Source organism: Bradyrhizobium diazoefficiens (assembly GCF_016616885.1).
GTDB lineage: Bacteria > Pseudomonadota > Alphaproteobacteria > Rhizobiales > Xanthobacteraceae > Bradyrhizobium > Bradyrhizobium diazoefficiens_F.
Genome location: NZ_CP067102.1, coordinates 5,555,081 through 5,612,751, shown reverse-complemented (window position 1 = coordinate 5,612,751; position 57,671 = coordinate 5,555,081). Strand labels below are relative to the sequence as shown.

Annotated in this window: 52 protein-coding genes (2 of these 52 running past the window's edge); 43 read left to right on the top strand and 9 right to left on the bottom strand. The window is 64.3% G+C overall.

Annotation, left to right across the window (positions count from 1 at the left end; all coding sequences use genetic code 11):
* From frc to JJC00_RS26255, 3 genes are all read right to left on the bottom strand, one after another.
* Window positions 1–689, bottom strand: partial view of a formyl-CoA transferase gene (frc, locus tag JJC00_RS26265; RefSeq protein WP_200468774.1) — the 5' portion only. The gene continues 589 nt to the left of window position 1, outside the view; only the first 689 of its 1,278 coding nucleotides appear in the window; it begins with the start codon at window positions 687–689; its stop codon lies off the left edge, out of view.
* 65 nt (window positions 690–754) lie between these two features.
* Window positions 755–2,488 carry an oxalyl-CoA decarboxylase gene (gene oxc / locus JJC00_RS26260; protein WP_200468773.1) on the bottom strand — a complete coding sequence of 578 codons (1,734 nt, stop codon included), beginning with the start codon at window positions 2,486–2,488 and terminating at the stop codon, window positions 755–757.
* Window positions 2,489–2,563: 75 nt separating this feature from the next.
* A complete protein-coding gene (locus tag JJC00_RS26255; RefSeq protein ID WP_188099312.1) occupies window positions 2,564–3,259 on the bottom strand; it encodes a GntR family transcriptional regulator in 696 nt (231 codons plus the stop codon).
* A gap of 345 nt (window positions 3,260–3,604) precedes the next feature.
* On the opposite strand from JJC00_RS26255, the gene JJC00_RS26250 reads away from it, so the two are divergent.
* The 8 genes from JJC00_RS26250 to JJC00_RS26215 all read left to right on the top strand — a co-directional run bounded on the left by JJC00_RS26250 (window position 3,605) and on the right by JJC00_RS26215 (window position 13,846).
* Complete coding sequence (locus JJC00_RS26250) at window positions 3,605–5,734, top strand: acetate--CoA ligase family protein (protein ID WP_200468772.1); 2,130 nt, start codon at window positions 3,605–3,607, stop codon at window positions 5,732–5,734.
* Window positions 5,735–5,871: 137 nt separating this feature from the next.
* Window positions 5,872–6,699 (top strand): IclR family transcriptional regulator, encoded by an 828-nt coding sequence (locus JJC00_RS26245; protein WP_200468771.1) that lies wholly within the window; start codon window positions 5,872–5,874, stop codon window positions 6,697–6,699.
* A 107-nt stretch (window positions 6,700–6,806) separates the two neighbouring features.
* Window positions 6,807–7,607, top strand: a complete 801-nt coding sequence (locus tag JJC00_RS26240) for an NYN domain-containing protein (protein ID WP_200468770.1) — start codon at window positions 6,807–6,809, stop codon at window positions 7,605–7,607.
* Window positions 7,608–7,692: 85 nt separating this feature from the next.
* Window positions 7,693–9,495: an adenine deaminase C-terminal domain-containing protein gene (locus JJC00_RS26235; RefSeq protein WP_200468769.1), complete on the top strand. Its 1,803-nt coding sequence runs from the start codon at window positions 7,693–7,695 to the stop codon at window positions 9,493–9,495.
* A 152-nt stretch (window positions 9,496–9,647) separates the two neighbouring features.
* A complete protein-coding gene (gene gcl / locus JJC00_RS26230) occupies window positions 9,648–11,438 on the top strand; it encodes a glyoxylate carboligase (RefSeq protein WP_200468768.1) in 1,791 nt (596 codons plus the stop codon).
* A 9-nt stretch (window positions 11,439–11,447) separates the two neighbouring features.
* Entirely contained in the window at window positions 11,448–12,233 is a 786-nt protein-coding gene (gene hyi, locus JJC00_RS26225) for a hydroxypyruvate isomerase (protein ID WP_200468767.1), read from the top strand.
* A gap of 227 nt (window positions 12,234–12,460) precedes the next feature.
* Complete coding sequence (locus tag JJC00_RS26220; protein WP_200468766.1) at window positions 12,461–13,348, top strand: 2-hydroxy-3-oxopropionate reductase; 888 nt, start codon at window positions 12,461–12,463, stop codon at window positions 13,346–13,348.
* Window positions 13,349–13,462: 114 nt separating this feature from the next.
* Entirely contained in the window at window positions 13,463–13,846 is a 384-nt protein-coding gene (locus tag JJC00_RS26215) for a DUF1236 domain-containing protein (protein WP_200468765.1), read from the top strand.
* Window positions 13,847–13,925: 79 nt separating this feature from the next.
* Here the strand turns inward: JJC00_RS26215 and JJC00_RS26210 are convergent, their stop codons facing one another.
* Complete coding sequence (locus tag JJC00_RS26210; RefSeq protein WP_200468764.1) at window positions 13,926–14,522, bottom strand: thiamine pyrophosphate-dependent enzyme; 597 nt, start codon at window positions 14,520–14,522, stop codon at window positions 13,926–13,928.
* 8 nt (window positions 14,523–14,530) lie between these two features.
* Window positions 14,531–15,097, bottom strand: a complete 567-nt coding sequence (locus JJC00_RS26205; RefSeq protein ID WP_200468763.1) for a thiamine pyrophosphate-binding protein — start codon at window positions 15,095–15,097, stop codon at window positions 14,531–14,533.
* 255 nt (window positions 15,098–15,352) lie between these two features.
* Here JJC00_RS26205 and JJC00_RS26200 point away from each other — a divergent pair, with 255 nt between their 5' ends.
* From JJC00_RS26200 to JJC00_RS26190, 3 genes are all read left to right on the top strand, one after another.
* A complete protein-coding gene (locus JJC00_RS26200; RefSeq protein WP_200468762.1) occupies window positions 15,353–16,402 on the top strand; it encodes a hydroxyacid dehydrogenase in 1,050 nt (349 codons plus the stop codon).
* Window positions 16,403–16,516: 114 nt separating this feature from the next.
* Window positions 16,517–16,957: a flagellar basal body rod protein FlgC gene (locus JJC00_RS26195; protein WP_200468761.1), complete on the top strand. Its 441-nt coding sequence runs from the start codon at window positions 16,517–16,519 to the stop codon at window positions 16,955–16,957.
* Window positions 16,958–17,078: 121 nt separating this feature from the next.
* Window positions 17,079–17,291: a hypothetical protein gene (locus JJC00_RS26190; RefSeq protein WP_027531168.1), complete on the top strand. Its 213-nt coding sequence runs from the start codon at window positions 17,079–17,081 to the stop codon at window positions 17,289–17,291.
* Between the two features lie 3 nt (window positions 17,292–17,294).
* Here JJC00_RS26190 and JJC00_RS26185 read toward each other — a convergent pair whose 3' ends face one another.
* From JJC00_RS26185 to JJC00_RS26170, 4 genes are all read right to left on the bottom strand, one after another.
* Window positions 17,295–17,873, bottom strand: a complete 579-nt coding sequence (locus tag JJC00_RS26185) for a GNAT family N-acetyltransferase (RefSeq protein WP_200468760.1) — start codon at window positions 17,871–17,873, stop codon at window positions 17,295–17,297.
* A 6-nt stretch (window positions 17,874–17,879) separates the two neighbouring features.
* Window positions 17,880–20,237: an Orn/Lys/Arg decarboxylase N-terminal domain-containing protein gene (locus tag JJC00_RS26180; protein ID WP_200468759.1), complete on the bottom strand. Its 2,358-nt coding sequence runs from the start codon at window positions 20,235–20,237 to the stop codon at window positions 17,880–17,882.
* Window positions 20,238–20,396: 159 nt separating this feature from the next.
* Window positions 20,397–20,732: a GYD domain-containing protein gene (locus tag JJC00_RS26175; protein WP_200468758.1), complete on the bottom strand. Its 336-nt coding sequence runs from the start codon at window positions 20,730–20,732 to the stop codon at window positions 20,397–20,399.
* Between the two features lie 294 nt (window positions 20,733–21,026).
* Window positions 21,027–21,506 (bottom strand): Lrp/AsnC family transcriptional regulator, encoded by a 480-nt coding sequence (locus tag JJC00_RS26170; RefSeq protein ID WP_200468757.1) that lies wholly within the window; start codon window positions 21,504–21,506, stop codon window positions 21,027–21,029.
* A gap of 133 nt (window positions 21,507–21,639) precedes the next feature.
* Here JJC00_RS26170 and ald point away from each other — a divergent pair, with 133 nt between their 5' ends.
* The 32 genes from ald to ltrA all read left to right on the top strand — a co-directional run.
* Entirely contained in the window at window positions 21,640–22,755 is a 1,116-nt protein-coding gene (gene ald / locus JJC00_RS26165) for an alanine dehydrogenase (RefSeq protein ID WP_200468756.1), read from the top strand.
* 296 nt (window positions 22,756–23,051) lie between these two features.
* Window positions 23,052–23,270 carry a hypothetical protein gene (locus JJC00_RS26160; protein WP_200468755.1) on the top strand — a complete coding sequence of 73 codons (219 nt, stop codon included), beginning with the start codon at window positions 23,052–23,054 and terminating at the stop codon, window positions 23,268–23,270.
* 110 nt (window positions 23,271–23,380) lie between these two features.
* Entirely contained in the window at window positions 23,381–24,439 is a 1,059-nt protein-coding gene (locus JJC00_RS26155; RefSeq protein ID WP_200468754.1) for a YeiH family protein, read from the top strand.
* Window positions 24,440–24,584: 145 nt separating this feature from the next.
* Complete coding sequence (locus JJC00_RS26150; protein ID WP_200468753.1) at window positions 24,585–25,757, top strand: fumarylacetoacetate hydrolase family protein; 1,173 nt, start codon at window positions 24,585–24,587, stop codon at window positions 25,755–25,757.
* A gap of 381 nt (window positions 25,758–26,138) precedes the next feature.
* Entirely contained in the window at window positions 26,139–27,104 is a 966-nt protein-coding gene (gene ytfQ, locus JJC00_RS26145) for a galactofuranose ABC transporter, galactofuranose-binding protein YtfQ (RefSeq protein ID WP_200468752.1), read from the top strand.
* Window positions 27,105–27,221: 117 nt separating this feature from the next.
* Complete coding sequence (locus JJC00_RS26140) at window positions 27,222–28,763, top strand: sugar ABC transporter ATP-binding protein (protein ID WP_200468751.1); 1,542 nt, start codon at window positions 27,222–27,224, stop codon at window positions 28,761–28,763.
* Complete coding sequence (locus JJC00_RS26135; protein WP_200468750.1) at window positions 28,760–29,752, top strand: ABC transporter permease; 993 nt, start codon at window positions 28,760–28,762, stop codon at window positions 29,750–29,752. The genes JJC00_RS26140 and JJC00_RS26135 overlap by 4 nt, the downstream gene beginning before the upstream one ends.
* Window positions 29,749–30,729: a galactofuranose ABC transporter, permease protein YjfF gene (gene yjfF, locus JJC00_RS26130; protein ID WP_200468749.1), complete on the top strand. Its 981-nt coding sequence runs from the start codon at window positions 29,749–29,751 to the stop codon at window positions 30,727–30,729. Before JJC00_RS26135 ends, yjfF begins: the two co-directional genes overlap by 4 nt.
* Entirely contained in the window at window positions 30,726–31,496 is a 771-nt protein-coding gene (locus JJC00_RS26125; RefSeq protein ID WP_200468748.1) for a FadR/GntR family transcriptional regulator, read from the top strand. The genes yjfF and JJC00_RS26125 overlap by 4 nt, the downstream gene beginning before the upstream one ends.
* A gap of 2 nt (window positions 31,497–31,498) precedes the next feature.
* Complete coding sequence (locus JJC00_RS26120; protein WP_200468747.1) at window positions 31,499–32,425, top strand: Gfo/Idh/MocA family protein; 927 nt, start codon at window positions 31,499–31,501, stop codon at window positions 32,423–32,425.
* Between the two features lie 2 nt (window positions 32,426–32,427).
* The gene (locus JJC00_RS26115) at window positions 32,428–33,504 is read left to right on the top strand and encodes an aldose epimerase family protein (RefSeq protein WP_200468746.1); all 1,077 of its coding nucleotides are present in this window, start codon (window positions 32,428–32,430) and stop codon (window positions 33,502–33,504) included.
* Window positions 33,504–34,382, top strand: coding sequence for an SMP-30/gluconolactonase/LRE family protein (locus tag JJC00_RS26110; RefSeq protein ID WP_200474240.1), 879 nt, complete (start codon window positions 33,504–33,506; stop codon window positions 34,380–34,382). The genes JJC00_RS26115 and JJC00_RS26110 overlap by 1 nt, the downstream gene beginning before the upstream one ends.
* A gap of 74 nt (window positions 34,383–34,456) precedes the next feature.
* On the top strand, window positions 34,457–35,530 hold the full coding sequence (gene chvE / locus JJC00_RS26105) for a multiple monosaccharide ABC transporter substrate-binding protein (protein WP_200468745.1): 1,074 nt from the start codon (window positions 34,457–34,459) through the stop codon (window positions 35,528–35,530).
* Window positions 35,531–35,642: 112 nt separating this feature from the next.
* Complete coding sequence (mmsA, locus tag JJC00_RS26100) at window positions 35,643–37,220, top strand: multiple monosaccharide ABC transporter ATP-binding protein (protein ID WP_200474239.1); 1,578 nt, start codon at window positions 35,643–35,645, stop codon at window positions 37,218–37,220.
* Entirely contained in the window at window positions 37,217–38,407 is a 1,191-nt protein-coding gene (gene mmsB / locus JJC00_RS26095) for a multiple monosaccharide ABC transporter permease (protein WP_200468744.1), read from the top strand. The genes mmsA and mmsB overlap by 4 nt, the downstream gene beginning before the upstream one ends.
* A 169-nt stretch (window positions 38,408–38,576) precedes the next feature.
* Window positions 38,577–39,239: an HAD family hydrolase gene (locus JJC00_RS26090; protein WP_200468743.1), complete on the top strand. Its 663-nt coding sequence runs from the start codon at window positions 38,577–38,579 to the stop codon at window positions 39,237–39,239.
* A gap of 6 nt (window positions 39,240–39,245) precedes the next feature.
* The gene (locus JJC00_RS26085) at window positions 39,246–40,196 is read left to right on the top strand and encodes a sugar-binding transcriptional regulator (protein WP_200468742.1); all 951 of its coding nucleotides are present in this window, start codon (window positions 39,246–39,248) and stop codon (window positions 40,194–40,196) included.
* Window positions 40,197–40,567: 371 nt separating this feature from the next.
* Entirely contained in the window at window positions 40,568–41,821 is a 1,254-nt protein-coding gene (locus JJC00_RS26080; RefSeq protein ID WP_246774289.1) for an ABC transporter substrate-binding protein, read from the top strand.
* Between the two features lie 89 nt (window positions 41,822–41,910).
* The gene (locus JJC00_RS26075; RefSeq protein WP_200468740.1) at window positions 41,911–42,783 is read left to right on the top strand and encodes a carbohydrate ABC transporter permease; all 873 of its coding nucleotides are present in this window, start codon (window positions 41,911–41,913) and stop codon (window positions 42,781–42,783) included.
* Window positions 42,784–42,787: 4 nt separating this feature from the next.
* The gene (locus JJC00_RS26070; protein WP_200468739.1) at window positions 42,788–43,618 is read left to right on the top strand and encodes a carbohydrate ABC transporter permease; all 831 of its coding nucleotides are present in this window, start codon (window positions 42,788–42,790) and stop codon (window positions 43,616–43,618) included.
* Window positions 43,619–43,633: 15 nt separating this feature from the next.
* A complete protein-coding gene (locus JJC00_RS26065) occupies window positions 43,634–44,641 on the top strand; it encodes an ABC transporter ATP-binding protein (protein ID WP_200468738.1) in 1,008 nt (335 codons plus the stop codon).
* Window positions 44,642–44,672: 31 nt separating this feature from the next.
* Entirely contained in the window at window positions 44,673–45,446 is a 774-nt protein-coding gene (locus JJC00_RS26060; protein ID WP_200468737.1) for an SDR family NAD(P)-dependent oxidoreductase, read from the top strand.
* A gap of 38 nt (window positions 45,447–45,484) precedes the next feature.
* Entirely contained in the window at window positions 45,485–47,131 is a 1,647-nt protein-coding gene (locus tag JJC00_RS26055) for an FGGY-family carbohydrate kinase (RefSeq protein WP_200468736.1), read from the top strand.
* Window positions 47,132–47,136: 5 nt separating this feature from the next.
* Window positions 47,137–48,072, top strand: coding sequence for a carbohydrate kinase family protein (locus JJC00_RS26050; RefSeq protein WP_200468735.1), 936 nt, complete (start codon window positions 47,137–47,139; stop codon window positions 48,070–48,072).
* A 114-nt stretch (window positions 48,073–48,186) separates the two neighbouring features.
* The gene (locus JJC00_RS26045; protein WP_200468734.1) at window positions 48,187–49,608 is read left to right on the top strand and encodes an amidase; all 1,422 of its coding nucleotides are present in this window, start codon (window positions 48,187–48,189) and stop codon (window positions 49,606–49,608) included.
* A gap of 84 nt (window positions 49,609–49,692) precedes the next feature.
* Window positions 49,693–50,643, top strand: a complete 951-nt coding sequence (locus JJC00_RS26040) for an ABC transporter permease (protein WP_200468733.1) — start codon at window positions 49,693–49,695, stop codon at window positions 50,641–50,643.
* On the top strand, window positions 50,640–51,533 hold the full coding sequence (locus tag JJC00_RS26035; protein WP_200468732.1) for an ABC transporter permease: 894 nt from the start codon (window positions 50,640–50,642) through the stop codon (window positions 51,531–51,533). Before JJC00_RS26040 ends, JJC00_RS26035 begins: the two co-directional genes overlap by 4 nt.
* Entirely contained in the window at window positions 51,530–52,543 is a 1,014-nt protein-coding gene (locus JJC00_RS26030; RefSeq protein ID WP_433996462.1) for an ABC transporter ATP-binding protein, read from the top strand. Before JJC00_RS26035 ends, JJC00_RS26030 begins: the two co-directional genes overlap by 4 nt.
* Window positions 52,540–53,550, top strand: coding sequence for an ABC transporter ATP-binding protein (locus tag JJC00_RS26025; RefSeq protein WP_200468730.1), 1,011 nt, complete (start codon window positions 52,540–52,542; stop codon window positions 53,548–53,550). The genes JJC00_RS26030 and JJC00_RS26025 overlap by 4 nt, the downstream gene beginning before the upstream one ends.
* A gap of 59 nt (window positions 53,551–53,609) precedes the next feature.
* Window positions 53,610–55,103, top strand: a complete 1,494-nt coding sequence (locus tag JJC00_RS26020; protein ID WP_200468729.1) for an ABC transporter substrate-binding protein — start codon at window positions 53,610–53,612, stop codon at window positions 55,101–55,103.
* A 233-nt stretch (window positions 55,104–55,336) separates the two neighbouring features.
* Complete coding sequence (locus JJC00_RS26015) at window positions 55,337–56,638, top strand: IS4 family transposase (protein WP_246774251.1); 1,302 nt, start codon at window positions 55,337–55,339, stop codon at window positions 56,636–56,638.
* Between the two features lie 638 nt (window positions 56,639–57,276).
* Window positions 57,277–57,671 carry the start of a group II intron reverse transcriptase/maturase gene (ltrA, locus tag JJC00_RS26010; RefSeq protein ID WP_246773922.1) on the top strand. The gene runs 859 nt beyond the window's last position, so only the first 395 of its 1,254 coding nucleotides appear in the window; the start codon lies at window positions 57,277–57,279; its stop codon lies beyond the right edge, outside the window.

Here is a 57,671-nt window from a genome sequence, read left to right as displayed (position 1 = left end):
TCGCCGAACTGGCTGTATTCCTTCAAGGGGCCGTGGGCGAGGCGCTGCTGGTCGCGCAGCTTGACGCGCGCAAGGTTGAGCACGCCGTCCTGCATCGCAGCGGTGACGCGCTGGCCCTTGCCCGAATGGGTGCGGTGATAGAGCGCGGTGACGATGCCGAGCGCGAGATGCAGGCCGGTGCCGCTGTCGCCGATCTGCGCGCCGGTGACGAGCGGAAGTCCATCACGGAAGCCGGTGGTGGAAGCGGCGCCGCCGGTGCACTGCGCGACGTTCTCATAAACCTTGCAGTCTTCATACGGTCCGGGACCAAAACCCTTGATCGAGGCGACGATCATCTTCGGGTTGATCGCCTGGATCTTCTCCCAGGGAAAGCCCATGCGGTCGAGCACGCCGGGGCCGAAGTTCTCGACCAGCACGTCGCACTTCTTGATCAACTCGGTGAGGACTTCCTTGCCCTTGGGGTTCTTGGTGTCGAGCGTGATCGAGCGCTTGTTGTGGTTCAGCATGGTGAAATACAGGCTGTCCACGTTCGGGATGTCCTGCAGCTGGCCGCGGGTGATGTCACCCACGCCCGGGCGTTCCACCTTGATCACGTCGGCGCCGAACCATGCGAGCAGCTGCGTGCAGGTCGGTCCGGACTGGACGTGGGTGAAATCGAGAATGCGAACGCCCTCGAGCGCCTTGGTCATTGTGTTGCTCCGTACTCTGTGTCTGCCCCTGCTACCACAGGGAATAAAGGGTTGAAGGGGAGGACTTACTTTTTCTTCTGCAGAACGCTCTGCGGATTGAGGTTGCCGATGCGGCCGCTCTCCGAGCCCGCGGCCGGATCGATCACCGCGTTGATGAGCGTCGGCTTGCGTGAAGCCATCGCCTCGTTGACGGCGCGCTTGAGCTCGTCGGGCGAGGTGGCGTTCACGCCGACGCCGCCGAAGGCTTCCATCATCTTGTCGTAGCGCGCGCCCTTGACGAACACCGTCGTCGCCGGGTCGGCGTTGACGCTGTTGACGTCGGTGCCGCGATAGATGCCGTCATTGTTGAAGATGACGACGCAGATCGGAAGGTTGTAGCGGCAGATGGTCTCGACCTCCATGCCGGAGAAGCCGAACGCGCTGTCGCCTTCCACCGCGAGCACGGGGTGACCGGTCTCGAGCGCAGCCGCAATCGCCTGGCCCATGCCGATGCCCATCACGCCCCAGGTGCCGACGTCGAGACGCTTGCGTGGGCGGTACATGTCGATGACGCCGCGGGCGAGGTCGAGGGTGTTGGCGCCTTCATTGACGAGGATCGCCTCGGGGTGATCCTTGATGACGTTCTTCAGCACGCCAAGCGCGCCGTGATAATCCATCGGCGACTTGTTGTTCATGAGCTTCGGCGCCATCTTGGCGACGTTCTCATCGCGCTTGGACACGATGGCCTTGGTCCATTCCGCCGGCGGAGCAGTCCAGCCCGCTCCCATCGCCTGATTGAAGGCGGAGACGACCGAGCCGATGTCGCCGACGACGGGCGCGACGATCTCGACGTTGGAGTCCATTTCCCTTGGCTCGATGTCGACCTGGATGAACTTCTTCGGGGATTCGCCCCAGCTCTTGCCCTTGCCGTGCGAGAGCAGCCAGTTCAGCCGCGCGCCGATCAGCATGACGACGTCGGAATCCTTCAGCACCGTCGAACGCGCCGCACCGGCGCACTGCGGATGCGTGTCGGGGAGCAGGCCCTTGGCCATGCTCATCGGCAGGAACGGCACGCCGCTCTTTTCGACGAAGTTTTTGATCTCTTCATCGGCCTGTGCATAGGCCGCGCCCTTGCCGAGGATGATGAGCGGACGCTTTGCGGCCTTGAGCACGTCGAGCGCGCGCTTGACCGAAGCGGGCGAGGGGATCTGCGCCGGAGCTGCGTCGATCACCTTGACCAGCGACTTCTGGCCGGCCTCGGCGTTCATCACCTGGCCGAACAGCTTTGCCGGCAGGTCGAGATAGACGCCGCCCGGACGGCCCGAGACTGCGGCGCGGATGGCGCGGGCGAAGCCGATGCCGATGTCCTGGGCGTGCAGCACGCGATAGGCCGCCTTGCACAGCGGCTTGGCGATCGCAAGCTGGTCCATCTCTTCGTAGTCGCCCTGCTGGAGATCGACGATCTCGCGCTCGGAGGAGCCCGAGACCAGGATCATCGGGTAGCAGTTGGTGGTGGCGTGCGCGAGCGCAGTGAGGCCGTTGAGGAAGCCGGGCGCGGACACCGTGAGGCAGACGCCGGGCTTCTTGGTCAGATAGCCGGCGATGCCTGCGGCGTAACCGGCGTTCTGCTCGTGGCGGAAGGAGATCACGCGAATGCCTTCGGCCTGCGCCATGCGGCCCAAATCCGTGATCGGGATGCCCGGCACATTATAGATGGTGTTGATGCCGTTCAGCTTGAGCGCGTCGATGACGAGATGGAAGCCATCCGTCAGTTCCTGCTCGGTGCCCGGTGCTTCGGACTTGGTCGCGGTGTTCAGCATGGGCCTTGTCTCCCTGGTCTCAAGATGCCGTTTAGGCTTTGGGGGGCGAGTGCTTCGCCCTTCTGGTGAAGGTTGCTAGGTGAAGAGTTCCTGGCCGTGCGCTTCGACGTAAGCGGCAAGGCCAAGGGTGTGGTCGCGGGCGCGCTTCTCGGCGAGCTCGGTGTCGCGTGCCTCGAGCGCTTCGATCATGCCGAGATGCTCGGGCAGCGACGTCGCGGTGCGGTCCTTGCGTCCGATCGTCAGCTGGCGATAGCCGCGCACGTGCAACAGAAGATCGTTGGTGAGATCGACCAGCACCGGCGATTCCGACAACGAGATCAGCGCCTGGTGGAAGGCGATGTTGGCGCGCGAGTATTCTTCGACGTGATCCTCGGGCAGGCGGTCCTTGCCGAAATCCTTGAAGAAGTCGCGCAGCGCCGAGATGTCTTTCTTGCGCGCGGTGGTGGTGATGAGGCGCGCCGCCATGCTCTCCAGCGCCGCCCAGGCGCGGATCATGTCGACGATCTCGCTCTTGGTCCGGCGCACCACCATGATGCCACGGCGCGGCACGGTCTTCACGAAACCGTCCTGCTCGAGCATCGCGATCGCTTCGCGGATCGGCGTGCGGCTGACACCCAGGCGTTCCGACAACGCGCGCTCGTCGAGCATCACCGGCTCGGGCGTCGAGTAGATGTCCATCTTGAGGATGGCTTCCTTCAAGGCGTCATACGCCTTGTTCTTGAAGCTGCTCTCCGGGGCAATACGAACGATTGCGATGTCTGCCTCGGCCATGTTCGGCAACGCCTTGGTTGGTTTCCGCAGTGACACGACGATTCTCCTCCAGTGGGAGTCGTCTTTTACAGGAATATTGCTGGAAAGTTTTTGGCATACCACATGCCAGAATGTCAAGCTGGCTATTTTTTGCGGCGTTCTAAGTGGCGCTCTGACTTGACAAGTTGGCTTCTGGCATACCAAATGCCATCGCTAGCCATTTTTGATCCAAGCTGACGGAGTAATCAAGGGCATTTCGCCGCTCCGTTCCGCAGCGCGGAACAAAGCGCAGCGATGGCAAGTATCACGGGCAGGCGCATCACGCGCGCTTTGCAAAGCAAGAACTGAAGGTCAAGGGAGAAGCCTATGTCCAATTCCAAAGACGTCGTCCGCAAGGTCCTTGACCAGGTCAAGGCCGACAACCGCACCAGCCTGACCGCCCCGGAAGGCAAGGTGGTCTGCGACGCCTACGGCATTCCGGTGCCGAAAGAGGGCGTGGCGAAGTCGGCCGGCGAGGCCGGCAAGATGGCGTCCGCGATGGGCTTTCCGGTGGTGATGAAAATCGTCTCGCCGGACATTCTCCACAAGACCGAGGCCGGCGGCGTCATCGTCGGCGTCAAGACGGCACAGGATGCCGAGAAGGCCTACGAGACCATTCTCGGCAACGCCAAGAAGTACAAGGCCGATGCCAAGATCGAGGGCATCCAGGTGCAGCAGATGCTGGCCGGCGGCACCGAAGTCATCGTCGGCTCGATCACCGACGGCTCGTTTGGCAAGCTGGTCGCTTTCGGCCTCGGCGGCGTGCTTGTCGAAGTGCTGAAGGACATCACCTTCCGCCTCGCGCCCGCGACCAGGGAAGACGCGCTCTCGATGCTCGACGGCATCCAGGCGCACGAGATTCTGAAGGGCGTTCGCGGCGGCGAGCCGGTGAACCGCACGGCGCTCGCCGACGTCATCGTCAAGGTCTCGCAGCTCGTCACTGATTTCCCTGAGATGGTCGAGCTCGACCTCAATCCTGTCTTCGCCACCGCAAAGGACGCCATTGCAGCCGACGTGCGCGTCGTCGTCGACTTCGCCTACAAGCCCAAGCCGAAGCCGCGCCCGACCGACGAGATCGTCGCGGCAATGAGCCGCATCATGCAGCCGAAGGCGGTCGCCGTGGTCGGCGCCTCCGCGGAGGATGGCAAGATCGGCAACTCCGTGATGAAGAACCTCATCAATGGCGGCTACAAAGGCGAGATCTACCCGATCCATCCCAAGGCCCCCGAGATCCTCGGCTACAAGGCGTACAAGAGCGTCAAGGACGTGCCGGGCGTCATCGACACCGCGGTGTTTGCGATCCCCGCGAAGTTTGTGGCCGCGGCACTCACCGAATGCGGCGAGAAGAAGATCCCGGGCGCGGTGCTGATCCCGTCTGGCTTCGCCGAAGCCGGCGCGCCGGAGCTGCAGGCCGAGATCGTCGAAGTCGGCAAGAAGTATGACATCCGCCTGATGGGGCCGAACATCTACGGCTTCTATTATACGCCCGCCAATCTCTGCGCGACCTTCTGCACCGCCTATGACGTCAAGGGCCACGCGGCTCTGTCGTCGCAGTCGGGCGGTATCGGCATGGCCATCATCGGTTTTTCGCGCTCGGCGAAAATGGGTGTGTCGGCGATCGTCGGCCTCGGCAACAAGTCCGACATCGACGAAGACGATCTGCTTGCCTTCTTCGAGCAGGATCCGAACACGAACCTGATCGCGCAGCACTGCGAAGACCTCAAGGACGGTCGCGCTTTTGCCGAAGCCGCCAAGCGCGTCTCCAAGAAGAAGCCGGTGATCGTGCTCAAGGCCGGCCGCACCTCGGCCGGCGCGAAGGCGGCTTCGTCGCACACCGGCGCGCTCGCTGGTAACGACAAGATCTACGAGGACGTGCTGGCGCAGTCCGGCGTGATCCGCGCCCGCAGCTTGCGTCAGCTGCTGGAATTCGCCCGCGGCGTGCCGGTGCTGCCGACGCCGAAGGGTGAGAACGTGCTGATCATCACCGGTGCGGGTGGCTCGGGCGTGCTGCTGTCGGACTCCTGCGTCGACAACGGCCTGTCGCTGATGTCGATGCCGCCGGATCTGGATGCGGCCTTCCGCAAGTTCATCCCGCCGTTCGGCGCGGCCGGAAATCCTGTGGATATCACTGGCGGCGAGCCGCCGATCACCTACGTCAACACGGTGAAGCTCGGTTTGACGGACGAGCGCATCCACTCGCTGATCCTCGGCTACTGGCACACCATCGTCACGCCGCCGATGGTGTTCGCCCGCAACATGGTCGAGGTGAAGAAGGAGATGGAGGCCAAGGGCTTCGTGAAGCCGATCGTGGCCTCGCTCGCCGGCGACGTCGAGGTCGAGGAAGCCGCCGAATATCTCTACCAGAACGGCATCCCGGCCTATGCCTATTCGACCGAGCTGCCGGTCGAGGTGCTCGGCGCCAAGTACAAGTGGGCGCGCGGCGCGGGCCTGCTCTGAGCGTAAACTCTCCTGTCATCCCGGGGCGGCGCGAAGCGTCGAACCCGGGATCTCGAGATTCTCCGGTGCGCAATTGCGCACCAAAGTTCGCGCTCACGCGCGCCCCGGGATGACGCCAGCCAAAGCGGCAGGTCGCGATGGGCAAGAACGTGATCAGGCGTAAATCGCTCGAAGCACGATCGGCATCGGAGGCCGATCGTGACGGCGGCGTGCAGTCGGTCGACCGCGCGCTGTCGATCATCGAGACGCTGGCCGAGGACGACAAGGGCTATCGCCTCAGCGATCTCGCCGTCCGCACCGGCCTGTCGGCCTCGACCGTGCACCGCCTGCTGGCGACGCTGGAAAGCCGCCGCTTCGTGCAGTTCGACCGCGCCGAATCCAAATGGCATGTTGGCGTGCGCAGTTTTACGGTGGGCGCCAGCTTTGCGCGGCGGCGCAATTTCACGGCGCAGGCGATTCCTTATTTGCGCAAGCTGCGCGATCTCACGCGCGAGACCGCCAATCTTGCGGTCGTCGACGACGAATTCATCATCGTGCTGACCCGCATGGAGAGCCGCGAGATCATGCGCTCGCTGACCAAGGTCGGCGGCCGCGTCGCCATGGTAACCTCAGGCGTCGGCAAGGCCGTGCTTGCGACCTATTCCGACGAGGATGTCGGCGCCGTCATCCGCCATCACGGCATGCCTAGGCTGACGGAAAAATCCATCGTGCGGCCGAGCGACCTGTTCAAGGAACTCGCGACGATCCGAAAGCAGGGTTTTGCGGTGGACGACGAAGAGGCCGAGGCGGGCCTGCGCTGCGTCGCTGCCGTCGTCTATAACGCGCTTGCCGAGCCGCTGGCCGCGATCTCCGTCTCGGGCCTGACCAGCCGCGTCACCGATGCCCGCTTGCCGGAGATCGGCCGCGTGGTACGCGAGGTCGCTGCGGAGTTGACAGCTGCGCTTGGGGGCGTGAACCCGGGCTGAGCCAGGTTTGCGCTCCATCGCGCCCAAAAAGGAAATCAGCTCTGGCGGCAAGAGCCTCGACATCGGTATATCCATTCACCGTTGTCGCGTCCTTTTTGGGGAATGTCATGCCGTCTGAGCTCCGTTCGCCCCGTCTCGCCGTTCTGATCGATGCCGACAATGCCTCCGCGAAGATCGCCGATGGTCTGTTCGAGGAGATTGCCAAGATCGGCGAAGCCAGTGTTCGCCGCATCTACGGGGATTTCTCCAATGCGCGATCCAGGGCCTGGGCCGATATCCTGTCGAAACACGCCATCATCCCGCAGCAGCAATTCGCCTATACGACGGGAAAGAATGCGTCGGACATAACGCTCGTCATCGACGCAATGGATCTGCTTCACAGCGGCCGGTTCGATGGCTTCTGCCTGGTGTCGTCCGATAGCGACTTCACCAGGCTCGCCGCCCGCATCCGGGAACAGGGCGTCGATGTTTTTGGCTTCGGCGAACACAAGACACCGGAAAGCTTCCGTCAGGCCTGCCGACGGTTCGTTTACACGGAGAACCTGCTTGCAGCCCCGGCGAACACCCAGGACGCCGCGTTACGATCAACATCGCTTCAGCCGCACGATGCCGCGACCCCCATCATCAAGAAGGTCATCACCCAGATGGAGAGCGAGGACGGCTGGGTCACGCTCGGAGAAGTCGGCCGGCAGCTCGCCAATCTGGCTTCCGATTTCGATCCGAGGACCTTTGGCTTCCGCAAGCTGAGTGACCTCGTGCGAAAGACGAATTCGTTCGAGATCGATGAGCCGAAGGGCCGCTCGATGCGGATTCGGGTCAAGCCCGCTGCCGCACCGCCGCCGAAAACGCGGAACCGGCGCAGGCCTGCCAGGTCGGGGGCCGCAGGCGGTTCGACGCCTAAGGCGTAAGCAGGGCGTGCCTTTATATTTGAGCTTGCCCGGTTCGGCGCGGGGCGTAACCATCGCTGGACCGTAAGGCTATGCGAGGGTCCTGATGTCCAAACTCACCCGTTTTGCCGTCGCGCCGCTGGATGCGATGACGCGCCGGCTCGCCGATGTCGCCTCCGCGCGCGTCGCGCCCGACCTCGTCATATCGGGTGCGCGGGTGCTCTCGACCTATTCGGAGCGAATCCACCCGGGGCGGGAGGTCTGGATCACTGGCGGCCGCATTGCAGCGGTGAAGCCGGCCGGCACGGCGAAGAAGGCATGGAACGATGTGCCGGTATATGACGCCGCCGGCGGCATCATCGCGCCGGGGCTGGTTGATCCGCACATCCACATCGAATCCTCGATGGTGACGGCATGCGCCTACGCCGAGGCTGCGCTGCTGAACGGCACCACCACGATCTTCTGCGACAGCCACGAGATCGGCAACGTCATGGATGTCGCCGGCGTCGAGGCGATGCTGGAGGACGCGCGCGAGGCGCCGCTGTCGATCTTTCTGACGGTTCCGAGCACTGTGCCGGCGACTTCGGCCGAGCTTGAGACTGCCGGCGGCGATCTCACGCCCGACAAGATCGCCGGCCTGTTCGACCGCTGGCCCGAAGCCGTCGGGCTCGGCGAGAAGATGGACTTTGTGCCTGTCACGATGGGCGACGAGCGCAGCCATGCCATTCTCGCTGCGGCCTTGAAACGCGGGCGCCCGGTGTCCGGGCATGTCTATGGCCGCGAATTCGTCGCAGCCTATGCGGCGAGCGGCGTCACCGACACCCATGAGGCGATCGACCGCGACATCGCCGACGATCTGCTGGACGCCGGCGTCTGGGTGTTCTTGCGGGGCGGCCCACCGACCACGCCGTGGCATTCGCTGCCGCAGGCGATCCGGACGATCACCGAGCTTGGCGCTTCGCACAAACGCACGGCGGTGTGCACGGACGATCGCGATGCCGATGATTTGCTGCTGTTCGGCCTCGACTGGGTGGTGCGCGAAGCGGTCAAGGCGGGGATGTCGCCGGAGCAGGCCTGGTCGATGGGTTCGTTGCACGGTGCCACGCGGTTCGGCATGGAAGGCGATATCGGTGGCCTCGGCGGCGGCCGCCGCGCTGATCTCGTGCTGATGGACGATCAGCTCAAGCCGCAATCGACCTGGTATGGCGGCGAGTTGGTCGTCGAGAACCGCAAGATCACGCCGAGGCTCGATCAGGCGCTGTCGCTGCGCTATCAATATCCTGACGCGGCCTATGTCACGGTAAAACTGCCGGAGAAGCTCAAGCTGACGCCGGAGCTTCCGGCAAAGGCCTGTACCGTCAACGCGATCAAGACAGCGCTGCCCGGCATCACGCTGATCCACGAGAAGGTCGCGATCGAGCCGGCCAAGGACTGGCCATCGCTGTTTGCGCGTTACGGTCTGTGCTTCGTCACCGTCGTTGAGCGCCACGGCAAATCGGCCGGCAACGTCGCTTATGGCCTTTTGAAGGATTTTGGCCTGAAGCGCGGCGCGGTCGCCTCCAGCGTCGGCCACGACAGCCACAACATCATCGTCGCGGGCACTAACGAGGACGACATGCAGGTGGCGATTGCGGCCATCAAGACGCAGCAAGGCGGCGTCTGCGTCGTCGCCGACGGCAAGGTGAGGGCGTTCGTCCCGCTGCCGATCGCAGGGCTCTTGTCGGACAAGCGCGTCACCGAAGTGGCCGAAGAGGTCAAGGTGCTGAAGCAGGAGTGGGCCGAGGCCGGCTGCACCATCCCCTACATGGGCTTCAATCTGATTCCGCTATCGGTCATTCCGGAAATTCGCATCACCGACAAGGGGCTGGTGTTGGTGCCACAAATGGAGCTCGCGCCGTTGTTCGAGTGAGCGGCTTTCACGCATTTATCAATCTAACTGCTTGAGATCACCTCGATTTTTCCGCGGCTGCCGCATCGTGGAAAATAAAATCGATCTCGTTGAGATCGCATCCTGCGCACCTGATGATCTCGCTCGCTGACTTAAACCAAGCGAGGTCCGATATGGCGAAGATGCGAGCTATCGATGCAGCCGTGCGCATCCTGGAGAAGGAAGGCATCTCGACTGCCTTCGGCGTTCCCGGAGCCGCGATCAATCCGCTTTATTCGGCGCTGAAGAAGCGCGGCTCGATCCGCCACATCCTCGCGCGCCATGTCGAGGGCGCCTCCCACATGGCGGAGGGCTATACCCGGGCCAAGGCCGGCAATATCGGCGTCTGCATCGGCACCTCGGGGCCGGCCGGCACCGACATGATCACCGGGCTCTATTCGGCAATCGCCGATTCCATTCCGATCCTCTGCATCACCGGCCAGGCGCCGCGCGCACGGCTCTACAAGGAGGATTTCCAGGCCGTCGACATCGAGTCGATCGCAAAGCCCGTGACCAAATGGGCGGTGACCGTGCGCGAGCCGGCGCTGGTGCCGCGCGTGTTCAGCCAGGCGTTTCATGTGATGCGCTCGGGCCGGCCGGGGCCGGTGCTGATCGACATGCCGCTCGACGTGCAGCTCGCCGAGATCGAGTTCGACGACGAGACCTACGAGCCGCTGCCGGTCTACAAGCCGACCGCGACGCGCAAGCAGGTCGAGAAGGCGCTGGAGATGCTCAACGCCGCCGAGCGGCCGCTGATCGTGGCGGGCGGCGGCATCATCAATGCCGATGCCTCGGATCTGCTGGTCGAATTCGCCGAGATCGCGAATGTGCCTGTGGTTCCGACGCTGATGGGGTGGGGCGCGATCCCCGACGATCACGTGTTGATGGCCGGCATGGTTGGCCTTCAGACCAGTCACCGCTACGGCAACGCCACGCTGCTGGAATCCGATTTCGTGCTCGGCATCGGCAATCGCTGGGCCAACCGTCACACCGGCTCGGTCGAGACCTACACCAAGGGCCGCACCTTCGTGCATGTCGACATCGAGCCGACCCAGATCGGGCGCGTGTTCAATCCCGATCTCGGCATCGTCTCGGACGCGAAAGCTGCGCTCGAGCTCTTCGTCTCCGTCGCCAGGGAGTGGCGACGTTCCGGCAGGCTCCGCGAGCGCCAGGCGTGGCCCGCGGCCTGTCGTGACCGCAAGAGGACCATGCTGCGCAAGAGCCATTTCGACAACGTCCCGATCAAGCCGCAGCGCGTCTACGAGGAAATGAACAAGGCGTTCGGCCGTGACACCACCTATGTCACGGTGATCGGCCTGTCGCAGATCGCAGGCGCACAGTTCCTCGGCGTTTACAAGCCGCGCAACTGGATCAATGCAGGGCAGGCGGGGCCGCTCGGATGGACTCTGCCGGCGGCGCTGGGCGTGCGTGCGGCGTGCCCGGATCGCGACATCGTCGCGCTATCAGGCGATTACGATTTCCAGTTCTTGATCGAGGAGCTCGCGGTCGGGGCGCAGTTCAATCTGCCCTACATCCACGTCGTCGTGAACAATTCCTATCTCGGTCTGATCCGCCAGGCGCAGCGCGGCTTCGACATGGACTATCACGTCCAGCTCTCGTTCGAGAACGTCAACGCGCCGGAGCTCAATGGCTACGGCGTGGATCATGTCGCGGTCGCCGAGGGGCTTGGCTGCAAGGCGATCCGCGTCACCGATCCCAAGGACACGCAGGCGGCGTTCGCGACCGCGCGGGAATTGATGAAAAAGCACCGCGTGCCCGTGGTGGTTGAATTCATCCTCGAGCGCGTCACCAACATCGCGATGGGCACCGAGATCGACAACATCGTCGAATTCGAAGAGGTGCTGGACCTGCCGCTCGACGAGGTCGGCGCTAAGCGACCCGGCGTGTTGCAGCCAGCAGAATAGGGGACAGTCTTGCCTAAATTCGCCGCCAACCTCACCATGCTCTTCAACGAGATGCCGTTCATCGACCGCTTCGCTGCTGCGAAGGCGGCGGGCTTTGCCGGGGTGGAATATCTCTTCCCCTATGATTTCGACAAGGCGCTTTTGCGCGAGCAGCTCGAGGCCCACGGGTTGACCCAGGTGCTGCACAATCTGCCTGCCGGAAACTGGGCCGGCGGCGAGCGCGGCATCGCGATCATGCCGGATCGCACCGCCGAATTCCGCGACGGCGTGTTCCGCGCGATCGATTATGCCAAGGCGCTTGATTGCGACCAGCTCAACTGCCTCGTCGGTATCGCGCCTGTAGATGCCGATCCGCGCGAGCTGCAGGAGACGCTGGTCGGAAACCTGCGCTTTGCGGCTTCGACGCTGGCACGTGAAAACATCAAGCTGCTGGTCGAGCCGATCAACACGCTCGACATCCCCGGCTTCTCCCTCAACGGCACCGAGCAGGCGGTGCAGCTGATCTCCGAGGTGCGGTCGAACAATCTGTTCATCCAGTACGACATCTATCACATGCAGATCATGGAGGGCGATCTCGCCCGCACCATGCAGGAATATCTGCCGCAGATCGCCCATGTCCAGCTCGCCGACAATCCCGGCCGCAACGAGCCCGGCACCGGCGAGATCAACTATCCCTTCCTGTTCCGCCATCTCGACGCGATCGGCTATCGCGGCTGGATCGGCTGCGAATACAAGCCGCGCACCACGACGCTGGAAGGCCTGTCCTGGCACGCCGCGCAGACTTTCGAGACGTGACAGTTCCGGGCCAGTTTTGGCCGCGGTGACAGTGCGCTCCCTCTCCCGCTTGCGGGAGAGGGCTGGGGTGAGGGTGTCTCCGCGGTGGGGTTTCGCGAGATGCGGTGAAAATCCCCGGGCGGATAGAGCCCTCACCCGGCGCTTCGCGCCGACCTCTCCCGCAGGCGGGAGAGGTGCACCGAGCTCGTGGATGAATTTGACGGTACAACTGAGAGAAGAATCAAACCATGATCGACATCGGCTTCATCGGACTTGGCACCATGGGACGGCCGATGGCCGGCCATCTTCTGGCCGCGGGCCATCGCGTTCTCCTGCATGACGTCGCGCCGGTCGCGCCGGAGCTGGTCGTGGCGGGCGGCGTCGCCTGCAAGTCGGCGAAGGAAGTGGCGGAGGAGGCGGATGCCATCATCATCATGGTGCCGGATACGCCGCATGTGGAGGCCGTGCTGTTCGACAAAGACGGCGTCGCCGGCGGCATCTCCAAGGGCAAGATCGTGGTCGACATGAGCTCGATCTCGCCGCTGGCGACCAAGGAATTCGCGAAGAAGATCGAGGCGCTTGGCGCGGATTATCTCGATGCGCCGGTGTCGGGCGGCGAGGTCGGCGCCAAGGCGGCGAGCCTCACCATCATGGTCGGTGGCCCCGAGCGGGCCTTCAACACCATGAAGCCGATCTTCGACAAGATGGGCAAGAACGTCACGCATGTCGGCGCCAATGGCGATGGTCAGACGACGAAAGTCGCGAACCAGATCATCGTGGCGCTGACGATCGAGGCGGTGAGCGAGGCGCTGCTGTTCGCGTCCAAGGCCGGCGCCGACCCCGCGCTGGTGCGCAAGGCGCTGATGGGCGGCTTTGCCTCGTCGCGGATTCTCGAGGTGCATGGCGAGCGCATGGTGAAGCGCAATTTCGTTCCGGGCTTCCGCATCGAGCTGCACCAGAAGGATCTCAATCTCGCGCTCGAAGGTGCCCGCGCGCTCGGCCTGTCCCTGCCGAGCACGGCGGTGGCGCAGCAATTGTTCTCGTCCTGCACCGCGCATGGCGGCAAGGGCTGGGATCATTCGGCGATGGTGCGGGCGCTGGAACTGATGGCGGGCCATGAGATCGCCGCGGCCTGAACGGTTACGCGGTAACACTCTCCGGATGTGATGCGACTTTCGTCGCGGCGGAACTGGAACAATGTTCTAGCCCCGCGGTTGAAGTCGCATCAACGAACACTGGAGAGTGTGGACATGAAGACCCGTCTTGCGATTTCGTTGGCTGCCGCGGCGCTGCTGGCGTCGAGTGCAGCCTTTGCCCAGTCGACGACCGAAGAGGGCGCCAGGAACGGCGCACGCGCGGGCGGCGACATCGGCGGTCCGGTCGGGGCGATGGTCGGCGGCACCGTGGGTGCGGCGGTCGGCGCGGGCCTGGAAATTCCGAATGCGATCCTCGGCGGCATCCCGCGCGATAATTCCGTCGTGATCCACGAGCGCGTCGTCGTCGGCGAGCCGCTGCCCCCGACCGTGGTGCTGCGCCCCGTGCCGAACTACACCGAGTATCGCTATGCGGTCGTCAACGATCGCCGCGTGATCGTCGAGCCGCGCACGCGCCGGGTTGTCAAGATCATCGACTGATCGGCGCATAGGAAAGCGGTTGGAATATCGGGACCCGCGGAGCGACGCTCCGCGGGTCCTTGTCGTCAATGATTGGACGTTAGAGCGGCTCGCGGACGCCGAGGCCGTGCATGAAGCGCTCGCGGATCTGCACGGGATCTCTGCGGGTGGTGCCGACGCCGGGCTTGTCGTCGATGCGCAGGGCGATCAGGCTGGGCTCGTCGACCGACATCGCCGCGTCGACCAGCCGCTCGAAATCCTCCTCGTCCACCGCCCAGGCACTGTTGGCGAGACCCGAGCCCAAGGCGATCGCGACGAGATCGGCGACACCTGCGGCCGGCGTCGGCTGCGCGCCGGTGATCTGGTAGATGCCGTTGTCCATCACGATCATGATCAGGTTCTTCGGCTTAAGCGCTGCGATGGTCGAGAGCGCGCCGAGCTGCATCAGCAACGAGCCGTCGCCTTCAAGCGCGAAGACGCGCCGGTCGGGCTGCGCCAGCGCCACGCCAAGCGCGATCGGGAAAGCGAGGCCCATGCTGCCGAGCATGTAAAAATTCTGCGGGCGATGGCCGGCGGCCCAGAGGTCGAAGTTGGTGTTGCCGATGCCGCCGACCACCGCTTCCTCGTGCTTCAGTTTTGCGATCAGGCGCGACGTCACATCGAACCGGTTCATCACCTTGGTGTTGCGGGCATTCATTGCTGATCTCACTTGTCGAAGGTCTTGCCGCCGGTGAGCAGCGGGTTGAGGATCAGCGCCACCGGCGCTTGCGTGGTGACGGCTTGCTTGATCGAGCGGTCCGCGATGAATTCGAGCTCGTCGAGCCGGGTGATGGTGTGGTGCTCCAGCGCGAGCGAATCCAGCACCGGGCGCATGGTGCGGCAGACCAGCGACTGGCCGTAATTGAACTCGCCGAGCGTGCCGCGCTCGGACACGAACATGATCAGCGGAATCTGGTAGGGCACCGCGAGCGAGGCGAGCGTGTTGGCCAGCGTCGCAAAGCCCGAGGTCTGCATCAGCACCGCGCCGCGCCGCCCGCCCATCCAGGCGCCCGAGACGATGCCGACGGCCTCTTCCTCGCGGGCGGTCGCAAAGGTCGTGAAGAAGGGATCGGCATGAAGATTCTTGATCAGCGGCGTCAGCACGCGGTCGGGCACATAGGGGATGAGGCTGATCTCGTTCCGCTTCAGGGTCTGCAGGACGATGCTGTGCCAGCTTCTGTCGCCGGACCCCGCTCCCGCCTGGGACGAGGTCTGCTGTTCCGCAGTCGCCATCGCGTTCTCCCTTCAGCCGCGCAGGTTTCTTGGTCTTGACCATCGTCTTGGTCGTCGCGGCAGTCTGCCGAAACTTGACGGAGCGGGCGGGATTGTCAACATGTCCGGGCCGGCACCGTGATCTGCGCCAGACGGTCTGCCGTGGCCGGCGCCGCCATGTCATAAGCGGGATAATGAGAAACGGGAGGGACGCATGGACGGGGCGCGCATCGCGCTGACCTTGCGGGTCTCCGCGAGAGAGCCGGAAGGGTCCTGATGTCGGTCAACAGCAAGCGCGTCTTCTATGTTAAATACCTGGCCAACCCGATCTACATCGACATCCTGAAGGCGCGACCCGACGTCCGGCTCGACCGCATCGAGAACGAGAGCCCCGAGGATTTCTATGCGCCAATCCTGAGCGCGGCCCATGTCTACCAGATCGGCGCCGCCCGCGACGAGCTGGCGCCGCATTTCCATGTCGACGCCGCCTTCCTGAAGCGCACGCCGAACCTGCTGCTGGTCTCCAGCAACGGCGCAGGCTTCGACCCCGTTGATGTCGAGGCCTGCACGGATGCAGGCGTGCTGGTCGTGAACCAGTCCGGCGGCAACGCGCATTCGGTGGCCGAGCACGCGCTGGCGATGATGCTGACCTTGTCCAAGCGCATCATCCAGTCCGACCGTCGCTTGCGCCGTGAGCCCAACGTCAACCGCAACGAGCTTGTCGGCAACGAGGTCGAGCACAAGACCGTCGGCATCATTGGCCTCGGCAATGTCGGCCGCCGCATCGCAGCACTCTGCAAGGGCCTGCTCGGCATGAAGGTGCTGGCCTACGATCCTTACCTCACGGCCGAGGTGATGGCCGAGCGGGGCGGCGAGAAGGTCGAGCTCGACGAGCTGCTGCGCCGCGCCGACTTCGTCTCGATCTCCTGTCCGCTCAACAAGGGTAGCCGCAACATGATCGGCGTGCGTGAATTTGGCCTGATGCAGCCGCATGCCTATTTCATCACCACCGCGCGCGGCTTCATTCATGACGAGGACGCGCTGCTCCAGGCATTGCGCGACAAGCGTATTGCGGGTGCTGGCCTCGACGTCTGGTCCAAGGAGCCACCGCCGACGGAGCATCCGCTGCTGCAGTTCGACAACGTGCTGGCGAGCCCGCACACGGCAGGCGTCACGACCGAGGCGCGCCAGAACATGGGTCGCATCGCCGCCGAGCAGGTGCTGGAGACGCTCGACGGCAAGCGTCCGCCGCGCATCATCAATCCCGAGGTCTGGCCTGTTTATGCCGAGCGCTTCAAGCAGGCCTTTGGCGTCACGCCTGGGTAGGGCGCGAAAGGCTGTTGCGCGCCAATCATTGGTTACCGCGATCAAAATGCAAAGCGGGGCATCTTATCGATGGCGTGAATGAACGCGTATGACTTGTCCTGTAGATGAGAGCCCATGAGCATATTTTCGATTGCGACATCCGGACTTTCTGCTGCAAGCTTGCGCGTGAACGTGGCCGCGAGCAACATCGCCAATGTCAGGACGACCGGGCCGCTCCCTGCGTCAGGCGCATCGGCCGGTGCCGGCAGTTCGAGCACCAGTTCGGCTTATCCCGCGGCTTATGTGCCGTTGCGGGTCGATCAGGTCGACCAATCGAGCGGCTCGACGCCGGGCGGTACGATCGCGACCGTGTCGACCGTTTCGCCGAGCTATACCGCACAATCCGACCCAAGCGCTCTCTACGCAAACCAGGATGGCCTGGTCGCAGCGCCGAACGTCGATCTCGCCAGTGAATTCGTTCAACTGGCGACCGCAAAGTACAGCTTCATTGCCAATGCGAAGGTTATTCAAGCTTACTCGGAAACGACAGAGTCGCTTCTCGACATCAAGACGTGATGCCGAACCGCCGCCTGAATGGGCGGCGGGAACCTCGCCGGACTTTGATCCGCGTCAAAATCTCCTTTCCTCAGCAGGGCTAAATGGGACTAGAGTGCCGCCGGGGCAGGCAGGAGGTCCCATGTCAACTTATGTCGTCAGGTTCATGAAGGACGTGCTCGGCCAGTACGGCCGGCAGATCGAGGTTTGCCAGGGGGCGCTCGAGATCGATGCCGCCGACGAGGACGAAGCCAGGGAGCGGGCGAAGGCGAGGTTTTGTAAGGACCAGGCGTTGCATCACTGGTCGCTGCATGCCGACCGCATCCAGGTCAGACCGGCTGACTTTCCCTCGTAGGGTTTAACGTCCGGGTGTCGTCAGTGATGGCGGCGCGGTTACGCCGGCGCCGAGCGAACGCTGCACCATGGCGGTATCAGACCAGCGGCCGTGCCGATAGGCAACGCCGCAGAGCAGGCCGACGCGTGCAAATCCGAACTTCTCGTGCAACGCCAGCGATGGGGCGTTGTCGGCATCGATATAGCCGATCATCTGGCGGAAGCCGGCCGCAGCACACGCATCGATCAGGTCCTGGAGCAGCAGCCGCCCGACCCCGCGACCGAGATGCTCGTGATGGACGTAAATCGAGTGCTTGGCCGTGTAGCGATAGGCGGGTCGCTTGCGGAACAGCACCGCATAGGCGTAGCCGACGACCTCGCCGCGATAGGTCGCGACCAGATGCGGCAGGCGGGTCTGCTTCAAATTCTTGCGGCGGTCACGCAGATCGTCCGGCTCCGGCGCGCCGGTTCCCTCGACGTCGCGCGGCACGCCATTGCGGACGTGATGGCGGTAGATCGCCAGCATCGCCTCGATATCGCCCTCGCGTGACGGCCGGACCAGGACCGGCTCGTCATCGGTGCGTGCAATCGCTGTTTCGTTCATCGGCGCCTACTCGGCAACCACGTAAGTATAGAGCCCGATGCGGCCCTGTGCATCGACCTCCCTGTAGACGCCCTGGATTTCGACATCGAAGCCCGGAAACGTATTGAAGCAGGTCTCGAACATCTTGAGATAATCCACCATGGGCTTGGCCCGTTCCGTCAGCCGCTCGCCGGGAACGATGGTGGCGATGCCGGGCGGATAGACCACGAAGGGCGTGGTGGCGATGCGACCGGCGATCGCCTCGATCGGCAAATAGTCGACGTCGTTCTTGAACAGGAAGCGCGCGGCATCGCGCGGCGACATCGCGATCTCAGGCATATGCTCGGGCATGAATTGCCGTGCCTGGAGCGCACTGACATCGGCGGCACGGAAGAAGCGGTGCATCTCGCCGCAGAGGTCGCGCAGCCGCACGCCGGCATAGCGCGCCTGCCGCCGCTGATAGAATTCCGGGATCGCGTCGGCCAAAAGCGCATTGTCGTCGTGCAGCTTCTTGAAGGCGACGAGCCCGGAGATCAGCGTGCCGGCCTTGCTCGCCTCGACGCCCGGCGTAAGCAGGAAGAGCAGGGAGTTGAGGTCGTTCTTCTCCGGCACGATGCGGTTTTCGCGCAGATACTGTGCGACGACCGGGGCGGGGATGCCGTGCTCGGCATAGGCGCCGGTCGCGCGGTCGAAGCCGGGGGTGAGCAGCGTCAGCTTGTTCGGATCGGTCATGGCAAAGCCCTCGGCCATGCCGGGGAAGCCGTGCCAGGTGCTGTCGGGCCCGAGCTGCCACAGCGCGGGATTGGTCGCGAGTTCGTCGGTTGACAGCGTCTCCCAGGCGACGTTGTGCGCAGCGCCGGGGCGGCTGACGTCTGGGATTGCGACGCGATCGGGGACGAAGGGCTCGAAGAACCAGCGGCGATCCGGGTTCTGCTCCTTCTCCTCGAACTCCCGGCGCATCGCGCGGATCTTCTTGCGCAGCTCGATGCCCAGCCGGATCGTATCGTCCCACAGCACTTCGCCCGATCGCCCCTTCATCATCTGCGCGCCGACGTCGAGCGAGGCGAACAGCGGATAAAATGGCGAGGTCGAGGCGTGCTGCATAAAGCTTTCGTTGAAGCGGCGATGCTCGACACGGCGCTTCTGGCCGCGGATGTGGCGGTCCTTGATGTGGATCTGGGAGGCCTGGGAGAAGCTCGCGAGCTGCTTGTGGGTCGACTGCGTCGCGATGATGCCCGGCGCCTCCGGTGGGAGGTTGGCGAGGCCCATCGCGAAGCGGCCGGCATAGAGCGGGTGGAATTTCATGAAGCCGGCCCAGGCCTCGTCGAACAGGATATATTCGCAGAGATGGCCGACGCGCTTCAGGATCATCTCGGCATTGTGGATGGTGCCGTCATAGGTGCATTGCTCGACCACTGCGACGCGGAATGGCCGCTCCTTGCGCCAGGCGTCCTTGTCCGTGACCAGCGGATGATTGCGGATCGTCTCGCGCAAGGCTTTCTCGTCGAGCATGTCCCAGCGCATCGGGCCGATCAGGCCCCAGGCGTTGCGGATGGTCGGGACATAGACCGGAATACCGCCGCCGATCATCAGCGCGCCGTGATGGGCGGCCTTATGATTGTTGCGATCGAACAGCACGAGGTCGCCGTCGGTGACAAGCGCGCCGAGCGCGACTTTGTTCGAGGTCGAGGTGCCGTTGAGCACGAAATAGGTCTTCTCTGCGCCGAAGATTTGCGCCGCTTCCTTCTGTGCCCTCAGCGCCGGCCCCTCGTGGGTGAGCAGGTCGCCGAGATCGAGCACCGAATTGTCGAGGTCGTCGCGGAACACGGATTCGCCGAGATGCTCGACGAAGACCCGGCCGATCGGGCTGCGGTTGTAGAACACGCCGCCATTGTGGCCCGGGCAGGTCCAGAGCTGGTTGCCTTCCTCGGCATAGTCGACCAGCGCGCCGAAGAACGGCGTCTTCAGCGTCTCGGCATATTGCTTGAGCCGGCTGATCAGATTCTTGGCAATGAAGGTCGGCGTCTCCTCCGACAGGAAGACATAGCCATCGATGAAGTCGAGCACCTCGACCGGCAGGTCCTCGAACCGCTTGCGGCGGATCAGGAGGATGATCGGGAAGTCGAGGCCGCGGCGCCGCATCAGGTTGATCAATGCCGAGGTCTTGCCCTCAAGTCCCTTCTTGCTCCAGTCCACCACCATGCAGCCGATCGCGGCGTCGGTCTGCACCGCGATCTCGGCGTCTTCCAGCTTGCGGGCCCGGACCACCTCGAAGCCGGAGCGCTGGATTTCCTCGATGATCTGGTTGAAGCGGACGCCCTCGAGGTCGTCGGCGTCGAAAACAGGTGCGGCGAACAGGAAGTTGAAGCGCTTGAAATAGTCCATGGCAGGTCCCGAATGTGCAGAGACCGACAGGTCTCGGCACATTCGATGACAGTTAGATGACAGTGGCTGAGGCCGACAGCGTTACGAGGGGGAACCGCCGTAGCCGGCACGGACGCGTGCCGCCGTTCGCAGCGGCACGCATCTGGAACGGTTCAGATCTCAGCTGCCCGGCGGGCTATAGGAGGCGCGCAGCTTGACCGCGTTCTGCCGCACCTGCTTGATCTCGTCCTGTGTGAACAGCCGAGTGAGTTTTACGTTCTCGAGGGTGTCGGCGGCGACGGTCAGACCGGAGATGGCCGGAGCCGCACCCGGATCAGGCACGTCGAAGATCACCAGTACGCCCGGGCCATCGGCCGCAACGCTGTACATCGAGATCAGCTTTCCGCCCGCCGCCTCGATGACTTTCCTTGCCGCCTCCTGGCGATTGGTCGCAGGGTTCTCCAAAATGGCGTTGAGAGCGCGTGGCGTATATTGTCCCGTGAGGCAGAAATGCATGAGATGTCTCCTTCCGAGATGATGGCAGCAAATGTTCATGCCGTGCCGAGCCAGTCGTCACAGCCGCAGTATCTGGAATGAAGAAAGTCGCGATGCCCGCCGTAGGCATAGTGGCCGCCAATGACTTCCGGGATTTCGGCACATCCCGGTAGCGGCTCTCCAGCACGATACATCGGCCACCAAGGGCTCGAAAGAGAATTCGAATTGCCGCATCCGAACGAAGTACCTCGTTCGTCGTTGCAACATTCCGTTCGACGGAAAGGGAAGAGCCGGGGAAGCTGAGACTGGTGCTAATTACCGCTTCGTCTCGCCGAACACCACGGTTGGCACCGCGCGATTGACGACCTCGCGCAGCGCGAAGCTCGATTGTACCCGCGCCACGCGCGGCAGGCGCGACAGCTCGGTACGGTGAATGCGCTCGAAATCCTGGATGTCGCGGGCGAGCACGATCAGGATGTAGTCGTCGGTGCCCGACATCAGGAAGCAGCGCACGACGGAGGGGCACTTCACCACCTCCGCCTCGAACGCCTTCAGCGCCTCGTCGCTCTGGCTCTCCAGCGCAATGCGCACCAGCACCGTGGTGGTGAGGCCGAACTGCGCCAGATCGAGCGCGGCCTGGTAGGCCTGGATGTAGCCGTCATCCTCAAGCGCCTTCTGCCGCCGCGCCAGCGCGGTGCTGGAGAGGCCGACCTTGTTGGCGAGCTCGGTATGGCTGGCACGCGCATTGGTCGTGAGTTCCGCGAGAATGGCGAGATCTTTCCGGTCGAGGCCCAAGATTTGGTTTCCAGCGTGAAAGGACACTTCCGCGACCGAAACCGGCGCGGGAAGGCCAAAGCTAGCGGATATTTGCACGAAACCAAACTGCCTGCGTCGCTACGATCATCGGGTGAATCAAAAGGAGCCCAGGATGCGTGTCGGTGTGCCCAAGGAGATCAAGGTCCAGGAATATCGCGTCGGGCTCACGCCGGGCGCTGTCCGCGAATACGTCGCGGCCGGGCATCAGGTCACGGTCGAGACCGGCGCCGGCAGCGGCATCGGCGCGTCTGACGAGGTGTACCAGCGGGCGGGGGCCTCCATTGCCGCGAGTGCGCGCGACATCTTCGCCAAGTCCGACGTGATCGTGAAGGTAAAGGAGCCGCAGAAGAGCGAATGGGTCCAGCTCCGAGAAAGCCAGATCCTGTTTACTTATCTCCATCTCGCGCCCGATCCCGAACAGGCCAAGGGCCTGCTCGCCTCCGGCTGCACTGCGATCGCCTATGAAACCGTCACCGACGCGGCCGGTCACCTCCCCCTGCTTGCGCCGATGAGCGAAGTCGCGGGCCGCCTCGCCATCGAGGCCGCCGGCGCCGCGCTCAAGCGATCGGCCGGCGGACGCGGCCTGCTGCTCGGCGGCGTCCCGGGCGTGCAGCCGGCGCGCGTCGTCGTGCTCGGCGGCGGCGTGGTGGGAACACAGGCCGCGCGCATGGCCGCAGGCCTTGGTGCCGAAGTCACCGTGATCGACCGCTCGATTCCGCGCTTGCGCGAGCTCGATGATCTCTTCGCTGGACGTGTACGTACCCGCTTCTCCACGATCGAGTCCGTCGAAGAGGAGGTGTTCGCCGCCGACGTTGTGATCGGCGCGGTGCTGGTGCCTGGCGCCAGCGCGCCAAAGCTCGTCACGCGCACGATGCTGAAGTCGATGCGCCCGGGCGCCGTGCTGGTCGACGTCGCGATCGACCAGGGCGGCTGCTTCGAGACCTCGCATGCGACGACGCACGCGGAGCCAACTTACGAGATCGACGGCGTCGTGCATTATTGCGTGGCCAACATGCCGGGCGCGGTGCCGGTGACGTCAAGCCAGGCGCTGAATAACGCGACACTGCCGTTCGGCCTGATGCTCGCGAACAAAGGTTTTGCCGCCGTGCTGGAGAATCCGCATCTGCGCAATGGGCTCAACGTGCATCGCGGCCGCATCACCAACGAGGCGGTGGCCGAGAGCCTCGGGCTGGACTTTGCGCCTGTGGGAAGCGGGCTCGCGGCGTAGTTTTCTTCCCTTCTCCGCTTGCGGGAGAAGGTGGCGCGCAGCGCCGGATGAGGGGTTCTAACCATTCGCAATACCGTTCGTGAGGATAGATCCCCTCACCGGGCTTCGCTGTCGCGAAGCGGCCGCATCCGGCCTCGTTCCGGTGCCCAAATAAGGCGAAAGAAGAAAACTATTGCCCTTAGGCCACCCCACGGAAGGAGTTTCCCCTCCGGAGGACAAAAACGCCAATCGCTTCCATTGCCGTTTGGGGCCGAAACGACGACATTCCCGTCACAGATTGATGGATTGGCACTGCCATGGAACGCACAGGATTTGAGCCCTTCGGCGAGCAGCTGGTGTCCGCGACGGACGCCCAGCCGAAGTCGCGCGCCTCAAAGCTCCTGCTGCGGGCCGGCACGGGCCTGTTCTGGTCGCTGGTCGCGGCTATCGTGCTCGCGCGCGCGGCGTTCTTCGAGCCCGGCGTCTACGACAGCTTCAGCCACGTGGCATCGATCGCCAAGAACCTGCTGTTCTGAGCCGGTTATTCCGGGTTGAGGATATAACTTCTCTCGGCCCTGATATGTCGAAAACTTATTCCCCAGCCCAGTGACCCTGCGTATAAATCATTCTCCCTAGGGAGAGATTTGTGTCGCAGAATCAAGCATCCAGCCCGGCCGATACCAAGCCGGCGACCGTCGCGAGCCGTGTTGCGGCGCTGATTCCCGGCATTCTCCTCTGCATCGCCGTCGCCGGTGTCTCGGCCCTGCTTGAACGTTTCGAGCTCGGCATCTTCGAGCATCCCTATGTCGAGGCGCTGGTGATGGCGATCCTGCTCGGCATGGCGCTCCGTAGCTTCTGGAAGCCCGCAGCGCGCTGGCAGGCCGGCATCGCCTTCAGCGCCAAGCAGCTGCTCGAAGTCGCCGTCATGCTGCTGGGCGCCTCCATCAGCTTCGCCGCCATCGCGGCCTCGGGCATCGCTCTGTTGGCCTCGATCGCCGCCGTCGTCGTGATCGCGCTCTGCATCTCCTTCGGTCTCAGTCGGATGCTCGGGCTGTCGACGCGGCTGTCGATCCTGATCGCCTGCGGCAACTCGATCTGCGGCAACTCTGCGATTGCGGCGGTGGCGCCGATTATCGGCGCCACCAGCGATGAGATCGCATCCTCGATCTCCTTCACCGCCATCCTCGGCGTGATGATGGTGCTGGGCCTGCCGCTGCTGATCCCGCTGTTGCAGCTCACCGCCACGCAATACGGCATTCTCGCGGGCCTGACCGTCTACGCCGTGCCGCAGGTGCTCGCGGCAACGGTGCCGGCGGGCCTGATCTCCACGCAGATCGGCACGCTGGTCAAGCTGATGCGCGTGCTGATGCTCGGCCCCGTCGTCGTCGGCCTCTCGCTGGTCGCCTCGCGCTGGCAGACCGGTGCCAAGAAGACCAATGTCGGCTTCTTCCGACTGGTTCCGTGGTTCATCCTCGGCTTCCTCGCGCTGGCGACACTGCGTTCCCTGGAGATCGTGCCGGGCACGGTGGTTGGTCCCGTGACGAAGATCACGAGCTTCCTCACTGTGGTGTCGATGGCCGCGCTGGGCCTCGGCGTCGACGTGAAGGTGCTCGCCAATGTCGGAGGCAGGGTGACGGCCGCCGTGACGCTGTCGCTGATGCTGCTGCTGGGGATCAGCATCGCGCTGGTGCACTGGTTCAAGTAAAAGCACGCCGCAATGGCGAGCATGAATTGCGGCGTGCTGCCGCTCTGGACTTCCATTGCCAGACCGCTACCGCTATTGGTTTTCATCAATCTGGTTGGCCGTTGAGCAAGCGCCGCCTATCCGAGAAAAGAGCGAGGACGCCGCCATGACGACACTCACCGTGAAAGACCTTCTTCCCGAGGATGGAACGAAGGGGACGCTGGTCGGCCGCGTCTGGCTGCCGCAGGCGAACGGTCCGGCCGTCGTTGCCGTGCGCACCGACGGCGTCTTCGACGTCACCGCGAAATTCCCGACCGTCAGCGCCCTCTGCGAGGAGGACAATCCGGCCAAAGCGCTTGCCGCGAGCAAGGGCGAGCGTATCGGCGATCTCCAGGCCATCGTCGCCAACACGGCGCCGGATGGGCGCGACCCGAAAAAGCCCTGGCTGCTCGCGCCGGTCGATCTCCAGACCTTGAAGGCTGCCGGCGTCACCTTCGCCATCTCGATGCTGGAACGGGTGATCGAGGAGCGCGCCAAGGGCAATCCGGCCTCGGCCGAAGCGATCCGGAAAGAGGTGACACGGCTGATCGGCGACGATCTGTCAAAACTCAAGCCGGGCTCGGATCAGGCGATGCATCTGAAGCAGGTGCTGATCGACCAGAACGCCTGGAGCCAATATCTCGAAGTCGGCATCGGCCCCGATGCCGAAGTCTTCACCAAGGCGCCGACCCTGTCCTCGGTCGGCACCGGCATGGACGCCGGGCTGCATCCGAAGTCGACCTGGAACAACCCCGAGCCGGAGCTTGTGCTGTTCGTCTCCAGCCGCGGCCACATCGTCGGTGGCGCGCTCGGCAACGACGTGAATCTGCGCGACTTCGAGGGCCGCTCGGCGCTGCTCTTGTCGAAGGCCAAGGACAACAATGCGTCGTGCGCGATCGGACCGCTGCTGCGCCTGTTCGACGACACTTTTACGCTCGATGATGTGCGCAAGCTCGACATCAGTCTCAACGTGAAGGGCGCAGATGGTTTCCTGCTCGACGGCCATTCCTCGATCAGCATGATCAGCCGCGATCCGACCGATCTCGTCGCGCAGACCATCGGCAAGGTGCATCAATATCCTGATGGCTTTGTGCTGTTCCTCGGCACGATGTTCGCGCCGGTCAAGGACCGCGATGCGCCGGGGCAGGGGTTCACCCACAAGCGCGACGACATCGTCACGATATCAGCACCTCAGCTCGGCAAGCTCGTCAACCGCATGCGGACCAGCGACGAGTGCGAGCCGTGGACGTTTGGCATTGGCGCACTGATGAAGAACCTGGCGCAGCGGAAGCTGATCTAGTTTCTCCGCTTATCTGCCGCACGTGACAGCGGATCGCACACGCGAATTTCTAGGAGACCGTCATGCCGGGCCTGACCCGGGCATCCGCGTTCCTTGACCGCGAGAGTAGGCCCGGATGGCCGGGACGAGCCCGGCCACGACGATGTCGCACCTGCGAATCTTCTTTCATCTCCGCGTTGCATCATTCGAATATAGTCGCGCTTGGCGTGTCATCTGCGTCGCCAGTCGGCCATCCCGGCATCATTCGCCCAAATAGTCAGATAATATGACTATACGAGCGGAAGCTTCCGTGAAATAGTGCCTCCCGCCGCGTCAAAGGCCGGCCTGAGGGTGTCATGATACCGATCGACGCCCTAGACAACATTTTGAGAGACACGCCTGATGAACTTCAAAGCCCTTTTTGCGGCCAGCGCCACGGCCGCGTTGTTGCTCGCGCTGCCCGCCAATGCGGCCGAGCTTACCGTCGGCTTCTCGCAGATCGGATCGGAATCCGGCTGGCGTGCCGCCGAGACGTCGGTCTCCAAGCAGGAGGCCACCAAGCGCAAGGTCAATCTCAAGATCGCCGATGCGCAGCAGAAGCAGGAGAACCAGATCAAGGCGATCCGCTCCTTCATCGCGCAGAATGTCGATGCGATCTTCCTCGCGCCCGTGGTCTCGACCGGCTGGGATTCGGTGCTGAAGGAAGCCAAGGAAGCCAAGATCCCGGTCGTGCTGCTCGACCGCGACATCGATCCGTCCGGCAAGGACCTTTATCTCACCGCCGTCACGTCGGACAGCGTGCACGAAGGCGCGGTCGCCGGCGACTGGCTGGCCAAGACCGTCGGCGGCAAGGCCTGCAACATCGTCGAATTGCAGGGTACCGTCGGGGCCAGCGTCGCTGCCAACCGCAAGAAGGGCTTTGACACCGCCATCGCCAAGAACGCCAATTTGAAGGTGGTGCGCAGCCAGACCGGCGACTTCACCCGAGCCAAGGGCAAGGAAGTCATGGAGAGCTTCATCAAGGCCGAAGGCGGCGGCAAGACGATCTGCGCGGTCTATGCCCACAACGACGACATGATGGTCGGTGCGATCCAGGCGATGAAGGAAGCCGGCCTCAAGCCGGGCAAAGACATCCTCACCGTCTCGATCGACGCAGTCCCTGATATCTTCAAGGCGATGGTTGCCGGCGAAGCCAATGCTACGGTCGAGCTGACGCCGAACATGGCGGGGCCGGCCTTCGACGCCGTCGCGGCGTTCAAGGAGAAGGGCACCGTTCCGCCGAAGTGGATCCAGACCGAATCCAGGCTTCTCACCGCCGCCGACGATCCGCAGAAGGAATACGACAGCAAGAAGGGCCTCGGTTACTGAGGCGGGCGCCTCGCCGGACCGCTCTTTGCGGTCCGGCAACCCCCTTCGCATCTGCCGTACGAAAGAATAGGTTGGGTGTCCGCAGCATAAGCGGGCGCCGGTGGGAGTGACGTCGTTATGGAGAACAGCCTTGATCCTGCTCCTTCCTTGTTGGAGGCGCGCGGGATCAGCAAGAGCTTCGGTGCGGTGCGCGCGTTGCAGGAGGTCGACTTCACGCTTCGCGCCGGCGAGATCCATGCGCTGCTCGGCGAGAACGGCGCCGGCAAATCCACGCTGATCAAGGTCGTCACCGGCGTGTTCCCGCGCGATGGCGGCGTCGTCCGTCTCGGCGGCGAAGAAGTCGCGCCGCGTTCGGCCAAGGCCGCGCTGCAGGCCGGCATTGCCACCGTCTACCAGGAGGTCAATCTGCTGCCGAACCTGTCGGTGGCGCAGAATTTGTTTCTCGACCGCCAGCCGATGCGCTTCGGTATCGTGCGCGAAGGCGAAATGCGCCGCCGTGCCAAAGCGCTGCTTACGGAGTTCGGTCTCGATATCGATGTCGCAGCCCCGCTCGGCAATTATTCGGTTGCCATCCAGCATGTCACCGCGATCGCGCGCGCCGTCGACCTTTCAGCACGCGTGCTGATCCTGGACGAGCCGACCGCGAGCCTCGACCGTCACGAGGTCGAGATCCTATTCGGCATCATGCGCCAGTTGGCCAAGCGCGGCATCGGCATCGTCTTCGTCAGTCATTTCCTCGATCAGGTCTACGAGATTTCCGATCGCATTACGGTGCTGCGCAATGGCCGCCTGGTCGGTGAGCGCGAGACCGCCTCGCTGCCGCGGCTCGAGCTGATCCGGATGATGCTCGGGCGTGAGCTGGCCGAGACCACCAGCGCGCGGGCAGCGGCGAGCGAACGTCCGCCGCGCGAGATATGCGCGAGTTTCGAGAATTACGGCAAGGCCGGCTATGTCGCTCCGTTCAATCTCGAGCTGCGCCATGGCGAGGTTGTCGGCCTCGCCGGCTTGCTCGGCTCGGGCCGCACCGAGACAGCGCGGCTGGTGTTCGGCGCCGAGCGCGCGGATGGCGGGCAGGCGAGGGTGGAGGGCGCTTCCGTGCGGCTGCATTCGCCGCGCGATGGCGTGCGCCACGGCTTTGGATATTGCCCGGAGGAGCGCAAGACCGACGGCATCGTCGCCGAACTCAGCGTGCGCGAGAACATCGTGCTGGCGCTTCAGGCCAAGCGCGGGCTGCATCGGCCACTGTCGCGTCGCGAGCAGGACGAGATCGCGAGCCGTTACGTCAAAATGCTCGACATCCGCCCGCCCGATGCCGAACGGCCCGTCGGCCTGCTCTCCGGCGGCAATCAGCAAAAGGTTCTGCTGGCGCGCTGGCTCGCGACTTCTCCACGGCTCCTCGTGCTGGATGAACCCACGCGCGGCATCGATGTCGGCGCGCATGCCGAGATCATCCGCCTGATCCGCGATCTCTGCGACGACGGGCTTTCGCTGCTCGTGATCTCTTCGGAGCTCGACGAGATCGTGACCTATTCCGACCGTGTGGTCGTGCTGCGCGATCGTGCCCATGTCGAGGAGCTTTCGGGCGAGGCCGTCGACGTCACCAACATTCTCGCGGCCATCGCCGCCGATGGCGCTGCGATGCAAGAGGCGCGGGCATGACAGCGCTATTGCCGCGCCGCGGCCTTGCCCAGATCCTCGCGCTGATCGTCATCCTCGCGGTCGACCGCGTGGTGTCGCCGCAATTCTTCGACTTGCGTCTCCAGGACGGCCGTCTGTTCGGCAGCCTCATCGACGTGCTCAACCGTGGCACGCCGGTGGCGCTGCTCTCGCTGGGCATGGTGCTGGTGATCGCGACGCGCGGCATCGATCTCTCCGTCGGCGCGGTGATGGCGATCTGCGGCGCGATCGCCGCGACCCTCGCCGACAGCCACGGCCTGCCGGTGGTGTTGGCGGCGGCGCTCGGCGCGGGACTCGTCTGCGGATTGTGGAACGGCTTCCTCGTCGCCGTGCTTGGCATGCAGCCGATCGTGGCGACGCTGATCCTGATGGTCGCCGGTCGCGGCATCGCCCAGCTCATCACCGAAGGTCGCATCGTGACCTTCACCTCGCCGGATCTGGTCTGGCTCGGCAACGGCGCCATTCTCGGCGTGCCGGTGCCGATCGCGATTGCGCTCGGCATGCTGATCCTGACCGGCGCGGTGGTACGGGGCTCGGCGCTCGGACTCCTGATCGAGGCCACCGGCGGCAATGCGCGGGCGAGCGAGCTTGCCGGCGTCGGGACGCGCGCGATGATACTGGCGGTCTATGTCTGGTGCAGTGTCTGCGCCGCGCTCGCCGGCGTGATCGCCGCGGCCGACATCATGGGCGCGGATGCCAACAATGCCGGCCTTTGGCTCGAGCTCGACGCCATCCTCGCTGTGGTGATCGGCGGCACCTCGCTGTTCGGCGGCCGCTTCAGCCTTGTCCTGGCGGTGCTCGGCGCGCTGATCATCCAGACCATGAATACCGGCATTTTGCTGTCAGGCTATCCGCCGGAGTTCAACCTGTTGGTCAAGGCCATGGTGGTGCTCGCGGTGCTGCTGCTGCAATCGCCAAAACTGTCCGGTTTTGCCGGCATCATGGCGCGGCTGCGGAGGACGAAACCATGAAAGGCCTGCCGCCCGTCCTGATCACGGCCATCGTCCTCGTCGCAGGCTTCGCGCTCTGCGCGCTGCAGTTTCCCAACATCGCCTCGACCCGCGTGGTCGGCAATCTTCTCACCGACAATGCCTTCCTCGGCATCGTCGCGACCGGCATGACCTTCGTCATCATCTCCGGCGGCATCGATCTCTCGGTCGGCTCGGTGATCGGCTTCACCACCGTGTTCGTGGCGCTCGCGATCGAGCGCTGGGGCATGCCACCGCTGGTCGCTTTCGTCGCGATCCTCGTGCTCTCGGCGGCCTTTGGCGCCGCGATGGGCGCGATCATCCACGTCTTCGACCTGCCACCCTTCATCGTGACGCTCGCCGGGATGTTCCTGGCGCGCGGCGCGAGCTTCCTGCTCTCGACGGAATCGGTGCCGATCACCGCGCCGGTCTATTCGACCGTGTCGGACTTCGCGTTGCGCATGCCCGGCGGCGGACGATTGACCGCGATCGCGATCATCATGCTCGCTATCGTGATCGGCGGCGCCTTGCTGCTGCACCTCACCCGGTTCGGTGCGAACGTCTATGCGCTCGGCGGCAGCCGGCCGACCGCGAGCCTGATGGGCGTCGCGGTCGGCAAGATGACGGTGAAGATCTACATGCTGTCGAGCCTGCTCGCGGGCATCGCCGGCATCGTGTTCTCTTTCTACACCAGCGCCGGCTATTCTCTCTCCGCCGTCGGCGTCGAACTCGATAGCATCGCGGCCGTGGTGATCGGTGGAACGCTGCTCACGGGCGGGCAGGGCTCGGTAATCGGCACCTTCCTCGGCGTGCTGATCCAGGGCATGATCCAGACCTACATCAATTTCGACGGGACGCTGTCGAGCTGGTGGACCAAGATCGCGACCGGCGTCTTGCTGTTCGCCTTCATCGCTCTGCAGCAGGGGCTGGTCGCACTGGCGCGACGGCCGGCGACGAAACGCGCGGGAGCCGTCTCATGACGTCGCGCATCGTCGTCATCCCGACACGGCGGGCCCATTCCAACCACGCGGAGGTCGCCCGCTCAATTGGCGTCGACATCATCGCCCGCCGCTATCCCGAAGGGGCGCGGCTTCCGGGCGATGCCGAGCTGACTGCGATGTTCGGCGTGTCCCGGCCGGTGCTGCGCGAGAGCGTGAAGACGCTGGTCGCCAAGGGACTCTTGACCACCAAGGCGCGGGTCGGCACCGTCGTGCGCGAGCGCGGCGCCTGGAACATGTTCGACGCCGACGTGCTGGCCTGGCATCTCGATGCCGGCATCGACAAGCGTTTTCTCAACGACCTCGCCGAGATCCGCCTCGCGGTCGAGCCGCGGGCCGCGGCGCTGGCGGCGGCGCAGCGGTCCGAGGAGGATGTCGCGGAGCTTCGCCGCAGCATGGAACGGATGCGGCTGGAGGCTTCCGATTCCGTCGGGTTTGCCGATGCCGATCTCGCACTACACGTTGCGGTGGCGCGGGCATCGGGTAATCTGTTCATGCGCTCGATCGGGCATGTGATCGAGGCCGCCTTGCGCGCCTCGTTCCTGCTCAGTGCCCCGGTCGAGCCGGAGGACCGCGACACCGTGCTGCTGTGGCATCAGAAGATCGTCGATGCGATCACGTCCCGCGATGCCGGGGCGGCGTCGGAGGCGATGGTCTATGTCATTCACAACGGCATGAGCCGCCATGAGGGCACTGAGATCGAGACGGCCCCTGCCGGGCCGCTGCCGTCCGCGAAAAGTGGAGAATAAGCGTGACAGAACTTCGCATCGCCATCGTCGGCTTCGGCAAGATTGCGCGCGACCAGCATGTCGGCGCGATTGCCGCAGTGCCGGGCGCGATGCTCGCCGCAATTGCCAGCCGCAACGCGTCGCTGCCGGGCCTGCCGCATTTCGCGACGGTCGAGGAATTGCTGGAGAAAGGACCGCAGATCGACGCGGTGTCGCTCTGCACGCCGCCGCAGGTGCGTCGTGCCCAGGCCGCCGCGGCGCTCGCCGCCGGCAAGCATGTCATGCTGGAGAAGCCGCCGGGCATCGGGGTTGCCGAGCTCGATCCGTTGATCGCGATGGCGACGGACGCAAGGCGCACCCTGTTTGCGACCTGGCATTCCCGCCATGCACCCGCAGTCGAGCCGGCCCGCGAATGGCTGGCTGCGCGCCGGATCAAATCGGTGCACATTAATTGGAAGGAAGACGTCCGCGTCTGGCATCCCGGCCAGGCCTGGATCTGGGAACCGGGCGGGCTCGGCGTGTTCGATCCCGGCATCAACGCGCTGTCGATCCTGACCCGCATCCTGCCGAAGCCGGTGTTTGTCACCGCGGCTGAGCTCGCCTTTCCGGCCAATTGCCAGTCGCCGATTGCCGCCAATTTGACGCTGACCGATATCGGCGGCTTGCCGATCACGGCCGAATTCGACTTCCGCCAGACCGGGCCGCAGAGCTGGGATATCCTGGTCGAAACCGACGAGGGCCGGATGACTTTGTCCCGCGGCGGCAGGATCATGGCGGTCGACGGCAAGGTTGTTGCCGACGCGCCCGATGAGGAATACCGCGAGCTGTACCGGCATTTCGTCAAGCTTGCCGCGACCGGCGCGAGCGACGTCGATCTGGCACCGCTTCGTCTCGTTGCCGACGCCTTCCTGCTTGGCAAGCGCAACATCGTCGAACCGTTTGTGGACTAGACATGGCTGGCTCGAAAACAACAAAAGACGTTTTTGGAACGCTGCCTGACGGACGCAAGGTCGAGCGCATCGTACTGCGCGGGCAGGGCGGGTTCGAGGCTCGCATCATCACTCATGGCGCGGTGATCCAGGCCCTGATCGCGCCGGACGCGAACGACAGTTACGACGACGTCGTGCTCGGTCATGATGCCTTTGCCGGCTATCTTGCCGAACGCAAGTTTTTTGGCGCGACCGTCGGCCGCTATGCCAATCGCATCGCCAACGGGCAGTTCTCGCTCGATGGCGAGACCTTCCAGCTTCCAGTCAACAACGGCCCGAATGCGCTGCATGGCGGCCTCGACGGCTTCGACCGCAAGCTCTGGGACATTGCCGAGCTCGACGATGGCGCTAACCCCGCGGTCACGCTGACCTACACCAGCCCGCATGGCGAGGAGAATTACCCCGGCAAGCTTGATGTGCGCCTGACCTATCGCGTCACCGGGCCCGCCGAGCTGTCGTTGACGATGGAAGCACGGACCGACCGTCCGACCATCGTCAACCTGACCAACCACAGCTTCTTCAATCTGGAAGGCGCGAGCTCAGGCACGCCCACCCTCGACCATAAGCTGACGGTCGCGGCTGAGCATTTCCTGGCCATCGATCCCACAGCGATTCCGCTGCCGGAACCGCCGCGCGCCGTGGCCGGCACGCCGTTCGATTTCCGTGAGGTCCGCGCCGTCGGCGCGCGCATTCGCGAGAGCGATCAGCAATTGCGCAACGGCAAGGGCTACGACCACACCTATTGTCTCGCGCGCGATGGCAAGCTCGCGCTCGCGGCCCGGCTTGAGGCGCCGCGCTCGGGTCGCATCATGGAGCTGTTTACCGACCAGCCCGGCCTCCAGGTCTATTCCGGCAACTATCTCGACGGCACGATCTCGGGCAAGGGCGGCAAGCTGATCCGGCAGTCGGACGCGTTGTGCCTGGAGCCCCACATGTGGCCCAATTCACCGAACCGGCCTGATTTCCCGAGCCCGCGCCTCGATCCCGGTGGCGTCTATCGGCATCACACCGTCTATCGCTTTGCCGTGAGGACGCCATGATGGAAGAGGTGCCGACTTCCGTTCTCTCCGCCGAACACTGTCACCTCGGCGAAGGCCCGACCTATGATGTCACCACCGATACGGCGTGGTGGTTTGATATTCGCGAGGGGCGCCTGTTCGAAGCGCATCTTGGCGCCGGCACGATCCGCATCCATTCGCTTGGCCGGATGGCGAGCGCGCTCGGGCGGATCGATGCCGAGCGCCAGCTGGTCGTCGCGGAAGATGGTTGTTACATCCGTAGCGTGGCCGACGGCGCGATGACGCTGTTCTGTCCGCTCGAGGCGGATAATCCCGCGACGCGCTCCAATGATTGCCGCGTGCATCAATCAGGCACGTTCTGGATCGGCACCATGGGGCGCAAGGCCGAGCGGGGGCTAGGGGCGATCTACGCGCTCCACCACGGCAAGATCTCGACGCTGTTTCCCGGCATCAGCATTCCCAACTCGATCTGCTTCTCGCCGGACGGCACCACTGCCTATTTCACCGATACCGCGCGCGCCGTGCTCTATGCGGTGCCGCTCAATCCCGCCACCGGCCTGCCGCGCGGCGAGCCGGAGGTGCTGCTGCGCCACACCGGCATCGGCGGCCTCGACGGCTCGGTGTGCGACGCCGACGGGCAAATCTGGAACGCCTGCTGGGGCGCGAGCCGCGTCGATGTCTACTCGCCGCAAGGCGAGCGCCTGCGCTCGCTGCGCGTGCCGGCCAGGCAGGCGAGCTGTCCCGCTTTCGTTGGCGCCGATCTGTCGCGCCTGCTCGTCACCTCGGCCTGGCAGGATATGGATGCCGAGGCGCGTGCCGCCGATCCGCAGGCCGGCTGCACTTTTTTGCTACAAGCCTCCGCGCGCGGTCGCGCGGAGCCTGATGTCAAGCTCGCATAGGAGATCCGAAGCCGACCTTTACCTCTGTTCTCGACGACACTAAGAAACAGTCTGACACCCAAAGGGAGTGAAGTATGTTGAAATTGAAGACGACATTTCTCGCATTGGCGCTGGCCGGCGCCGCAACGATAGCCGCAGGCGTCACCGCCTCCGCGCAGGAGAAGGCGACCGTGGGCATCGCGATGCCGACGAAATCGTCGGCGCGCTGGATCGACGACGGCAACAACATGGTCAAGGTGCTGAAGGAGCGCGGTTACAACACCGACCTGCAATATGCCGAGGACGACATCCCGAACCAGCTCTCGCAGGTCGAGAACATGGTGACCAAGGGCGCGAAGGCGCTGGTGATCGCCGCGATCGACGGCACCACGCTGTCAGACGTGCTCAAGCAGGCGAAAGCAAAAGGCATCACCGTGATCGCCTATGACCGCCTGATCCGCGGCACGCCGAATGTCGACTATTACGCGACCTTCGACAATTTCCAGGTCGGCGTGCTCCAGGCGCAATCGATCGAGAAGGGGCTCGGCCTCAAGGAAGGCAAGGGCCCGTTCAACATCGAGCTGTTCGGCGGCTCGCCCGACGACAATAACGCCTACTTCTTCTACAACGGCGCAATGAGCGTGCTGAAGCCGTATATCGACAGCGGCAAGCTCGTCGTCGTGTCCGGTCAGATGGGCATGGACAAGGTTGCGACCTTGCGCTGGGACGGCGCCACCGCCCAGGCCCGCATGGACAATCTGCTGAGCGCCTACTACGGCAACAAGAAGGTCAACGCGGTGCTGTCGCCCTATGACGGCCTTTCGATCGGCATCATCTCCTCGCTGAAGGGCGTCGGCTACGGCAGCGCCGATCAGCCGATGCCGATCATCTCGGGCCAGGACGCCGAAGTTCCCTCGATCAAGGCCATGCTGCGCGGCGATCAGTACTCGACCATCTTCAAGGACACCCGCGATCTCGCCAAGGTGACCGCCGATATGGTCGACTCTGCACTGGCCGGCAAGCAGGTCACCGTCAACGACACCAAGACCTACGAGAACGGCGCCAAGACCGTGCCGTCCTATCTCCTGAAGCCGGTCGTGGTGTACAAGGACAATTGGGAGAAGACTCTGGTTGACAGCGGCTATTACAAGAAGTCGCAATTCCAGTAGACTTCTTTCTCCGTCATTCCGGGGCGATGCGAAGCATCGAGCCCGGAATCTCGAGGTTCCGGGCTCGCCCTTCGGGCGGCCCGGAACGACGGTAATTAAGGGACAGGACGCCATGACCGCCATGCTGGAGATGCGCAACGTCAGCAAGAGCTTTGCCGGTGTGCAGGCGCTGCGCGATGTCAATTTCTCGGTTGAGGCTGGCCAGATCCACGCTCTGGTCGGCGAGAACGGCGCCGGCAAATCGACGCTGATGAAGGTGCTGAGCGGCGTCTACCCGGCGGGCAGCTACGAAGGCACCATCGTCTTCGAAGGTGAGGAGCGCCGCTTCCGTGACATCAACGATTCCGAGGCGCTCGGCATCATCATCATCCACCAGGAACTGGCGCTGATCCCGCTGATGTCGATCGCGGAAAACATCTTCCTGTCGCATCCGCCGTCGAAGCTCGGCGTGATCGATCGCGACCAGGTGTACCGGCGGACGCGCGAGCTGCTTGCGCAGGTCGGCCTCAAGGAATCGCCGGATACGCTGATCACCGATCTCGGCGTCGGCAAGCAGCAGCTCGTCGAGATTGCGAAGGCGCTCTCGAAGCGCGTCCGGATGCTGATCCTGGACGAGCCGACCGCGAGCCTGAACGAGGCCGACAGCGCCGCCTTGCTGGAGCGGCTGATGAAATTCCGCGAGCAGGGCATCGGCTCGATCCTGATCTCGCACAAGCTCAACGAGGTCGCCCGGGTCGCCGACCACATCACCGTGCTGCGCGATGGCCGCACCGTCGACGGCATCGATTGCCGCGCCGAGCCGATCCAGGAAGACCGCATCATCCGCAGCATGGTCAACCGCGATCTCGCCCATCGCTTCCCCGAGCGCAGCGCGAAAATCGGCGAGCCGGTCCTCCAGGTTTCGAACTGGTCGGTCTATCACCCCATCCATCCCGATCGGCAGGTAATCAAGAACGTCAATTTCAGCGTCAGGCGCGGTGAGGTCGTCGGCATCGCCGGGCTGATGGGCGCCGGCCGCACCGAGTTCGCCATGAGCCTCTTCGGCCGGTCCTGGGGTACCAATATCAGCGGCCGCATCGCCCTCGAAGGCCGCGAGATCGCGCTGTCGAGCGTCGCGGCTGCGATCGATGCCGGCCTTGCCTATGTCACTGAGGACCGCAAGCAACTCGGGCTGATCCTGGCCGACGACGTCCGCAAGAACATTACGCTGGCAAGCCTCAAGCAGGTCGCGCCGGGGCGGGTGATCGACGACATCGCCGAGCTGAAGGTCGCCAGCGACTACCGCAACCGCATGCGGATCCGCTGTTCCGACGTCTACCAGGAGACCGGCCAGCTCTCCGGCGGGAACCAGCAGAAGGTCGTGCTGTCGAAATGGCTGATGACCGACCCCAAGGTCCTGATCCTGGATGAGCCGACAAGGGGCATCGACGTCGGTGCCAAATACGAGATTTACTGTATCATCAACGAGCTTGCGGAAGCTGGCCGCGGCGTGGTGGTGATCTCCTCGGAGATGCCCGAACTGCTCGGCATCTGCGACCGCATCTGCGTCATGAACGACGGCGCCTTTGTCGGCGAGTTCCCAGGCGCTGAAGCGACACAGGAAAAGATCATGCGCGCCATCATGCGCAACGAACGAAGCAATGGAAACGGCGCGGTCGAGGCCGCGGAGATGGGAGGATCGCAGCCATGACCGACAAGACGGTTTCGCTGCCCGAGGAGCGCCGGCACGGCACCTTCATCAAGAACAATCTGCGCAACTACGGCATGCTGATGTCGCTGGTCGCGATCATGCTGTTCTTCCAGGTCATGACCGGCGGCACGCTGCTGCAGCCGCTCAACCTGACCAACCTGGTGCTGCAGAACAGCTACATCGTCATCATGGCGCTGGGTATGCTGCTGGTGATCGTCACCGGCCACATCGACCTCTCGGTCGGTTCGGTCGCGGGTTTCGTCGGTGCGGTCGCCGCTCTCCTCATGGTGACCTACAAGATCGACTATACGCTCGCCTTTATCATCTGCCTCGCCGTCGGCGCGGCCATCGGCGCCGCGCAGGGCTATTGGGTCGCCTATTTCAAGATCCCGTCCTTCATCGTGACCCTGGCCGGCATGTTGGTGTTCAAGGGCCTCGCGCTCGCGGTGTTGCAGGGCCAGTCGCTCGGGCCGTTCCCGTCGACCTTTCAGAAATTGTCGTCGGGCTTCATTCCGGAGCTGCTGCCCGAGGCCGGCACGCTGCATCCGACCTCCATGCTGATCGGCGCGGTGCTGGCGCTTGGGCTGGTCTATGCCAGCGCCAAGGGCCGCGCGCGTGAAGTGTCGCACGGTATCGAGGTCGAGCCCTACGCGTTCTTCCTCGGCAAGAGCGTCGTGCTCGCCTGTGCGGTGCTGTACTTCACCTATCTGATCGCGACCTATCGCGGCCTGCCCAACGTGCTGGTCATCATGAGCGCCCTGATCGCGCTCTATGGTTTCGTCACCCGTCGCACCGTGATCGGCCGGCAGATCTACGCTGTCGGCGGCAATGCCAAGGCGGCTGGCCTGTCGGGCATCAAGACCGAGCGGCTGACCTTCTTCACCTTCGTCAACATGGGCGCGCTGGCCGCGCTCGCCGGCCTGGTTTTTGCCGCGCGCCTGAACACCGCAACCCCGAAGGCGGGCCTCGGCTTCGAGCTCGATGTCATCGCCGCCTGCTTCATCGGCGGTGCCTCGGCCTATGGCGGCGTCGGGCGCGTCGGCGGCGCCGTGGTCGGCGCCATGATCATGGGTGTGATGAACAACGGCATGTCCATCCTCGGCATCGGCATCGACTACCAGCAGGTCATCAAGGGCCTGGTGCTGCTCGGTGCGGTGTGCATCGACGTGTATAATCAGCGGCGGTAGTTGCATCGGCCGCGGCGGCTATGCCATCGTCGGCAACATCAAGCGATTGCCCGCGGCGCTGCCGGTGATCTACCGGCAGGTGGCCCATTGAACCAGCAGGACACAGCCGGTGGCGTCGTGTTCCCCGTGAACTATTGCTCATCAATTGGGTATATGATCGAATGGCGGGATGGACCATGACCGGCCAAAACCCGATCTGATCATCTTCGATTGCGACGGCGTGCTCGTCGACAGCGAGCTGTTGAGCTGTCGCTGCCTCTCCGAGGTTCTGGCGGAGTTCGGTCTTCGGCTCAGTGTGGAGCAGGCGCTCGAACTGTTCCTCGGACGCAGCACCAAGGCGATCGAGCAGCATTATCGCGATCTCGGGCATGCTCTGCCTGACGACTTCTTTCCACTCCTGAAGGCGCGCGTGCTCGAGATCTTTGCGGGGGCGCTCCAGCCGATCCCCGGCGTCGGCGCGGTGCTGTCCGAATTGGAGACGCCGTGCTGCGTGGCATCGTCGAGTGATCTCGACCGCGTCTCGTTGTCGCTCGATGTCACCGGCCTCGCGCCGCATTTTGGTGACCGACTCTACACTGCACAGATGGTCAGGCATGGCAAGCCGGCGCCGGATCTCTTTCTTCACGCTGCCGGGAGAATGCAGACCGATCCCGTGCGCACGCTGGTGATTGAGGACAGTGTCAGCGGCGTGCAGGCTGCCAAGGCGGCAGGCATGATGGTCTGGGGATTTGTCGGCGGTGGCCATTATCGTAGCCGCGATGGCCGCGCTATATTGTCCGCCGCCGGAGCCGATCGGGTCTTCTCGCGCATGAGCGAATTCTGGGAGGCGTGAGGCCGCATGGCCGTCGAGAATGAAAAATCTAGGCTCGACGACGCCGCCCGTGCCGGCTGGCTCTATTTCATTGCCGGCCACACCCAGGACGAGATCGCAAGGATGCTTCAGGTGTCGCGCGCCTCGGCGCAGCGGCTGGTATCGCTGTGCCTCGCCGAGCGGCTGATCACGTTCCGGCTCGAACATCCGATCGCCGCCTGCATGGAATTGGCCGCGCGCCTGAAGCAGCGGTTTGACCTCAGCCATTGCGAGGTGGTGCCGGCCGATCCTGCGGCGCCGCAGGCGACCGCCGGCATTGCCGAACGCTGCGCCAATCTGCTGGATGCGACGCTGCGCTCGGAGACGCCTGTCATCGTGGCGCTCGGCACGGGGCGGGCGGTGCGCGCCGCGGTCGAGCGCGTCACGCCGATCGACCGGCCCAACCACCAGATCGTCTCGCTGGTCGGCAACATCTCCGCCGACGGCTCGGCCAGCTTCTACGACACCGTCGGCCGGCTCGCCGACCGCACCGGCGCGCGGCATTATCCGATGCCGCTGCCGTTCCTGATGTCGTCCGAGGACGAGCGCAACAAGATGGTCCGCATCGAGCCGATCGCGAAGGTGAAGGCGGTCGCCGCCAAAGCGGATCTGCGTCTCGTCGGCATCGGCCAGATGGACCAGAGGGCGCAGGTCCATATCGATGGCTTCGTCACGCGCGACGAGCTGTTCGAGATGATGCGGCAGGGCGCCATCGGCGAGATCACCGGCTGGGCCTATGATTCCAAGGGCCGCCTGCTCAAGGCCGGCACCAACAAGCGCCTCACCAGCATTCCGCCGGAGGTCCCGGCGAAGACCACGACCATCGGTGCCGCGGTCGGTGCGGCCAAGGTGCCGGCGATCGCGGCTGCGCTGAACGGGGGTCTGATCAACGGCCTGATCACCGACGAGGCCACCGCGCGGGCGATCCTGGATCGGTAGGCGGGCTCGCTCTTCGCATGCCTGCGAGGCAGGCGGTCCTTCCCCAAATAACACTGTCATCGTCCGCGAAGGCGGACGATCCAGTACGCCACGGCTTCGCTTGGGGCAAACCAATGAACGGCACGGAGTACTGGGTGCCCCGCTTTCGCGGAGCACGACAGCGTGGGCGGAGCAACACCTTCCATCCTTCCCGCAGCGCAGCACTTATAAGTTGCGGGGATACGTGCCCGCCTGCTTGACAAGCGCCGCGCCTCGTCCGAACATACGCCCAACGCGTGGGCATATGCTCAAAGCGCGAGTTGAGGGAGGTCACCGTGAAACACGTTCTGGGCGCCGTCTGCGGCGCGGCCGTACTGCTTGCCGTCCCCGCGATGGCCGAAACGACCCTGACGATCGCCACCGTCAACAACGGCGACATGATCCGCATGCAGGGCCTGACCAGCGAATTCACCAAGGCGAACCCGGACATTTCTGTGAAATGGGTGACGCTCGAGGAAAACGTGCTGCGCCAGCGCGTCACCACCGATATCGCCACCAAGGGTGGCCAATTCGACGTGCTGACCATCGGCACCTACGAGGTTCCGATCTGGGCCAAGAAGGGCTGGCTGGTACCGCTCGCCAATCTCGGCGCCGATTACGACGTCGCCGACCTGCTGCCGAAGATCAAGGATGCGGTTTCTGTCGACGGCAAGCTCTATGCCGCGCCGTTCTACGGCGAGAGCTCGATGATCATGTATCGCACCGATCTGTTCGAGAAGGCCGGCCTGAAGATGCCGGAGAAGCCGACCTGGGAGTTCGTGATCGATGCCGCAAAGAAGCTGACCGACAAGAACAGCGGCGTCTATGGCATCTGCCTCCGCGGCAAGGCTGGCTGGGGCGAGAACATGGCCTTCCTCTCGGCGATGGCCAATTCCTACGGCGCGCGCTGGTTCGACGAGAAGTGGGAGCCGCAGTTCAACACGCCGGAATGGAAGACGACGCTCACGACCTACGTCAATCTGATGAAGGATGCCGGACCTCCCGGCGCGAGTTCGAATGGCTTCAATGAGAATCTGGCGCTGTTCAACGCCGGCAAGTGCGGCATGTGGATCGATGCGACGGTGGCCGCATCCTTCGTGACGAACCCGAGTCAGTCCACGGTTGCCGACAAGGTCGGCTTCGCGCTCGCGCCCAACACCGGGCTTGGCAAGAACGCCAACTGGCTGTGGGCCTGGAATCTCGCGATCCCCGCCGGCTCGAAGAAAACCGAAGCGGCCGAGAAGTTCATCGCCTGGGCGACCAGCAAGGACTACACCAAGCTGGTGGCATCGAAGGAGGGCTGGGCCAACGTGCCGCCGGGCACGCGCACCTCGCTCTACAAGAACGAAGAGTATCTGAAGGTCGCGCCGTTCGCGAAGCTGACGCTGGCCTCGATCGATGCGGCCGACCCGAACAAGCCGACCGTGAAGCCAGTGCCTTACGTCGGCGTGCAATATGCCGCGATCCCCGAATTCCAGGGCATCGGCACGCAGGTGGGGCAGCAATTTTCCGCAGCGCTTGCGGGATCGATGACGGTCGATGCGGCGCTCACCGCCGCGCAATCCGCCACCGAGCGCGAGATGAAGCGCGCCGGCTACATCAAATGAACCTGAGCTCTCCCTGAGCTCAAACTTGCGGCCATCCACTCCTTGCTCGATGGATGGCCGCCTTCTTCCTCCAAGCGGAGAGCCTGAGGATGGCAACCCGGCAGACGCAGCTTCTTGCGCGGTCGCTCCTGACCCCGGCCGTCGGGCTCCTGTTCATCTGGATGATCGTCCCGCTCGCGCTGACGCTCTATTTCTCGACGCTGCACTACAGCCTGCTCGATCCCGGCTCGGAATCGTTCGTCGGACTTGAGAACTTCCGCTACTTCCTCACGGATCCCGCTTTCCTTGCCTCACTCCAGAACACGCTGGTGCTGGTCGGCTCGGTGCTGGCGCTCACGATCCTGCTCGGCATTCCCCTGGCGCTGCTGATGGATCAGCCCGTGATCGGGCGCAATATCGTGCGGCTGATGGTGATCGCGCCGTTCTTCGTGATGCCGACGGTGAGCGCACTGGTCTGGAAGAATTTGCTGATGCACCCGGTCTCCGGCCTGTTCGCGTGGCTCGCAAAACTGGTTGGGCTGACCCCGATCGACTGGTTCACGGATGCGCCGTTGCTCGCCGTGATCCTGATCGTCGCCTGGCAATGGCTGCCGTTCGCGACGCTGATCCTGCTCACCGCGCTGCAATCGCTCGACGAAGAGCAGAAAGAGGCGGCCGAGATGGATGGCGCGAGCGCCGTCTCGACCTTCATCTACATCACGCTGCCGCATCTGGCGCGCCCGATCACCGTGGTGATCCTGATCGAGACCATCTTCCTCCTAACCGTGTTCGCCGAGATCTTCGTCACCACCGGCGGCGGGCCAGGCCTGCAGACCACCAACATCGCCTTTCTGATCTACTCGCAGGCGCTGATCCAGTTCGACGTCGGCAGCGCCTCGGCGGGCGGCCTCGTGGCCGTCGTGATCGCCAATGTCGTCGCCTTCTTCCTCGTCCGCATCGTCGGCCGCAACCTGGAAGCCTAAAATCATGGCGCGCAAGTCAACGACGCAACGGGTGGTGGTTTCGACGATCGGGGCGTGGTTCTTCGGCTTCCTGATCTTCTTCCCGATCCTGTGGATGGTGCTGGCGAGCTTCAAGACCGAGCTTGAGGCCTTCGCCATTCCGCCGTCTTTCCTGTTCTTCCACTGGACCACAGAAAACTATGCGACCGTGCAGGAGCGCAGCGACTATCTGCTCCATGCGATGAATTCGATCATCATCGCCGGCGGCTCGACGTTGATCGCGCTGCTGATCGCGATCCCCGCGGCCTGGTCGATGGCGTTCTCGCCGACCAGGCGCACCAAGGACATCCTGCTCTGGATGCTCTCGACCAAGATGATGCCGCCGGTCGGCGTGCTCGTCCCGATCTACCTGATCTACAAGACCTTTGGTTTGCTCGATTCCCGCATCGGTCTCGTCTTCATCCTCTGCCTCGGAAACCTGCCGATCGTGATCTGGATGCTCTTCACCTATTTCAAGGAGATCCCGCGCGACATCCTGGAGGCCGCGCGCATGGACGGCGCCACGATCGGCCGCGAGCTCGTCTACGTCCTGACGCCGATGGCGATTCCGGGCCTGGCGTCGACCATGCTGCTCAATCTGATCCTGGCCTGGAACGAGGCGTTCTGGACGCTCAATTTGTCGACCTCGAACGCCGCGCCGCTCACCACGTTCATTGCGTCCTATTCCAGTCCGGAAGGACTGTTCTGGGCAAAGCTGTCGGCGGCGTCGACGCTGGCGATCGCGCCCATTCTCGTCCTCGGTTGGTTCAGCCAGAAGCAGCTCGTGCGCGGGCTCACCTTCGGCGCGGTGAAGTAAAGGGGCTGCCGGATCATGGGTCAGATCACACTTCAGGGCGTGCAGAAATCCTTCGGCCCCGTGCACATCATCAAGGGCGCCGATCTCGAGATCGCAGACGGCTCCTTCGTGGTGTTCGTCGGCCCCTCCGGCTGCGGCAAGACCACGCTGCTGCGATTGATTGCGGGCCTCGAGGACGTCTCCGGCGGCAAGATCCTGATCGACGGCAAGAACGTGGTCGACACGCCGCCCGCCAAGCGCGGCCTGTCGATGGTGTTCCAGTCCTACGCGCTCTATCCGCATATGAGCGTGCGCGGCAATATCGGCTTCGGCCTGAAGATGGCAGGCCTCTCCAAAGACGAAACCAACCGCAAGGTAGAAGCCGCCGCCGCGACGCTCAACCTCACGCCCTATCTCGATCGCAAGCCGCGCGAGCTCTCCGGCGGCCAGCGCCAGCGCGTTGCAATCGGGCGCGCCATCGTCCGCGAGCCCAAGGCGTTCCTGTTCGACGAGCCGTTGTCGAACCTCGATGCTGCGCTGCGCGTGCAGATGCGCATCGAGGTGACGCGGCTGCAGAAGCAGCTCGGCACCACCGCGATCTACGTCACCCACGACCAGGTCGAGGCCATGACCATGGCCGACAAGATCGTCGTGCTCAACGGCGGCAAGATCGAGCAATACGGCTCGCCACTGGAGCTTTATGAGCGGCCGGCCAATCTCTTCGTCGCCGGCTTCATCGGTTCGCCCAAGATGAATTTTGTCACCGGCGACAACGCCGCGCAAAAGGGCGCCGCCACGATCGGTGTGCGGCCGGAGCACATCAAGATCGAACGCGACGGGGCCGGCGGCTGGCCCGGCACGATCGCGGTCGCCGAGCATCTCGGCAGCGATACCTTTCTCTATGTCGATGCCGGGCCGCTCGGCATGCTGACGGCGCGCTACATCGGCGAATTGAGCCTGCATGCCGGCGACCGCGTGTCGCTGGTGCCGGACCCCGCGCGCATTCACCGCTTCGACGCCAGCGGCAACGCGCTTCGGAACTAACAAGAAACGGCAAGACAACGGAAAGACGACCATGTACCTCGAGAAATTCAAGCTGAGCGGCAAGACCGCGTTCATCACCGGCGGCGGGCAGGGCATTGGGCTTGCCTGCGCCGAAGCGCTAGCCGAGGCCGGCGCCAAGGTCGTCATCGGTGACCGCGACAGCAAGGTCGCCGGCGATGCCAAGGCCAATCTGAAGGCGAAGGGTTTTGACATCGAGACCGCGATCATGGACGTCACCGACACCAAGCGCGTGGCGGAGGTCGCCAATGATCTTGTCGCCCGTCACGGCAAGGTCGATATCCTCGTCAACAATGCCGGCATTGCGCGCAGCGAAACGCCGGCCGAGACCGTCACCGACGAGCATTGGCTCAACGTCATCGACGTCAATCTCAACGGCACCTTCTGGTGCTGCCGCGAGTTCGGCAAGCACATGCTCAAGGCCAAGAGCGGTGCCATCGTCAATGTTGGCTCGATGTCCGGGTTCATCGTCAACAAGCCGCAGGAGCAGTGCTTCTACAACGCCTCCAAGGCCGGCGTGCACCATCTGACCAAGTCCCTTGCCGCCGAATGGGGCGCGCGCGGCATCCGCGTCAACGCGGTGGCCCCGACCTATATCGAGACGCCGCTGAACGCCTTCGTAAAGAGCAACGCCAAGATGTACGACGCCTGGATCGGTGGAACCCCGATGGCGCGGATGGGGCAGGTCGAGGAGATCGCCTCGGTCGTCCTGTTCCTGGCCTCCGAGGCCGCGAGCCTGATGACCGGCAGCATCGTGCTGGTGGATGGCGGCTACACTTGCTGGTAGGCTTGCGTCAAAACTGACGGAAGCGACCGGGAGCGACAATGCCGCGAGCGTATATCGGCGTCGACGTGGGGACCACGAGCACGCGGGCAGGGGTGTTTGACGAGGCCGGCACGCTGCTTGCGACCGCCAAGCATCCGATCCGGATCTGGCACGAGGCCGGCGACATCGTCGAGCAGTCGTCCCAGGACATCTGGGAGGCCTGCGTCAAATCGGTGCGGGCGGCGATGGCGGAAGCGGCCATCGCGGCCGACAGCGTCGGCGGCATCGGTTTCGACGCGACCTGTTCCCTGGTGGTCCTCGACCGCCAAGGCGAGCCGGTCACGGTGAGCGCCTCCGGCGACAGGCAGCGCAACGTCATCGTCTGGATGGATCATCGCGCCATTGCCGAGGCGCGGCTGATCAACGAGACCGGGGATGCGGTGCTGCGCTATGTCGGCGGCTCGATCTCGCCCGAGATGGAGATGCCAAAGCTGTTGTGGCTGAAGCGGCATCTGCGCGCGAGTTTTGACGCTGCCGGGCATTTCTTCGATCTCGCGGACTATCTGACCTGGCGCGCGACCGGCTCGCTGCAGCGCTCGACCTGCACCGTCACCTGTAAATGGAACTACCTCGCGCATGATGGCGGCGGCTGGAGCGCGCCGTTCTTCCAGCGCATTGGCCTGTCCGACTTTGTCAGTGAGAACTACGCCCGAATCGGCACCGAGATCGTCGCCCCCGGCACGCGGCTCGGCGCCGGTCTGACGCGCGCGGCCGCCGCCGATCTCGGCCTGTCCATTGGCACACCGGTCGGCGCCTCCCTGATTGACGCCCATGCCGGCGGCATCGGCGGGATCGGCGGGCGTGACGAATCGGGCGGAACGATGGATGTCAGCGATCGTCTGGCCTACATCATGGGAACGTCGGCCTGCATCATGGCGACGACGAAAGAGCCGTGTTTCGTGCCCGGCGTCTGGGGGCCCTATTATTCCGGCATGGTGCCGAACTTCTGGCTCAATGAGGGCGGGCAGTCGGCCGCGGGTGCGGCGATCGACCATCTCCTCAAGTCGCATCCCGGCCATGCCGAGGCGAGCGCGGCGGCGCGTAGCGAGGGCATCGACCTCATCGAATTCCTCGAACGCCGCATCATCGCGCACGCAGGTGACGTCAGTCGCGGCGCGCTACTCGCCCGCGACATCCATGTGCTCCCTGAGTTCATCGGCAACCGGTCGCCTTACGCCGACCCCGACACGCGCGCCGTGATCGCTGGCCTCGATCTCGACACCGACGTCGGTGCGATGGAGCGCCTGTTCATCGCCGGCCTGTGCGGGCTGGCCTACGGGCTCGCCGAGGTGATCGAGGCCTTTGCCGCGCATGGCGTGCATGCCGGCATCATGATCATGGGCGGCGGCGCCAGCCGTAGTCCACTGGTGCGGCAGATCATGGCCGATACCACCGGCCTCACGGTCGCGCTGCCGCAAACCAAGGAGCCGGTGCTGCTGGGTGCCGCGATGCTGGGTGCGGTCGCCGGCGGCGCCTATGCCTCGATCGGCGAGACCATGGCCAAAATGTCGGCGCTCGGACGCAAGAGCGAGCCGACCGCGCCGGACATGGCCGCGTTTCACACGAAGAAGCGCGAGGTGTACAAGCTGCTGCGCGAGGTCGATCGCGGCAGCCGGGCGGCGATGCGGGACATGGCCAAGGGTTAGAAGACATGCTGATTTCCTGCGGGGATGCGCTGATCGACTTCGTTCCAACGAAAAACGCCGACGGCCGCGAAGCGGTGATGCCGGCGGTTGGCGGCTCCTGCCTCAACGTCGCGATCGGCATCGCGCGGCTTGGCGCACCGACCGGTTTCGTCGGCGGCGTCTCGACCGATTTGTTCGGGCGCATGATCGCGGACCACGCCACCGCCTCGAACGTCGAGCTTGGTCTCGCCACCCGTAGCGATCACCAGACCACGCTCGCTTTCGTCCGCATCGTCGGCGGCGAGTCCCATTACGCCTTCTATGACGCCGAGACGGCGACTCGGAATTGGACGTTTCGGCGCGGCACCATCCCGTTAGATGTGGTCGAAGCCGTCCATGTCGGCTCGACCACGCTGGTCAACGACCAGGGCGCTGCCGAGACCAAGGCCCTGATCGCAGATGCGTGGGCCTCATCAACGATCTCCTTCGATCCGAACTGCCGGCCCAATCTGGTCAAGGACAAGCCGGCCTATCTTGCGCGCATGGTCGAGTTCGCCGCGAGCGCCGATCTTATCAAGATGTCGGACGTCGACTTCGCCTATCTGTTCGGCGAGGAGCCTTATCAGCAACGCGCGAGTGCGATTCTGGGGCAGGGCACAAGTCTCGTCGTCATCACCCGCGGCAACAATGGTGCCATCGCCTGGCATGCGAAGGCAGGGCAGATCGAGGTCGAGGCGCCCAAGGTCGAGGTCGTGGACACCATCGGCGCCGGCGACAGCTTTCAGGCCGCATTGCTGTTCGCCCTGCACAAGCAGGGGCGCCTTGCCCGGCAGAAATTGAAGGACATCCGCGCAGACGAGCTCCGCCGCGCGCTGTCCTTTGCCGCCAACTGCGCCGGCTTGACCTGCACCCGCCCGGGGGCCGATCCGCCCTGGAGCCACGAGATCAGCAGGAGCTGGTAGCCCTGCGTCAGGGGCCTCGCGATGTCCCGGCGGATTGTCGCCATGCGTCGGCCGAAATGGACAGGTCAACTCCGCGCTGGCAAGGTCCGCGCGTCCTGACGCGAGCCTGTCCTGATGAGCAACGATCTCTGTTTTCTCTCCGCCACCGAGCTGCGCGAACGTATCACCAGCAAGAAGGTGTCGCCGGTCGAAATCGTCAGCGCCGCGCTCGCGCGCGCCGAGGCGCTCCAGCCGGCGTTGAACTGCTTCATCACCCTCTGTGGCGACGAGGCGATGGCAGCGGCGCGCGAAGCCGAGCGCAAGGTGATGGTTGGTGAGCCGCTCGGCCTGCTGCATGGGCTTCCCGTCACCGTCAAGGACATCGTCAACACGAAGGGCGTGAAGACCACCTTCGGCGCCGTTCCCTACAAGGACAACGTCCCCACCGAGGATGCCGTCGCGGTGGCAAAGCTGCGCGCGGAAGGCGCGATCCTGATCGGCAAGACCACGACACCGGAATTCGGCAGCAAATGCCTGACCGACTCGCCGCTGTTCGGCCGCACCCGCAATGCGTGGAGTGTAGAGCGTTCGTCCGGCGGCTCAAGCGGAGGCGCCGCCGTCGCGGTGGCGAGCGGCATCGCGCCGCTGGCGATTGCCACCGATGGCGGCGGCTCGACGCGGATTCCGGCCGCCTGCAACGGCGTCGTTGGCTTGAAGCAGAGCAATGGCGTGATCGCGCACAGCCAGGCGCTGGATGCGTTCGGCAACCAGACCTATGTCACGCCGACCACGCGCACGGTCGCGGACACCGCGCTGATGATGCAGGCGATGGCCGGTGAGGATGCTTGCGATCCCTGGTCAATCGGCGTGCCCGTGCCCGATTTCATCGGCACCGCCGCTCCGCGCGGCGATCTGCGCGGGCAGAAGATTCTGTTCTGCGCCTCGCCGCCGGGACGCCCGGTGTCATCGGATGTCGCCACGGCCTTCAAGGCGAGCCTCGACCGGCTCGCGCGCCTGGGTGCCGAGCTCGAGGAATTCTCTGGCGAGGGCTACGACGTTGAGCCGATCTGGCGCGCCATCAACCATACCGTCTGGCGCTCGCGCTTTTCGAAGCTGGTGGCGGAGCATCGTGATGTCCTCAGCGAGGCTTTCGTCAAGCAGATCGCGCTGGCAACCAATGTCAGCGGCGTTGACTATCAAGACGCGATGTTCGCGCGCACGGCGTTGTTCCGTCGCGTGCAATCCCTGCTTGCGAACGGGCACCTTCTGGCGATGCCGACCATCACCCGCACCGCGCTGCCAATCGACCAGGACCTGTTCGGCACCATCGAGATCGACGGGGCGCATTTCGACAGCGTCCGGCCGCACTGGTTCCCCTGGACCATGCCGTTCAACATGACCGGCCACCCCGCGATCAGTCTGCCCTGCGGTTTTGGTCGCGACGGGCTGCCGATCGGGCTCCAGCTCGTCGGCCGCTTCCGGGCCGACGCGGAATTGCTGCGCGTCAGCGCGCTGTTCGAGGCCTCGCACGATCTTCTCGCCCGCCGGCCAGGCTGAGATGGGGCACATGCGGCAAGGGGCTTGCGTCGGGCGTCCGGACATGTTGATCGTGCCGCTGATGGGCCCTGAATCCGACCGCGCATGAGCGTATTTGTCCTCCGACGTGTCCTGACTTTGCTGGCGACGCTGGTCGGCGCATCCGTGATCATTTTCCTGGTGCTGGACGCGCTGCCGGGCAATGCCGCGCAGATGCTGATGGGCGCCGACGCCTCTGCCGATGCGGTGCGCGCGCTCACCGTCAAGCTTGGGCTCGATCAGCCGCTGGCGGTGCGGTACCTGCAATGGATCAAGGGCTTTGTCGTCGGTGATCTCGGCAACTCCTATGTCTATGGCACCCCGGTCGGCGGTCTGATCGCGGAGCGAATGGTGCTGACCATTCCGCTTGCGATCATGTCGATGCTGATCACGGTGGTGCTGGCGCTCTCGGCCGGCATCTACACCGCCGCCAACCACAACAAGCTCGGCGATGTCGGCGTGATGTCGCTGACCCAGATTGGCATCGCGCTGCCGAATTTCTGGTTCGCCATTCTCCTGGTGCTGCTGTTTGCCGTGCGGCTGCAATGGCTCTCCGCGGGCGGCTTCGCCGGCTGGGAGGACGGCATCTGGCCCGGCGTCAAATCGCTGCTGCTGCCGTCGATCTCGCTTGCGGTGGTGCAGGCCGCGATCCTCGCCCGCGTCACGCGCTCGGCCGTGCTCGAGGTGTTGCGCGAAGATTTCGTCCGCACCGCGCGGGCAAAGGGCCTCGGCAAGCGCGAGGTGCTGTGGAGCCATGTGCTGCGCAACGCTATGATTCCCGTGATGACGGTGATGGGTCTGCAATTCGCCAATCTGCTCGCAGGCACCATCGTGATCGAGAACGTGTTCTACCTGCCCGGCCTCGGCCGCCTGATCTTCCAGTCGATTGCCAACCGCGACCTGATCGTGGTGCGCAATTGCGTGATGCTGCTCGCGGCCATGGTCGTCATCGTCAATTTCGTGGTCGACGTGCTCTATGCCTTCATCGATCCCCGCATCAAGGTTCACGACCTGTGAGCGCGCCCATGACCAGTTCGGTTGACGCGCCGGTCGCAACGCGTCCACTGTCGGCCAGGACGTTCTGGCGCCGCGCGCTGCGCCATCGCAGCTTCGTGCTGGGCGGCGTGCTCAGCCTAATGGTGGTCGTCTCGGCGGTGCTCTCGCTGGTGTGGACGCCGTGGTCCCCTTACGAGATCGACATCGCCTCGAAACTCCGACCGCCGTCGGCGGCGCACTGGCTCGGCACCGATACCTTTGGCCGCGACATTGTCTCGCTGCTGCTCGCCGGCGCCCGCTCGACCATCCTGGTCGGCATCATCGCGGTCAGCATCGGTCTCGCCTTCGGCGTCTGCCTCGGCCTGATCGCATCGGCCAAGCGAGGCTGGACCGAAGAGATCATCATGCGCTTCTCCGACTTCACCTTCGCCTTTCCGGCCGTGCTCTCGGCAATCATGCTCGCCGCGGTCGCAGGCCCGGGCATGCTGACCTCGATCATAGCGATCGGCATCTTCCAGATCCCGACCCTGATCCGGTTGACGCGCGGCTCGGCCAACGCGATCTGGGCGCGCGAATTCGTGCTGGCGGCGCGCGCCTCAGGCAAGGGCGCCTTTCGTATCACCATCGAGCACGTGCTGCCGAACATCCTGTCGATCCTGATCGTGCAGGCGACCATCCAGTTTGCGCTCGCCATTCTTGCCGAGGCCGCGCTGTCCTATCTCGGCCTCGGCACGCAGCCGCCGCAGCCGTCCTGGGGCCGCATGCTGAACGATGCGCAGACCATGCTGTTCCAGTCGCCGATGCTCGCGGTCTATCCGGGTGCTGCGATCGCGATCGCCGTGCTCGGCCTCAATCTGCTCGGCGACGGCCTGCGCGACCTGCTCGATCCCAGACTGGCGCGGGAGCGATGACCATGGCTGATCCCGCAACGTTGATCGCCGTCGAGAATCTCGGCGTACGCCTCAACACCAGCCGTGGCCCGGCGCAGGCCGTGCGCGGCGTCAGTTTTGCGCTGAAGCGTGGCGAGACGCTCGGGCTCGTCGGCGAGTCCGGCTGCGGCAAGTCGGTCACGGCGCTGTCGCTGATGGGATTGCTGCCGGACAGCGCGGTCGTCAGCGGCAGCATCAAGCTTGATGGCAACGAGCTCACGCGGCTTCCGGATGCGGATTATTGCGGCTTGCGCGGCAACCGCATCAGCATGATCTTCCAGGAGCCGATGACGGCGCTCAACCCGATGCACACGATCGGCCATCAGGTCGCCGAACCGCTGCGGCGTCACCAGAAATATTCGGCGTCGCAGGCACGCAGAGAGGCAATCGCCTTGCTCGACCGGGTCGGGCTGCCCGATCCTGCAAAGCGCATCGATGCCTATCCGCATCAATTCTCCGGCGGCCAGCGCCAGCGCGTCACCATCGCGATGGCGCTCGCCTGCGAGCCTGATCTCCTGATCGCGGACGAGCCCACCACCGCACTCGACGTCACCATCCAGGGCCAGATCCTCGACCTCATCGCCGACCTCGTCGAGGAGCGCGGCATGTCGATGATCCTGATCTCGCACGATCTCGGCGTCATCGCCGAGAACGTGCAGCGGATGATGGTGATGTATGGCGGCACCGTCGTCGAGAGCGGACCGACCGACGAAGTGTTCCGCCGGATGGGTCACCCCTACACGCAGGGCCTGTTCCGCGCCCGCCCCAAACTCGGCGCGCGCAAGGGGACGCGGCTGACGACGATCGCGGGCACGGTGCCAGAGCTCGTCGATCTGCCTTCCGGCTGTACCTTCTCAAATCGATGTCCGCTCGTGATCGACCAGTGCCGCGCCGCGTTGCCACCGATGGTGGATGTCGGGCCTGGCCATGGCGTGCGCTGCATCAGGACGGACGTCTCGATGGCCGAACGCGTCGGAGCGCTGTCCGCATGACGGCCGTACCAACGCCGCTTCTCGACGTAAGAGACATCGAGCAGCGCTACGCGCTGCCGCGCGAAAGCCTGTTCCGTCCGCCTGGAGAGGTGCGCGCGCTCAATGGTGTGAGCGTGCAAGTCTCCGCCGGCAAGAGCCTCGGCATCGTGGGCGAATCCGGCTCGGGCAAGTCGACCTTTGCACGGGTGGTGATGGCGCTGGAGCGGCCGACCGCGGGGCAGGTCACGCTGCTCGGCCGCGATCTCAACCGCATCTCACCCGATGAATTGCGCCGCGCACGCCGCAATTTCCAGATGGTGTTCCAGGACCCGTATGGATCGCTCGATCCGCGCCAGACCATTGCGCGCATTGTCGCCGAGCCGCTCACCGTGCTCGATGACGCCGACCGCAGCACGTTCCGCGCCCGCGTCGCCGCGGTGCTGAAGCAGGTCGGCTTGCGCGACGCGGACATGGACAAATATCCGCATGAGTTCTCCGGCGGCCAGCGCCAGCGCATCGCCATCGCACGCGCGCTGATCACGCAACCCAAACTGATCGTCGCGGACGAGCCGGTCTCCGCGCTCGATGTCTCCGTGCAGGCGCAGGTGCTGAACCTGATGCAGGACCTCCAGGAGCAGTTCGGCCTGAGCTATATCCTGATCAGCCACGACCTCGCCGTGGTCGACTATCTCTGCGACGAGGTCGCGGTGATGTATCTCGGCCGGGTCGTCGAGCAGGGGCGGCCGGAGGATTTGTTCGAACGCTGCGCCCACCCCTATACGCGGGCGCTGCTGGAGGCGGTGCCACGCGCACGTGCTGGCGGGGGCCGGCGCCGGCGCGGGGCCCAGGCGATCGCCTCGCAATCGGCGACGGCTGCCGGATGCCCCTATGTGGCGCGTTGTCCGCTCGCCGACCAGCATTGCCGCGAGGTTCCGCCCTTGCTACGCAGGGTGGGCGAGGGACATCTCGCCGCCTGTCACAAGGCGGAGGCCGTGATGGCATTGCCGCAGGCGACCATGGAAGGCTAATGTCGGCTACGGGATTGGCGTAGCCTCAAGACGACAGAAGAAGGCCGGGGAGTTAGGGCATGTTGAAGAAGCTAACGATCGTCGCTTTTGCCGCAGCATTGGCCGCGGCGCCGCTGCCGGTGCTGGCACAGAGCAAGAAGGACAGCGTCGTCATGGGCATGACGCTGGAGCCGCCGGGGCTCGATCCCACCAACGCCGCCGCTGCGGCGATCGCCGAGGTCACGCTCTACAACATCTATGAGACCCTGACCAAGATCAACGAGGACGGCTCGGTTGCGCCGCTGCTCGCCGAGAGCTGGACCGCGTCGCCCGACCTGAAAACCTATACGTTCAAGCTGCGCAAGGGCGTCAAATTCCAGAACGGCGAAGCCTTCGATTCCGCCGCCGTCAAATTCTCGTTCGAGCGCAACGCGGCTGCGAACAGCACCAACAAGGACAAGAGCCTGTTCCAGGCTTTCGAGAAGGTCGATGCGACCGACGCCGCCACGATCGTGCTCACGCTGAAATATCCCGAGCCGAACCTGCCGTTCCTGCTCGGGCAGGCGAGCGGCTCGATCGTCGAGCCGAAGAGTGCTGCGACCAACGTGACGCAGCCGGTCGGCACCGGGCCGTACCAGCTCGGGGCCTGGGTCAAGGGCTCTTCGCTCACGCTGAACAAATGGGCCGACTATCGCAACGCCTCCGCGATCAAGCTGTCCAAGGTGACGATCCGCTTCATCGGCGATCCCGCCGCGCAGATCGCGGCTCTGCTGTCCGGTGACGTCGACGCGTTCCCGCGCGTCACCACTCGCGGTGTCGCCCAATTCAAGAGCGATCCGCGCTTCACCGTGCTGGTCGGTGGCTCCAAGGCCAAGACCATCGTCGCCATCAACGAGAAGAAGAAGCCGCTCGACGACGTGCGGGTGCGCCGCGCGATCCTCGCCGCCATCGATCGCAAGGCGATGATCGACGGCGCGGTCGAAGGTTTCGGCACGCCGATCGGCAGCTTCTACACGCCGGGTTCGCTCGGCTATGTCGACACCACCGCCGTCAATCCTTACGACCCCGAGAAGGCGAAGAAGCTGCTCAGCGAGGCCGGCGTCACCACGCCGCTCGAGCTCAGCCTGAAGCTGCCACCGCCGCCCTACGCGCGGCAGGGCGGCGAGATCCTCGCAGCCCAGCTCGCCAAGGTCGGCATCAACGCCAAGATCGAGAACGTCGAGTGGGCGCAGTGGCTGTCGCAGGCCTTCGCCCCCAACGGGCCGCACAATTACGACCTCACCATCGTCTCGCATGTCGAGCCGTTCGATCTCGTCAAGCTGACCGAGCCCGACTTCTACCTCGGCTACAACAACGAGTCGTTCAACGCGCTCTACAAACAGATCGTGTCGACGCCGGACGAGGCCGGTCGCGCCAAGCTGCTCGGCGATGCCCAGCGCATGCTTGCGACTGACGCGGTGGCCGGCTTCCTGTTCCAGCCGCAATGGCTCACGGTCATCAACAAGAAGCTGAAGGGCGTCTGGAAGGAAGTCCCGCAGTTCGAGAACGATTTCTCGGCCTGGTCCTGGGAATAGACCCAGTCGCCTAAGTCAAATCTGACATCTCGAATTGGGCCTCTCCCCATCGGGGGCTAGCGTGAGCACACATCTTTCCGCGATTTATCAAGCATTTGGGACTTGAGCGGAGGGAATCCGATGTGATTCTTTATCTGCTGTCGCGATTCTCACGAGAAGGCGGTGGCGGAGATGAATCTTGGGCATTTTGGCGACGCGCGTCTTAAAAAAACGGCGCGCGGCTGTTGCAGCGCGTGTCGGATCGGCAGACGATCTGCCTGCGTCAACTTGGCGACACGCGTGCCGAGCAAGTCGCATTCCGCCGGTTTGTGCTGAACGATCGGGTCACAGTCTCGAAGATGGTGCTGCATCAGAGAGCACGGGTAGCCGAGGCCAGCGCCGATCGTCATGTGCTGGTGATCCAAGATACCAGCGAAATCAATTATGAGAGCCAGCGCGAACGCAAACGCGGCCTTGGCACCGTCGGCAATGGCCGCGATGTCGGGTTGTTCGTGCATCCGATGCTGGCGGTAGACGCCGAGCATGGACATTGTCTCGGTCTGCTTGACGTCCAGGTCTGGCGGCGCTTGAAGGCCAAGAGCAAGGATTATCGCAAGCAGCCGATCGAGGAAAAGGAGTCCTACCGCTGGCTCAAGGGTCCTCAACGCGCCAAGGCGGCGCTGGGCAAGGCCGTCCGGGTCACGGTGATCGATGACCGCGAAGGCGACATCTACGAGAAATGGGCTCGTCTGCCGGACCGGCGCACCGAGCTTCTGACGCGCGCCTGCCGCGACCGCGCGATGGTCGATGGCGGGACGTTGTTTGCAGCCATGGCGGAACTGCCCGAAAGGCACAGCTACTCGCTTGATCTGCCGGCGCGGCCTGGCAAAAAGCGTCAGGCGCGGCAGGCCCGCCTGACCGTGCGCTTCGGGCGCGTCCGAATCCGCCGCCCGCAATCCTGCTCCGACCGGGATGCCCCGGAGGAGATCGAATTGTCCGCCATCGAGGTCATCGAGCGCGATCCGCCCGCCAAGGAAACGCCGGTCCACTGGCGCTTGCTGACCACCCATGCCGTCGATACCGCCGCACAGGCGCTGACTGTCATAGGCTGGTATCGGCAGCGCTGGCACATCGAGCAGCTGTTCCGGACCGTGAAGAGCCAGGGACTGAAGATCGAAGAGAGCGTCGCCGAAGACGGTGAGGCTCTGGAAAAACTCGCCGTCATCGCATTGATTGGCGCAACGACCAGCATGCAACTCGTGCTCGCACGTGCCGCTCCCCACCATGACCAGCCCGCCAGTCACGTCTTCGACGACAGACAGATCGAAGTCCTCGAAGCGCTCCAGGACAAACTCCAAGGTCGCACGATCAAGCAGCAGAACCCATATCCGCCCCAAAGCCTTGCCTGGGCCGCCTGGACGATCGCTCGCCTCGGCGGATGGACAGGTTATGAAAGCGAGCGATCCACAGGGCCAATTACAATGTCCCACGGCCTCACACGCTTCAATGCCATTGCCGAAGGATACTTCCTCGACCAAGATGTGTGCTCACGCTAGCCATCGGGGGAGAGGTCATTTGTTTGGGTGCGCCAGGCATGGCGCGGAGCGCCGTGAGTGGCGCGATTTGACCGGAGTGGTGTCCGGTCGATGACTTGGAGGTGTGAGTCCTCTACGGACCTTGGTGATAGGAACCGTTAGCCGAACAGCAAGGGCGTCGTCGCGAGGCGGGGTCTGAAGGAAGCTGTAAGCAAAGTGCCGGCCTGACGAACAGCAAGCGCATAAGAGGCGTCCGCATCCGGGCGAGGGAGCCCAAATACCCGAAGCCCGATATCACTCGGAGGGTGCGGCCGTAGATGCGACAGGTAGATGGCACGAAGGTCACGCGACTGACCCTGGGAGGTCTGCCGTCCTGCCCCCGGCAACGGGTGTGCTACCGGCGCCGCAAGGCGTCGGGATGGGGCGGCAGAAGTCAGCAGAGGCCGTAGTAACCGGCAGCACCAAGCCGGCGAAGGGCCGAACGTCGAGTACCGGAGGAGGCCGGCCTGTCGATGGTGCCAACAGATGCAGACGATGACGCTGAGATGCGTCGTGCTCACCCCGAGGGTAGCGGCCGGAAGCCGCCAGAGCAGGGGCTGGGTGCATCAATCGCCACGGCGAGACCGCAACCTTCCCCTCCGGAGGTGGAAGCGCGGCTGATGGAGGAGATCGTCAGCCGAGCGAACATGATGACGGCCTACCGTCGGGTAATGGCGAACAAGGGCGCTGCAGGCATCGATCGGATGACCGTGGAGCAATTGCAGCCGTATCTGAAGGAGCATTGGCCGCGCATCAAAGAGGAACTGCTGGAAGGCCGCTACCGGCCGCAGCCGGTGCGCGGGGTGGAAATCCCCAAGCCTGGCGGAGGGGTGCGCCAACTTGGCATCCCGACGGTAGTAGACCGGCTGATCCAGCAGGCGATGCATCAGGTGCTGATGCCGCTGTTCGATCCAGGCTTCTCCAAGGCCTCGTACGGCTTCCGTCCGGGACGCAGCGCGCACGACGCGGTGCTTGCCGCGCGAGCGCATGTGGCTGAGGGTCGACGCTTTGTCGT

What these genes read in the sequence shown, in the direction of transcription:
- JJC00_RS26085 (WP_200468742.1), top strand. Translation starts at nt 39,246, where the DNA reads ATGGCCGTCGAGAATGAAAAATCTAGGCTCGACGACGCCGCCCGTGCC.
- mmsB (WP_200468744.1), top strand. Translation starts at nt 37,217, where the DNA reads ATGACCGACAAGACGGTTTCGCTGCCCGAGGAGCGCCGGCACGGCACC.
- JJC00_RS26065 (WP_200468738.1), top strand. Translation starts at nt 43,634, where the DNA reads ATGGGTCAGATCACACTTCAGGGCGTGCAGAAATCCTTCGGCCCCGTG.
- JJC00_RS26180 (WP_200468759.1), bottom strand. Translation starts at nt 20,237, where the DNA reads ATGGACTATTTCAAGCGCTTCAACTTCCTGTTCGCCGCACCTGTTTTC.
- JJC00_RS26020 (WP_200468729.1), top strand. Translation starts at nt 53,610, where the DNA reads ATGTTGAAGAAGCTAACGATCGTCGCTTTTGCCGCAGCATTGGCCGCG.
- JJC00_RS26045 (WP_200468734.1), top strand. Translation starts at nt 48,187, where the DNA reads ATGAGCAACGATCTCTGTTTTCTCTCCGCCACCGAGCTGCGCGAACGT.
- JJC00_RS26150 (WP_200468753.1), top strand. Translation starts at nt 24,585, where the DNA reads ATGACGACACTCACCGTGAAAGACCTTCTTCCCGAGGATGGAACGAAG.
- JJC00_RS26135 (WP_200468750.1), top strand. Translation starts at nt 28,760, where the DNA reads ATGACAGCGCTATTGCCGCGCCGCGGCCTTGCCCAGATCCTCGCGCTG.
- JJC00_RS26040 (WP_200468733.1), top strand. Translation starts at nt 49,693, where the DNA reads ATGAGCGTATTTGTCCTCCGACGTGTCCTGACTTTGCTGGCGACGCTG.
- JJC00_RS26240 (WP_200468770.1), top strand. Translation starts at nt 6,807, where the DNA reads ATGCCGTCTGAGCTCCGTTCGCCCCGTCTCGCCGTTCTGATCGATGCC.
- JJC00_RS26255 (WP_188099312.1), bottom strand. Translation starts at nt 3,259, where the DNA reads ATGGCCGAGGCAGACATCGCAATCGTTCGTATTGCCCCGGAGAGCAGC.
- JJC00_RS26025 (WP_200468730.1), top strand. Translation starts at nt 52,540, where the DNA reads ATGACGGCCGTACCAACGCCGCTTCTCGACGTAAGAGACATCGAGCAG.
- JJC00_RS26195 (WP_200468761.1), top strand. Translation starts at nt 16,517, where the DNA reads ATGAGCATATTTTCGATTGCGACATCCGGACTTTCTGCTGCAAGCTTG.
- JJC00_RS26160 (WP_200468755.1), top strand. Translation starts at nt 23,052, where the DNA reads ATGGAACGCACAGGATTTGAGCCCTTCGGCGAGCAGCTGGTGTCCGCG.
- JJC00_RS26070 (WP_200468739.1), top strand. Translation starts at nt 42,788, where the DNA reads ATGGCGCGCAAGTCAACGACGCAACGGGTGGTGGTTTCGACGATCGGG.
- oxc (WP_200468773.1), bottom strand. Translation starts at nt 2,488, where the DNA reads ATGCTGAACACCGCGACCAAGTCCGAAGCACCGGGCACCGAGCAGGAA.
- JJC00_RS26190 (WP_027531168.1), top strand. Translation starts at nt 17,079, where the DNA reads ATGTCAACTTATGTCGTCAGGTTCATGAAGGACGTGCTCGGCCAGTAC.
- mmsA (WP_200474239.1), top strand. Translation starts at nt 35,643, where the DNA reads ATGACCGCCATGCTGGAGATGCGCAACGTCAGCAAGAGCTTTGCCGGT.
- JJC00_RS26220 (WP_200468766.1), top strand. Translation starts at nt 12,461, where the DNA reads ATGATCGACATCGGCTTCATCGGACTTGGCACCATGGGACGGCCGATG.
- ytfQ (WP_200468752.1), top strand. Translation starts at nt 26,139, where the DNA reads ATGAACTTCAAAGCCCTTTTTGCGGCCAGCGCCACGGCCGCGTTGTTG.
- ald (WP_200468756.1), top strand. Translation starts at nt 21,640, where the DNA reads ATGCGTGTCGGTGTGCCCAAGGAGATCAAGGTCCAGGAATATCGCGTC.
- JJC00_RS26140 (WP_200468751.1), top strand. Translation starts at nt 27,222, where the DNA reads ATGGAGAACAGCCTTGATCCTGCTCCTTCCTTGTTGGAGGCGCGCGGG.
- yjfF (WP_200468749.1), top strand. Translation starts at nt 29,749, where the DNA reads ATGAAAGGCCTGCCGCCCGTCCTGATCACGGCCATCGTCCTCGTCGCA.
- JJC00_RS26210 (WP_200468764.1), bottom strand. Translation starts at nt 14,522, where the DNA reads ATGAATGCCCGCAACACCAAGGTGATGAACCGGTTCGATGTGACGTCG.
- gcl (WP_200468768.1), top strand. Translation starts at nt 9,648, where the DNA reads ATGGCGAAGATGCGAGCTATCGATGCAGCCGTGCGCATCCTGGAGAAG.
- JJC00_RS26200 (WP_200468762.1), top strand. Translation starts at nt 15,353, where the DNA reads ATGTCGGTCAACAGCAAGCGCGTCTTCTATGTTAAATACCTGGCCAAC.
- JJC00_RS26185 (WP_200468760.1), bottom strand. Translation starts at nt 17,873, where the DNA reads ATGAACGAAACAGCGATTGCACGCACCGATGACGAGCCGGTCCTGGTC.
- JJC00_RS26215 (WP_200468765.1), top strand. Translation starts at nt 13,463, where the DNA reads ATGAAGACCCGTCTTGCGATTTCGTTGGCTGCCGCGGCGCTGCTGGCG.
- JJC00_RS26050 (WP_200468735.1), top strand. Translation starts at nt 47,137, where the DNA reads ATGCTGATTTCCTGCGGGGATGCGCTGATCGACTTCGTTCCAACGAAA.
- JJC00_RS26115 (WP_200468746.1), top strand. Translation starts at nt 32,428, where the DNA reads ATGGCTGGCTCGAAAACAACAAAAGACGTTTTTGGAACGCTGCCTGAC.
- JJC00_RS26060 (WP_200468737.1), top strand. Translation starts at nt 44,673, where the DNA reads ATGTACCTCGAGAAATTCAAGCTGAGCGGCAAGACCGCGTTCATCACC.
- chvE (WP_200468745.1), top strand. Translation starts at nt 34,457, where the DNA reads ATGTTGAAATTGAAGACGACATTTCTCGCATTGGCGCTGGCCGGCGCC.
- JJC00_RS26055 (WP_200468736.1), top strand. Translation starts at nt 45,485, where the DNA reads ATGCCGCGAGCGTATATCGGCGTCGACGTGGGGACCACGAGCACGCGG.
- JJC00_RS26030 (WP_433996462.1), top strand. Translation starts at nt 51,530, where the DNA reads ATGACCATGGCTGATCCCGCAACGTTGATCGCCGTCGAGAATCTCGGC.
- JJC00_RS26175 (WP_200468758.1), bottom strand. Translation starts at nt 20,732, where the DNA reads ATGCATTTCTGCCTCACGGGACAATATACGCCACGCGCTCTCAACGCC.
- JJC00_RS26080 (WP_246774289.1), top strand. Translation starts at nt 40,568, where the DNA reads ATGGCCGAAACGACCCTGACGATCGCCACCGTCAACAACGGCGACATG.
- JJC00_RS26205 (WP_200468763.1), bottom strand. Translation starts at nt 15,097, where the DNA reads ATGGCGACTGCGGAACAGCAGACCTCGTCCCAGGCGGGAGCGGGGTCC.
- JJC00_RS26110 (WP_200474240.1), top strand. Translation starts at nt 33,504, where the DNA reads ATGGAAGAGGTGCCGACTTCCGTTCTCTCCGCCGAACACTGTCACCTC.
- JJC00_RS26090 (WP_200468743.1), top strand. Translation starts at nt 38,577, where the DNA reads ATGGACCATGACCGGCCAAAACCCGATCTGATCATCTTCGATTGCGAC.
- JJC00_RS26235 (WP_200468769.1), top strand. Translation starts at nt 7,693, where the DNA reads ATGTCCAAACTCACCCGTTTTGCCGTCGCGCCGCTGGATGCGATGACG.
- JJC00_RS26250 (WP_200468772.1), top strand. Translation starts at nt 3,605, where the DNA reads ATGTCCAATTCCAAAGACGTCGTCCGCAAGGTCCTTGACCAGGTCAAG.
- JJC00_RS26075 (WP_200468740.1), top strand. Translation starts at nt 41,911, where the DNA reads ATGGCAACCCGGCAGACGCAGCTTCTTGCGCGGTCGCTCCTGACCCCG.
- JJC00_RS26125 (WP_200468748.1), top strand. Translation starts at nt 30,726, where the DNA reads ATGACGTCGCGCATCGTCGTCATCCCGACACGGCGGGCCCATTCCAAC.
- JJC00_RS26245 (WP_200468771.1), top strand. Translation starts at nt 5,872, where the DNA reads ATGGGCAAGAACGTGATCAGGCGTAAATCGCTCGAAGCACGATCGGCA.